Genomic DNA, 50,937 nt, shown 5'->3' with positions numbered 1-50,937 from the left:
CCGCCGGCGCCCCCGTTGCCGATCAGCCCGGCCGGCCCGCCGTTGCCGCCGGTCGCCAACGGGGCGGTGCTGTCGCCGCCGCGGCCGCCGTTGCCGAACAACAGGCCGCCGGCCCCGCCGGGTTGCCCGATCCCACCGACGGTTCCGCCGTCGGCGCCGTTGCCGATCAGCGGGCGTCCCAGCAGCGCCTCGGTGGGCGCATTGATCAGGCCGAGCAGGGTTTGCTGAACATTCGCGGCCTCGGCGCTGGCGTAGGCGCCGCCGGCCGCGGTCAGGTTTTGTACGAACTGGTCGTGAAGCGCCGTCATCTGGGCGCTCACGCTCTGGTAGCCCTGCCCGTGCGATCCGAACAGGGCGGCGACGGCCACGGATATCTCGTCCGCGGCGGCGGCCTCCACGGCAGTCGTCTGGGCCGCCGCGAGCGCGTTGGCTTGCCTGATCGCCGAACCGACGCCGGCCATATAGCCCGCGCCCGCCAGCATTGCTTGTGGCCCTGCGACTACAAACGACATCCGGCACCTCGCGCCTTCGTGGATGTACTGCCGAAGCGGATCCTATCGCTATCCGAACTCACCCGGCCGAGTTTGCCAGCCGACCGATCGATTTGTAGCCGGGATGGACATGCGGCGCCAGCCCCTGCTGCCGTGCCACCGCCGCGAGCAGCTCCCGCAGGGTGCCGTATTGCTCCGCGTCAAGCGTGCCGGCGAACCGGAGCTCGTGCTGGCGTGCGAGCTCGGAGAGCTTGCGCATCAACCTTTTTCCCGCGGCGGTGAGGTACAGGGCATGCAACCGGCGATCGTCCGGGTTGCGGCGCCGCTCGACGTAGCCGCGCTCCTCCAGTTCGTCGACGTAGACGACGACCCGGCTCGGCAGCATGCCCAACTGGGCGCTGAGGGCCTGCTGACTGCGTCCGGGTTCCGCCGCGATGGCCCGCAGGATTCCCGCGTGCGGGGGCGTCAACTCGAGGGTGGCCACCTGTTCGGCGAACAGCGTCGCGGCGTGATGGCCGAGCTGAGCCAACAGGAAGGCCACGCCGTCGGGACGGTCGTCGGGAACGGATGCCACCGGGCCATCATAGCGTTCGCGAATGATTCGTCCTGTGAATCATTCACGGGCTTGTGGAGTAGCTGAACCCGGGCATATCGTTCATCGCATGAACGATTCACGAGAAGATGGAAATCGGCCGCTCGCCGGCCCCCGGCGGCAGGGCGGACCGCCGCTGGTGTTGCTTGCCGTCGTGAGTGTCGGATTGCTGTTGGGCGGCCTCGCGATCGGGGTCGCGCTGGGCGGCGTGATGCCGTTGCCCTACGGCCCGGCGGCCCCGGTCATCGCGTACGTCCGCGGCCAGCCGCTCGCGGTGCAAGTGATCGCCACCGCGGTGTTCGCGTCGTCGGTGCCGTTGGCGATCTACGCGGCGACGGCCAGTGCCCGGTTGCGGCAACTCGGCGTCACCGCCCCCGGCGCGACGATCGCCCTCGCCGGCGGGACGCTGGCCGCGGGTGCCCTGGGCCTGACCGGGTTGCTCGGCTGGACCCTGTCACGGCCGGACGTCAGCGCCGACGCCGCGCTGGTCCGCGCCGTCTACTTCCTGGTGTTCCTGGTCGGCGGCCCGGGCCACATCGTGGCACTGGGGCTGCTGGTGGCGGGCATGGCGGTGCCCAGCCTCGTCTTGGGATTGACGCCGCGCCCGGTGGCGTGGACCGGCCTGGCGATCGCCGCGCTGGCCGAAGCGGCGACGTTGGTCCTGGTGTGGCCCGAACTCGGGGTGATCCTGCCGATCGCGCGGGTCTCGGCGCTGGCCTGGCTGGTGGTGGAGGGCGCCCTACTTCCGCTGCGCCGCAACGAGGTTCGCCGGACCCCGGCTAGGAGCGCGGGTTGACCTCGACTCGATGCAGGTCGTCGCCGAGTTCGATGCGCCCGCCGAATTTGGTGGCGGCCAGCGCGCGCCACTGTTCCTCTTGCCCGGGCACCAGCGTCGGCACGTAGTGCGTCATCACCAGGGTGCCCACGCCCGCGCGGTCGGCGGTCGTCGCCGCCTCCTCCACCGACGAGTGGTAATCGCAGATGTCCTGAAGCCGCTGCTGCGGGATGTTGGCGACGATGTCCTTGCGGATCACTGTGTGCACCAATGCGTCAGCGCCGCTTGCCAATTCGTCCAGGCCCGCGCATGGGACCGTGTCGCCCGCCAGCACCACCGAGGACGCGCCGGATTCGATGCGGAACCCGATGGTCGGTGTCACCGGTCGGTGGTCGGTCGGCGCGACCCGGATCGACACCCCGTCGCGGTCCCACACCGGGCCTTCGGTGCACTCGTGAACCTCGACCGCCGGTGGCGCGTTCAGGTCGGCGTGATGGGCGATCCGGTAGCCGATGTCGTGGCCGAACGCCTTGAGCGTCGCCGCCACGGTCTCCGCGGTGCCGGGCGGCCCGATGATCGGCAGCGGCGTGGGCTCGGGCGCAAAGGTGGAGATCCATCGGGTGATCAGCAGGTCGCCGAGATCGCCGATGTGGTCGCTGTGCAGGTGGGTGAGCAGCAGCGCCGACAAACCGGCGGCGCCTACGCCGACCGCCGCCGCGCGCTGCAGCACCCCACGCCCGCAGTCGACCAAAAACACCTGTCCGCCGGCCCGCACCAGGGTCGACGGACCGGCGCGATTGGGGTCGGGGATGGGGCTTCCGGTGCCCAGCAGGGTGATCTCGATCATGGCCATATCCTCGCAAGCGGCACAGGGCCGCAGGGGCATTTGACCGATGCGAGTTTGGGCGGCGAATCCGAGGGTATGGGAGCCCGCGGTTGCCGCTTTTCGTGTTGGCTTCCCCGCCGAGCGAGTTAGCCGTAGCCTGATGTGAAGCGGATCACAACCGGCTGGAGGCCTTGATGCGGATTGCGGACGTCTTGCGGAACAAGGGCGCGGCGGTGGTGACGATCAACCCCGATGCGACCGTCAAGGAGCTGCTCGCCGGTCTCGCCGAGCAAAACATCGGCGCCATGGTGGTGGTCGGCGACGAGGGCGTCGTCGGCATCGTCTCGGAGCGTGACGTCGTGCGCCAACTGCACACCCACGGCGCGAGCGTGCTGTCGCGGCCGGTCTCGAAGATCATGACCTCCACGGTCGCGACGTGCACGAAGTCGGACACGGTGGACTCGCTGAGCGTGCTGATGACCAAGAACCGGGTGCGCCACGTGCCGGTGCTGGACGGCAAGAAGCTGATCGGCATCGTCAGCATCGGTGACGTGGTGAAGACCCGGATGGAGGAGCTCGAGGCCGAGCACGAGCAGCTGCAGTCCTACATCACCCAGGGCTGATTGCCCGGCTCGGCGATCTGCGGGCACTAGCTCCAGGCGTAGTCCGCCCGTAGCCGGGCGGCGATGACGTCGAAGATTTCGCGTTCCAGGATCGCGCCCTCGCGGCGAATGCCCTCCTCGGGCACGTCGAGCACCCGGTCGAGGCGAACCCAGCTCTCCCGGCCCTCGTAATCCCAGGCGCCGGCCCCGATCCCCACCCAGTCGCGATCGCCGGCGTGGCGCTGCTGGCTGGAGACCATCAGCCCCAGCAGGACGCGGCGGTCACGGCCCACGACCAGGACCGGTCGATCCTTCCCCCGGGTGGGGTCGTCCTCGTAGGCCACCCACGTCCACACGATCTCGCCGGGATCGGCCCGGCCGTCGAGGTTCGGGGCGTAGACCAGCTTTCGCGCCCGTTGGGCGGTGGGAAAGCTGGTGCTGGTCACCGGCCGCCCCGTCGCGATCTCGGCCGGTGACTGCGGCGCGGCCGCGGCGATGACGTTGGCGGTGATCTTCACGGCGCGCTCGAGTTCGCGCGCGACGACCTGGGCGGTCTGCGCGTAGATCACCACATTTCGGGCGAAGCGCTGCAACGTCTTCCATTGGGATTTGCGGGGAGACGCCATATTCGCAGCATAACCACGGGCGGCCGGGTGCGAATGTGTCCAAGTAGGTCCCGGCGACCGCGCACAGATACCCTGGACATACCGCTCAGGCGGCCTCGAGCAGGCCCAGACCAGGAGATTCCCATCAGCAGTTTCGCCGACAAAACCTTCACCCCGCCGGCGCAGATCAGGAATTTCTGCATCATCGCTCACATCGACCACGGCAAGTCGACGCTGGCGGACCGGATGCTTCAGCTCACCGGCGTCGTCGACGAGCGGTCGATGCGCGCCCAGTACCTCGACCGGATGGACATCGAGCGGGAGCGCGGGATCACCATCAAGGCGCAGAATGTGCGGCTGCCTTGGAAAATCGATGACACCGACTATGTCCTGCACCTGATCGACACCCCGGGCCACGTCGACTTCACCTACGAGGTGTCGCGCGCGCTGGAGGCCTGCGAGGGCGCGGTATTGCTGGTGGACGCCGCCCAGGGCATCGAGGCGCAGACGCTGGCCAACCTGTACCTGGCGCTGGACCGTGACCTGCACATCATCCCGGTGCTCAACAAGATCGACCTGCCGGCCGCCGACCCCGACCGCTACGCCGGCGAGATCGCCCACATCATCGGCTGCGAGCCCGAGGACGTGTTGCGGGTGTCCGGCAAGACCGGGGAGGGCGTCGCCGATCTGCTCGATCACGTCGTGCGTGAGGTCCCGCCGCCCGAGGGTGACGCCGACGCGCCGACCCGCGCGATGATCTTCGACTCCGTCTACGACATCTACCGCGGCGTGGTCACCTACGTGCGCGTGGTGGACGGCAAGATCACCCCGCGCGAACGCATCGCGATGATGTCCACCGGCGCCACCCACGAACTACTCGAGGTCGGCATCGTCTCGCCCGAACCCAAGCCCAGCGACGGCCTGGGGGTGGGGGAGGTCGGCTACCTGATCACGGGGGTGAAGGACGTCCGGCAGTCCAAGGTCGGCGACACCGTGACGACCGCCCGCCACGGCGCCACCGAGGCGCTGACGGGCTATCGCGAACCCAAACCGATGGTCTATTCGGGGCTATATCCCGTCGACGGCTCGGACTACCCGGATCTGCGCGACGCCCTGGACCGCCTGCAGCTCAACGACGCCGCCCTGACCTACGAGCCGGAGACGTCGGTGGCGCTGGGCTTCGGTTTCCGGTGCGGCTTCCTCGGTCTGCTGCACATGGAGATCACCCGCGAGCGCCTGGAGCGCGAGTTCGACCTGGACCTGATCTCGACGTCGCCGAACGTCGTCTACCGGGTCGTCAAGGAGGATGACAGCGAGATCGTGGTGACCAACCCGTCGGACTGGCCGGAGGGCAAGATCCGGATCGTCTACGAACCCGTCGTGAAGACCACCATCATCGCCCCCAGCGAGTTCATCGGCACCATCATGGAGCTGTGCCAGTCGCGGCGGGGCGAGCTGGGCAGCATGGATTACCTGTCGCCCGAGCGGGTGGAATTGCGCTACACCATGCCGCTCGGCGAGATCATCTTCGACTTCTTCGACTCCCTGAAGTCGCGCACCCGCGGCTATGCCAGCCTCGACTACGAGGAGGCGGGCGAGCAGGAGGCCGAACTGGTCAAGGTCGACATCCTGCTGCAGGGCGAGGCCGTCGACGCGTTCAGCGCGATCGTGCACAAGGATTCGGCGTACGCCTACGGCAACAAGATGACCACCAAGCTCAAGGAGCTGATTCCGCGCCAGCAGTTCGAGGTGCCGGTGCAGGCGGCCATCGGATCGAAAATCATTGCCCGCGAGAACATTCGGGCGATCCGCAAGGACGTGCTGTCCAAATGCTATGGCGGCGACATCACCCGCAAACGCAAACTTCTGGAAAAGCAGAAGGAAGGCAAGAAGCGGATGAAGACGATCGGCCGGGTCGAGGTGCCGCAGGAGGCGTTCGTCGCCGCGCTGTCCACCGACGCCGCCGGGGATAAGGGTAAGAAGTAGCCGTGCGAATCCTCGGGCCGGCGACGGCGTTGATGTTGGTCGCCGCGGTGGCGGCCGGATGCGGCGGCGTGGTGGATGGCACGGCGAAACCGGCACCCAACCTGAAGCCACGCCCGCTCACCGGCGACACCGTCCGCCGGGTGCTGCTCGACGGCGACGTTTTGTCGCGGATGCTCAACCAGCCCTTCGCCACCCGCAAGCCGGCCGAGTTCGGCGGACCTGACGTGCTGAGCCAAAAGGACGAAAGCGTCTCGCCGGCCAATTGCCTGGGCGTGACGGCGATGCTGCAGAAAAGCGTCTACCAGTCCGCGGACGTCAAAGACGTTGCGGCGCAAGCGTGGTGGAACAACGGCGATCCGGCGCAGGTGATCAGCGTCATCGAGGGCGTCGTCGCCCTGCCGTCGGCCGCGCAGGCCCAGGCGCTGTTCGTGCAGTTCTCGCAGCAGTGGCAGCAGTGCAACGGCACCACGACGACGGAGCAGAACGGCCCGATCAGCACGACAATCGTCATCGGTGACGTCCGCGTACCGGACGCCTCCAAAACCATTGTCGCGGCGACGAATACCGCGACGTCGGTGCTGCCCAACATGCCGCCCCTGCGGCCCACGCCACAGGCACGGGCCATCGGGGTCCAGTTGAACTGCCTCGTCGAGGTGGAGGTCGTCTTCTTCGGCGACCGGCGCCCGTCCGACCCGGGCTCGGGCAACCTGGACACCAGCGGCATCGACGTCGCGCGCGCCATGATGGACAAGGTCAGCGCCCTGAGCTGACACTGCGCCTCGTCGCAACCTGAGACGTTCCTGGGCTCTCCCTGCGCCCTCGGTGTGTCTTACGGCGGCCCTCTTCGCCCCCAAAGTAAACTCTCGGTGAACGAAAGAGGGCCGAATGATGAATCAAGAGCGTACTGAGGGTAAATACCGGCGCCGATGTCCGGCGCGCAGGGGACGACGCTGGTGCGTGGCGGCCGCGCTGCTGCTCGCGATGTCGACCGCCGGCTGCGCCACGGTTGTCGACGGCACGGCGCGACCGGCGCCGGGCATGGCGCCGCGATCGCTGCACGGGCAAACCATCAAGCAGGTGCTGCTGGGCCATCGGGCCTTGGCGGGAATCCTCAACCAGTCCTTCAAGATTGACCCTCGTTTTCGGCCGCGGTTCGGTGGTCCCGACGCGTTATTGGACGACGGATGGCTCTCGCCCGGCGACTGCCTGGGCGTGGCGTCGATGCTGCAGCGAGTCGTCTATCAATCCAGCAAGGTGCGTCACGTCGCGGTTCAGACCTGGCGGCACGCCCCGAAGTCCGTGGAGGTGACCAGCGTCAAGGAGGGCGTGGTCAGCCTGCCCAGCCCCGCCGAGGCTCAGGCGCTGTTCGAAAAATTCTCCCAGCAGTGGCAACAATGCGATGGCACGACGATGCCGTTGTCGGGCACGGTGTTCAAGCTCAAGGCTGCGGTCACCAACGTCGAGGCCACGAATCCGGTTGTCTCGGCGACCATTTCGATGGGGTTCGCATCGCGCAGCTTGGATTCGGCGTCCCTGCAGTCCGGGCGGGCCCTCGGCGTCCGCGGCAACTGCCTGGTCGAGGTCGAGGTTGCCTTCTTCGCTGATACGCAGCCGCCGGACCCCGGCGCCGATCCTCAGGCCAGTGCCGTCGACATCGCGCACGCCATCTTGGACAAGGTCGGCGCGCTGAGCTGACGGGGCGGGCGCTGACGCGGATCTACACCGGCGCGTTGGCCGGCTGGAACGTGCCCGATCCGTCGGCCTCCTCCTCGGCCCGGATGACGTGCACGACGGCGTTGATCAGGGCCAGGTGGGTGAACGCCTGCGGGAAGTTGCCCAGGTGCCGACCGGTGCGCGGCTCGATCTCCTCGGCGTAGAGGTGCAGCGGACTGGCGTAGGCGAGCAGCCGCTCGCAGAGCCGCTTGGCGCGGCTCACCTCGCCGATCTCGACCAGCGCCGAGACCAACCAGAACGAGCAGATCGTGAACGTGCCCTCCTCGCCGGACAGCCCGTCGTCGGTCTCCTCGACCCGGTAGCGCAGCACCAGGCCCTCCTCGGTCAGCTCGTTGGCGATGGCCAGCACGGTGTTGCGCACCCGCGGGTCGTCCGGCGGCAGGAACCGGGTCAGCACGACCAGCAGCAGCGAGGCGTCCAGCGCGTCGCTGCCGTAGCGCTGGGTGAACACGCCGCGCGAGTCGACCCCGTGCTCGAGGATGTCGTTCTTGATCTCCTCGGCGATCGCCCGCCACTGCTGGGCATAGCTCTTCTCGCCCTGCCGCTCGGCAAGCTTGGACCCGCGGTCGAGCGCCACCCAGCACATCACCTTCGACGACGTGAAATGCTGCGGCTCCCCGCGCACCTCCCAGATGCCGCGGTCGGGCTCGCGCCAATGCTTGATCGCCTCTTCCACCTGCTTTTTGAGCACCGGCCACAGGGTCTCCGGGATTTGCTCCCGCGACTTGGCGTGCAGGTAGAACGAGTCCAGGATCGAGCCCCAGATGTCGTGCTGAACCTGGTCGTAGGCGCCGTTGCCGATCCGCACCGGACGGGCGTGGTCGTAACCGGAGAGGTGGTGCAGCTCCTCTTCGACCAGGCTGCGCTCGCCGCCGACGCCGTACATCACCTGCAGCGGGTGCCGCTCGTTGCTGTTGGCGCCGGAGACGTCGGCGATGAACGCGAAGAAGTCGTCGGCCTCGCGGTCGAGTCCCAGGGTGTAGAGGCCCCACAGCGCGAACGTCGAGTCGCGGACCCAGGCGTAGCGGTAATCCCAGTTGCGCTCGCCGTGCGGCGTCTCGGGGAGCGACGTGGTGCTGGCCGCCAGCAGCGCGCCCGTGGGCGAATACGTCAGACCCTTCAGCGTCAGCGCGCTGCGCTGCAGGTAGGCGCGCCAGGGGTGGTCGGGGAAGTTGCCGATGTTGATCCACTGCCGCCAGCACTCGGTGGTCTGCCACATCTTGTCGGCGGCCTCTTCGTAGGTCTGCGGCGCCGGGTGCTTGGTCCAGCTCAGGGCGACGAACACGTCATCGCCCTCTTTCATCCGGGTGCGCGCCCGCGCTTCCCGGCCCTCCAGCCCGATGCGCAGGTTGGTGGTCAGCCGCAGCGTCGGGTGCGCGTCGGGCTGCTTGCTGGCGCGCGCGATGGCCTCGCCGTAGGCGTTGGCCGAGTACTCCCAGGTGACGCCGACGCGGTGGTAGTCGAACGCCGGCTCGCAGCTCATCATCAGCTCGACGGTGCCGCTGACGCAGCGCACCGTGCGCAGCAGGATGTGCTCGGCATCCCAGTCCATCGGGGTGCGGCGATGCGTCCGCGAGCGGCGCTCGATGTCATGCCACGGGCCCATCACCAGCGCGTCACGCACGATCAGCCACCCGGTGTGGGTCTGCCAGGTGGTCTCCATGATCAGGCTGCCCGGAAGGTAGCGGCGCGCCGAGGGCACCGAGACGCCGTACGGGCCGAGCCGGAAGTGGCCGGCGCTACGGTCCAGGATGGCGCCGAACACGCTCGGGGAGTCGGGTCGGGGCACGCACAGCCATTCGACCGACCCGGCGGGCGAGATCAGGCACGTCGTTTCCCAGTCGGACAGGAACGCGTAGTCGGCGATCGGCGGAAATGGGTTCCGCAGCGACGCGGTGGGCGCGAGCGGGGCGGGCGCGCTGAAATCGATCGGCGCCGCCAGCGCCGGCTCGGGAGACGCGTCGAACGCCTCCAGGGGTGCCTCCGCGGGGGCGCCGTCGGCCGGCTGGTCGGCGGGTTGGGCGTGCAGAACCATGCCGACATCATCGACTGTCAACCTGCCCGGCGTCCAATGTTTCCATTAGGTGTCGGTTGGGTGCGGGTGCCGGGGGCGAATAGGGTGAGCCGGGTGGGCGGGTTCCTGAATTGGTGGGACGGCAACGAGCTGTGGCTCTCGGGGCTCGCGTTCGTGCTGCAAGCGATGATCGTGATGCCCGTCGTTTTGGCGGTGGCCTACGTCACGGCTGGCCTGCTGGACCGCCTGCTCGGAAAGGGCATCAAGTTGATGCGCCGCGTTCGGCACGCCGATGGGGCGCCCGGGTAACGCACATGCCTCGCTCGCACGTGACGTTGATTCTGGTCGCCCTCGTGGTGCTGGTGATCGTCACATGGCTAGCGACGCACTGACGCTCGATCGGGTGCGCGGTGGCGGCCCAGCGAATTCCTGTTAGGCTTCGCGACATGCACATGGCAACCGGCGCGGTGGAATGCGCTGTCTTTGTGCACTGTTGTCGCTGACTCCAACCCGTGCGCGGTTTGGTTAGGGGTCGTCGACTCTCCTGAAGTCTCATCGCCTTTCCGCTGCAACGGGATCCAGACCAGTTGTCCCGCCCGAAACAGCAATGAAAGGCCACCAATGCTCACCGACATCGGCAGCGCCCGGCGCTGGCGGGCTGCTCTGGGTACGGCCATACTCGCCCTGACCGTCGGTGTCGTCGCCGCTTGTCAGGGCGGCCCCAGCGACGTGGTGGGCGGGAGCGGCCCCAGCAATGCGCGCACGAGTCTCACCCTTGTCGCCTATTCGGCCCCGGAACCCGGCTGGAGCAAGGTGATCCCCGCCTTCAACGCCTCCGACGAGGGCAAGGGCATCCAGGTGATCACCTCCTACGGCGCCTCCGGCGACCAGTCCCGCGGCGTAGCCGAGGGTAAGCCGGCCGATCTCGTCAACTTCTCGGTCGAACCCGACGTCACCCGGTTGGTCAAGGCGGGCAAGGTATCCAAGGACTGGAATACCGACGCCACCAAGGGAATCCCGTTCGGGTCGGTCGTCACGCTGGTGGTGCGCAAGGGAAATCCGAAGAACATCAAGGACTGGGATGACCTGCTGCGGAACGGCATTGAGGTCATCACGCCCAGCCCGTTGAGTTCGGGATCGGCCAAGTGGAATCTGCTTGCCCCGTATGCCGTCAAGAGTGAAGGCGGCGCCAACGGTCAGGCCGGCATCGACTTCATCCATAAATTGGTGAGCGAACACGTCAAGCTGCGCCCCGGTTCGGGACGGGAAGCCACCGACGTCTTCGTCCAGGGCAGCGGTGACGTCTTGATCAGCTACGAGAACGAGGCGATCGCGACCGAACGGGCGGGCAAGCCGGTCGAGCACGTCAATCCGCCGCAGACATTCAAGATCGAGAACCCATTGGCGGTGGTGACCACCAGCCCCCACCTGGATGCCGCCGTGGCTTTCAAGAACTTTCAGTACACCGCCGCGGCGCAGAAGGTCTGGGCGCAGGCCGGCTTCCGGCCGGTCGATCCCGCCGTGGCCGCGGATTTCCGCAGCCAGTTCCCCGTGCCGGCGAAGCTGTGGACGATCGCCCAACTCGGCGGCTGGGCCACGGTGGACCCGCAACTGTTCGACAAGAACACGGGCAGCATCACCAAGATCTACACGAAGGCGACGGGATGACGGCCACCATCACGCCCGTCCCCGACGCGACACGAGTCTTCCGGCGCCCGCGCGGAGCGGGCACCACATCGTTACGGGTCGGCGTCGCGACGCTGTGGCTGTCGGTGATCGTGCTGCTGCCGCTGGGGGCCATCGCGTGGCAGGCCGCCGGTGGTGGCTGGCATGCCTTCTGGCTCGCCGTCACGTCGAATGCCGCGCTGGAGTCGTTCCGGGTGACGCTCACCATCTCCGCCGGGGTGACGGCGGTCAACCTGGTGTTCGGGCTGGTGATCGCCTGGATGCTGGTGCGCGACGACTTCTTCGGCAAACGACTGGTCGACGCCATCATCGACCTGCCGTTCGCGCTGCCGACCATCGTCGCCAGCCTGGTGATGCTGGCCTTGTACGGGAACAACAGCCCGGTGGGGCTGCACCTGCAGCACACCGCTTGGGGCGTGGCGGTGGCGCTGGCCTTCGTCACCCTGCCGTTCGTGGTGCGGGCCGTTCAGCCCGTGTTGCTGGAGATCGACCGGGAGACCGAGGAGGCGGCGGCCTCGCTGGGCGCGAACGGTCCGAAGATCTTCACCTCGGTCGTGTTGCCGTCGCTGACCCCGGCCCTGTTATCCGGTGCGGGCCTGGCGTTCTCGCGAGCGATAGGCGAGTTCGGTTCGGTGGTGCTGATCGGCGGCGCGGTGCCGGGCAAGACCGAAGTGTCCTCCCAGTGGATACGGACGCTGATCGAGAACGACGACCGCACCGGAGCCGCCGCGATATCCATCGTGCTGCTTGCAATTTCGTTTACCGTGCTGTTCATCCTGCGCATCGTGGGCGGGCGCGCGGCCAAACGCGAGGAGTTGGCGTAATGACGGCGTCGTCGACGAGGTCTCGCTACCTCATCCGATTCCTCGGGCTGACGTACATCTTCGTGTTGCTCGTCGTTCCGGTGTCGCTGATCCTGTGGCGGACCTTCCGCCCCGGGATCGGCCAGTTCTTCGACTGGGTGAGCACACCGGCCGCGGTATCGGCGCTGAATTTGACGCTGCTGGTGGTGGCCATCGTGGTGCCGCTCAACGTCGTTTTCGGGATTCCGACCGCGCTGGTGCTGGCGCGCAACCGGTTTCGGGGCAAGGGCGTGCTGCAGGCGGTCATCGACCTGCCGTTCGCGGTTTCGCCCGTCATCGTGGGCGTGGCGTTGATCCTGCTGTGGGGGGCGGGCGGTGCCTTCGGGTTCGTCGAAAACAACCTAGGCCTGAAGATCATTTTCGGCCTGCCGGGGATCGTGCTGGCCAGCATCTTCGTCACGCTGCCGTTCGTGGTGCGCGAAGTGGAGCCGGTGCTGCACGAGTTGGGAACCGATCAGGAGGAGGCGGCCGCCACCCTGGGTTCGAGTTGGTGGCAGACGTTTTGGCGGATCACGTTGCCGTCCATCCGGTGGGGCTTGACCTACGGCATCGTGCTGACCGTCGCGCGCACGCTCGGCGAGTTCGGCGCGGTGATCATCGTGTCGTCCAACCTGCCGGGCAAGTCGCAAACGCTGACATTGCTTGTCGCGGACCGGTACAACCGCGGGGCCGAGTACGGCGCCTACGCGCTCTCGACGCTGCTGATGGGTGTGGCCGTGCTGGTCCTGATCTTCCAGCTGGTCCTCGACGTCCGCCGGGCACGAGCGACCAAGTAAGTCGGACAAGGAGACTCGCAGATGACCGACAATCCGACCGAGGCCCGCGAGCACGCGATCACGGTGCGCGACGCGTACAAGCGTTACGGCGATTTCGTGGCGTTGGATCATGTGGACTTCGTGGTGCCGAAGGGTTCGTTGACGGCGTTGTTGGGGCCCAGTGGGTCGGGCAAGTCGACGCTGTTGCGCGCCATCGCGGGGCTGGATCAGCCCGACAGTGGCACGGTGACGATCGATGGCCTGGATGTCACGCGGGTGCCGCCGCAGCGGCGCGGGATCGGGTTCGTGTTTCAGCATTACGCGGCGTTCAAGCACCTGACGGTGCGCGACAACGTGGCCTATGGGCTCAAGATCCGCAAGCGGCCCAAGGCCGAGATCAAAGAGAAGGTGGACAACCTGCTGGAGGTGGTGGGGCTCAGCGGTTTTCAGACCCGTTATCCCAACCAGCTCTCCGGCGGTCAGCGCCAGCGCATGGCGTTGGCCCGGGCGCTGGCGGTCGATCCGCAGGTGTTGTTGCTCGATGAGCCGTTCGGGGCGCTGGATGCCAAGGTGCGCGAGGATTTGCGGGCGTGGTTGCGCCGCCTGCACGACGAGGTCCATGTGACCACTGTGTTGGTAACCCACGATCAGCAGGAGGCGCTGGACGTGGCCGATCGGATCGCGGTGCTCAACAAGGGCCGCATCGAGCAGGTCGGGTCACCCACCGAGGTCTATGACTCGCCGGCGAGTTCGTTTGTGATGTCGTTTCTGGGTGCGGTGTCCGAGCTCAACGGCGCGTTGGTGCGCCCGCACGACATTCGGGTGGGCCGCAAGCCCGACATGGCGGTGGCCACCGCCGACGCCACCGCGGAGTCGATCGGAGTGGTGCGGGCCACCGTCGATCGGGTGGTGGCGCTGGGCTTCGAGGTGCGCGTGGAACTGACCAGCGCGGCCACCGGGGGCCCGTTCACCGCGCAGATCACCCGCGGTGACGCCGAGGCCCTCGCGCTGCGCGACGGCGACACCGTCTACGTGCGCGCCACCCGCGTGCCGCCCCTGCCGAGCGACGTCGTGATCACCCGTGGCGCAGTCGGAGACGCGGACGAGGATCAGAGCACGCTGACGTCGGCCTGAGCCGCGTTATCCGTTGTCGCCCATGACCGCACCCTCGCGGCGTGGGTCGGCGCCCCCGGTCAACTGCCCGGCGCTCTGAGCGCTGCGGGTGATCGCCGAAAGCCCGCTGGACTGGTCGGCCAGGTTGACCTGATGTCCCAGCGCGCGCAGGCCGGCCACCAGCGGGTCGTGGTCGCCGTTGTCAGAGGCGTTGATCTCGGGGTCCTCGCCGCCGACGTTCGTTTGCGGGGAGTTCTGCGCACCGAAGTCGACCAGTGACACCGCCTGCTGCGGGTCCAGGCCCCAATCAAGCATCGCCACAAGCGTTTTCACGACGAACTGGATGATCGTCGAACCGCCCGGCGACCCCGCCACCGCGTACAGCGCCCCCCGTGCGCCCTGTCCGCTTGGTGATGCGTCGAACACCAGCGTCGGCGCCATCGAGCTTCGCGGCCGCTTGCCGGGCTGCACGCGGTTGGCCACCGGCGAACCGTCGGCCGCCCGGGGATCAGCGGCGAAATCGGTGAGCTGGTTGTTCAGGACGAACCCGTCGACCATGTGGAACGAACCGAACGTCGACTCGACGGTCGTCGTGAACGCGGCCGCGTTGCCGTACGAATCGATGATGCTGACGTGGCTGGTGCCGTGCTCCGTCCCCGGCGGTGCGACGCCGGTGGACGCGCCGAAGTCTCCGGGCCTGGCGCTGCCCATGCTGCGCTGCGTTGAGATCAGCGCGGCGCGTCCGGCCAGATAGCCGGGGTCGATCAGCGCGCTGAGGGCACCGCCGGGCATCCCGACGAAATCGGGGTCCGCGATATATTTGTCACGGTCGGCGTAGGCCAGCCGCTCGGCTTCGGAGACGAGGTGGACGCCCATCACGCTCGGGCGACCGCCGTTGAGGTCGATGTTGGCGGGCGGGTAGTCGCCCATCGGGAAGTGCTCGAGGATCCCCAGCGTGGCGGCCACCGCGACGCCGCCCGACGACGGCGCGGGCATGCCGCATATCTGCCTGCCGCGATACGTCATGCACAGCGGGTCGCGCCTCTTGGCGACGTAGCCCGCCAGATCCTCGTTGGTCATCAGGCTCGGCGTGCGACCCGCCGAGGTGCCCGCCGCCGCGACGATGTCGTGCGCGATGTCGCCGGTATAGAAGGCGTTGGCACCCGCGGAGGCGATGGCGGCCAAGGCTTTTGAGTATGCGGGGTTCGTGAGCCGCGTGCCCTCCGCCTTGGGGCTGCCGTCCGGGTTGAGGAAATATGCGCGGGCTTCGGGGTCGACGCGCAGTGCTGCCGCCGAGTCGGAGATGGCGGCGGCCATCCGGGGGCTGATGTCGAATCCGTTGTCCGCCAACGCCGTCGCGGGGGCGAAGAGATCACGCCAGGGCAGGTGGCCGTGGTCGTTGTGCACGAGCTCGAGCATTCGCGGGATGCCCGGGACCCCGATCGACCGTCCGGAGGCTCGCGCGTCGGGGACGGGAGCGGCGTGATCGGCGTCGCTGATCCAGCGCAGGTAGTTCTCGCCGGCCGCCGCCGGCGCGGTCTCGCGGCCGTCGTAGGCCTGAACGGAACCGGCTCGGGCGTCGTAATACAGCGCGAACCCACCGCCGCCGAGCCCCGACGACTGCGGTTCGACCAAACCCAGGACCGCCTGGGAGGCCACCATCGCGTCGGCGGCCGTGCCGCCGTCGCGCAGCACCCGGCACGCCGCCTGGGTGGACAGCGGGTTGGCGGTGGCCACGGCATAGTGATCCGTTCGGACGACGGTCATGTCGCGGCGGTAGCCGGTCGCGTTCTCGGGGTTCGCCGCGGTGCCCGCCGAAGCCGAAGGCGCCGAAGGCTTTTGCGGAACGGGCGTGCCGTTGGGCACGATCTCGCACGGACCCGCCGCGGTGGGCGTGGCCGCGTGCCTGTCGCCGCACCCGGCCAGCACCACCAAAAGCGTGACCAGCAAAGCTCCGATCGAGCGGGTGTTCAAGGCACGAAGCATACGGGACCCGAGCGGGCGGCTTGGTCCCGTTTCGGGGGCTCCCGCCCGCCAGCAAAACCCGATTCGCCGTGAGGCCCCGCCGACGGGTGTAGCGTCATCGTGGTTCAGACGATTCGGCGGGACGTGGGCATCCGGGATCGAGTGGATGGGTCTGTCCAGGCCGTTTGGGGCCGGGGCTCGCTACACGAGGAGGTCGTCGTGACCCCTGACGACACGCACCACAGGTTGCTCGACCGCGAGAAGCACGAGCGGATGGAGCAAATCGAAGCAATAGTCCGCCGTCTCAACCCAGAGCTGACCGACGAGCAGCTTGCAGAGCTAATGAGTCAGTTTCGTGAGGGGTCCGGTTTGACCGACGTCTAGGTCCCTGCGGCTCAGGCGGCGACGCGGCGCGTCCGAGCCTTGTGTGCCTGGTCAAAGCGATCCAACACCGTCTCGGCCACCGCCGGGTGCGCGCCCAACGGGGCCGCCAACTCGAGGCCGGCGTAGTCGGCGAACCTCCCCACCCGGTCCGGCAGCCGTCCCGGCGCCAGGAACCATGGCGCGATGACCACGCGTCGGGCGCCCTGTCGCCGCAATCGACCGGCGGCCTCGGCAAGCGACGGTTGCGGACGGGTCACCAACGCCGTCGTCGCACCCGCCCAGCTCGTGCCGATCAGCAGACGGGGTGCCACCTGTCGAGTCCGCGCGTTGGCGATGGGGTCGGACGACCCGATCGCCGCCACGAGCACGCCGACCCGCTCGTCGTGGGGGGAGACGCCCAACTCCGTCACCCGCTGGCGCAGCAGCGAGATCAGCCGCGGATCCTCGCCGAGCACGTCGGCTTGGCCCGCATCGGCACCGGCCCCGGCGATCTGGCGGGGAATGTCGACCCGGGCGTGGTAGGCGTTAGCCAACAACAGGGGGGTGACCACGGCGTCCCTGCAGTCGCCCAGCACATCGACCAGGCTGGGTGCGTTCAGCTCGCAGAAGGCAAGCCGCACATCCAGGCCGGGCCGCATGCGCGCCACCCGGCGGGCGACGGCCCACGCGTTGGCCGCTGACCGTGGATCCTCGCTCCCGTGCGCGACGAGCAGGAGGGTGCTCACGACGCGTGGAGCCCGCATTCCGTCTTGGCATGGCCCTGCCAGCGGCCGCTGCGCGGGTCGGCCTCGTCGATCGGCTTGGCCGTGCACGGGGCGCAACCGATCGACGGATAACCTTCGTAGACAAGGGGATTGACCAGCACGTCGTTCTCGTCGATGTAGTTCTGCATGTCGTCGTCGGTCCACGTGGCCAGCGGGTTGATCTTCACCAGCTTGTATCCCTCGTCGAAGCTGATCACCGGGGCGTTGGCGCGCGTGGGTGCGTCGCTGCGGCGCAGGCCGGTCACCCACGCCGAGTAACCGCGCAGCGCCTTGCCCAACGGCGCGACCTTCCGCAGCCGGCAGCACTCGCCCGGGTCGCGCGCGAACAGGTCCTTGCCCATCAGCCTGTCCTGCTCGGCCACGGTGTGCTCGGGCGTGACGTTGACCACCCGGATGTCGTAGACGGATTCGATGGCGTCCCGGGTACCGATGGTCTCCACGAAGTGGTAGCCGGTGTCCAGGAACATCACCGGTACGCCCGGACGCACCTTGGCGGCCAGATCGATCAGCACGGCCTCCTGCATGCTGGACGCCACGACGTAGTTGCACGTCGCCCAGCCGCGCGGCCCGTTGATTCCGCCGAAGTTCTCGTCGGTCCAACGCAGCAGCTCGGTGGCGCTGGCGCCCTCGAGTTCGGCGGCGCCGCGGGCAGCCAACTCGCGCAGTTGGGCTTCCGTCGGCCTCGTCATTTCTGAGATCATCGCAAGTCGCCTTCCTCGGCGCGAACGACCCACTGTGCGAATCGTTCACCGTCGCTTCGGTGCTTGATGAAGTTGCGTACCACTCGCTCGATGTAGTCGCCCAGCTCGTCGCTGGTGACCTTGTGCTGCCGCAGTTTTCGGCCGAAGCCGCTGTCCAGGCCGAGGCTGCCGCCCAGGTGCACCTGGAACCCCTCGACCGAGCCGCCGTGGCCGTCGTCGACCATCTGGCCCTTGAACCCGATGTCGGCGACTTGAATACGCGCGCACGAGTTCGGGCAACCGTTGATGTTGACCGTGATCGGCACGTCCAGTGCGGCGTTGAGGTCCTCCAGCCGACGCTCCAGCTCGGGCACCAAACCCTGTGCGCGCCCACGGGTTTCGGCGAACGACAGCTTGCAGAACTCGATCCCCGTGCACGCCATGAGATTTCGGCGCCAAAGCGACGGGCGCGATTGAAGCCCCAGCGCCTCCGCGCCGGCGATCAGGTCGTCGAGCTTCTCGTCGGGCACGTCGAGGACGATCAGCTTCTGGTACGGGGTGAACCGGATGCGGTCCGAACCGGCCCGCTCGGCCAGGTCGGCCACCGCCGAGAGGATGGTGCCCGACACGCGCCCGGCGATCGGGGCGAGCCCGACGGCGTTGAGCCCGTTCTTGAGCCGCTGCACTCCGACGTGATCGATCGGATGCGGGACCGGCTCGGGGGCGGGGCCGTCGATCAGCGGGCGCTTGAGGTATTCGGTCTCGAGAACTTCCCGGAACTTTTCGATGCCCCAGTCCTTGATCAGGAACTTCAGCCGGGCCTTGGCCCGCAGCCGCCGATAGCCGTAGTCGCGGAAGATCGAGGTCACCGCGGCCCACACCTCGGGCACCTCGTCCAGTGGAACCCAGGCGCCGACCCGCTGGGCCAGCATCGGGTTCGTCGACAGGCCGCCGCCCACCCACAGATCCAGGCCGGGACCGTGCTCGGGATGGTTGACGCCGACGAACGCGATGTCGTTGATCTCGTGCACGACGTCCTGCAGGCCGGAGATGGCGGTCTTGTACTTGCGGGGCAGGTCGGCGAAGTCGGGCTTGCCGATGTAGCGGCGCACGATCTCGTCGATCGCCCAGCTCGGGTCGAGCACCTCGTCCAGCGACTCGCCGGCCAGCGGCGACCCCAGGATCACGCGCGGGCAGTCCCCGCACGCCTCGGCGGTCTGCAGGCCGACCTCGGCCAGACGCCGCCAGATCTCAGGGACGTTTTCCACCTCGATCCAGTGCATCTGCACGTTCTGCCGGTCGGAGATGTCGGCGGTGTCCCGGCCAAATTCGGTCGAGATCTGGCCCACTGTGCGCAAGGCGGCGGTGGAGAGCGCGCCGCCGTCGCAGCGGACCCGCATCATGAAGTACTTGGCCTCGAGCAAATCGGCGTTCTCGTCGCCGGTGAACGACCCGTCATAGCCCTGCTCGCGCTGGGTGTAGAGGCCCCACCAGCGGAAGCGGCCCCGCAGATCGGACTTCTCGATGCTGTCGAATCCGTCCTTGGCGTAGATGTTTTCGATGCGTTCGCGCACGTCGAGCGGGGCGCCGGCCTGCTTCATCTCTTCGTTGGGATTCAGCGGCTCGCGATCGCCCAGCGCCCACTGACCCTCACTCCGGGCCTTGTTTTGGGCCCTGGCCGGACGGGCTGTGGTCATCGGGTCTCCTTCGCGAACATCGCAGGCTTGGACGCGCAGCACACCGCTTTTATTTCGGCTGCGCAGATCCGGCAGCCAGCTGAGTACAGGTGGGGCGGGTCTACGGCATCAAGGCAGACAGCAACAACAACAGCTGCATACGCGCTTGAGATCGATGTGCCGCCGAGCCACGAGGGCGATACGCAAGCTGCGATTGGCGACGGTCACGGCAGCCATTCTGCCATGGACCGCGACAAGCTTTGCTATCAGGTCATATTTTTCCTCACGCTGACCCAAAGTAGGGCGCGACCCTGGGCGCTTGGGCAGACGCAGCCGCGAATCGCCTGGGAATCGGCTCCCCCCGATCGAGCCCGCCTTACCCGGCCTGAACTGCGCCGATTCGTCTCGCTCGACGGCGGGAGCTCTTGTCGTGGGAAAATTCGGCATGCCCATTGCCGAGGCCCCGGTTGACCTCCCCGCCCTGCGGCCGAACCCCGGGCAGCCGTTCGGGTTGTACATCCACGTCCCGTTCTGCATAACCCGCTGCGGATACTGCGACTTCAACACCTACACCCCGGCCGAGCTGGGCGGCGTCAACCCGGACGCCTGGCTGCAGGCACTGGGAACGGAGCTGCAGCTGGCGGCCGCCCGGCTGGACGGACCGACCGTCAGCACGGTGTTCGTCGGCGGGGGCACCCCTTCGCTGCTGGGCGGCGCGCGCGTGGCCAAGCTGCTGGACATGGTTCGTGAGCACTTCGCCCTCGCGCCGGACGCCGAGATCACCACCGAGGCCAACCCGGAGTCGGCGTGGCCGGACTTTTTCGCGGCCATTCGCGCCGCCGGGTTCACCCGGGTGTCGCTCGGCATGCAGTCGGTGTCACCCCGGGTCCTCGGCGTCCTCGACCGGATCCACACCCCGAACCGCTCGGCGGCCGCGGCCCGCGAGGCGCTAGCCGAGGGCTTCGAACACGTCAGCCTCGACCTGATCTATGGGACGCCGGGAGAGTCCGACGACGACCTGCTGCGCTCCGTCGACACCGCGATCGACACCGGCGTCGACCACGTCTCCGCCTACGCCTTGGTGGTGGAGGAGGGCACCGCGCTGGCGCGGCGGGTCCGGCGCGGCGAGTTGCCCGCCCCCGACAACGACGTGCTCGCGCACCGCTACGAATTGGTCGATGCCCGGCTTTCCGCGGCGGGGCTGTCCTGGTACGAGGTGTCCAACTGGTGCCGACCGGGCGGTGAATGCCGGCACAACCTCGGTTACTGGGACGGCGGCCAGTGGTGGGGCGCAGGACCGGGTGCCCACGGGTATGTCGGTGCGACGCGCTGGTGGAATGTCAAGCATCCCAACGCCTACGCGGAGAGGCTGGCCGGCGGCGAACTGCCGGTTGCCGGCTTCGAGCAGCTGGACGGCGACGCGTTGCACACCGAGGAGGTGTTGCTGAAAACCCGTTTGCGCCAAGGACTTCCGCTGGATCGGTTGGGCGCAGCCGAACGCGAACGTGCCGAAACCTCCGTCGCGGACGGGTTGCTCGTATCCGAGGGCGACAACCTGGTGCTTACCCCGCGCGGCCGGCTGCTCGCCGACGCGGTGGTGCGCACGCTGTTGGGGTAGCCGTCGGACGTCAATCCGTGGCCTGAGCGACCCTCACCTCTTGTTCGGCTCGATCGGAGAAGGCCACGCTGTCGATATCCAAGATGGCCATCTTCTCGATATCCGTGAACGCGATCTTCTCGCCATTCGTGACGGCCACCTTCTCAACGGCGGCTATGGCGATCCGCGTGCTGGTCTCGTGTTTGGACAGGGGCCGCATGTGGTCCCATCCCTCGATCACCAGCCTCGGACTCTGGTCCTCGCCGCTGAACTCCTCTAAGTAATAGCGGAGGGACTCACCCGTCGTGTGATCGACGAGAGGCACCCGGGAGCTCAAGTGGAGATACACCGCCCGGGTACCGTCCGGGAGCTGCCCCAGCTCCCGAATCACGTGAAACAGGTTGAAACACACCAGGGGACCGTCCAAGTAGAGGTGGTACGTGCCTTCATCGACCTTCCGTTCGGACACCGGATTACGGAAGAGACTGAGGAAGCGGGCGCCAAAATTCGGCCTGGCGAATTCCGACCCGTTGCTCAGGGTGTGCCAGAGGCCCACGTACCACAGATTCAGTACCAACTCGAGGACAATGCCGGTGAGGATGCCCAGCAGCAGGTCCGTCGCCACGGTCACGAGCACTGTGGTGACGAAGACGACGAACTGCTCCGTCCCGATCCGCGCCATCTTGATCCAGAGCGCGGGCTTACAAAGCTTGTAGCCGATGAATACCAGGATGGCGCCTAGGACCGCCTTCGGGACCATGTTGATCACTTGCCGGCCGAGCAGCACCATCGCCAGCAGGAAGCAGGCGTTGTAGAAGTTCGCCCATTGGGTCCGGCCGCCGGCCATGATATTCGCCGTGCTCTTGACCATGCCGGGGATGATCGTCAGTCCACCGAGCAGGCTGGAGGCGCCGTTGGACGCGCCCATGGCGAGCAAAGTCTTATCCGGATCGGAGCGGCGCCGGTACGGGTCGATATTGTCCACGGCCGCGATCGTCGCCAGGGACTCGGTCGCGTCGATCAAGAGCAGGGTGACAACCAGGTATGCCAGGGGCAGCAGCAGTTCGGAAGAGGTGAATGCCTCAGCGAAGTGGGGGAAGACGATCCCGTGAAACAGCGAATCGGGCACGTTGATGAGCTTGGACTTATCGAGCTTCAGGACAAATGTGCTGACCACCGTGCCGCCGATGAACACCCAGACCGGAGCCGGCATGATCTTCAGCAGCCGCCCGGGTAGGGCGGACAACACAAACAGTGCCACCACGCAACCGACTCCAAGGGCGAAGCACTTGCCGCTCATCGACGAGAGATGGCTGGGCACTTCGTCCAGGACGGTCAAGAATTCGTGCGCCTCGAACTTCACCCCCATGAAGTGAGGAATCTGCCTCACGATGATCATCAGGCCGATCGCCGTCAGCATGCCGTGGATGGCCGCGGCCGGGAAGATGGCGCTCAGGCGCGCCACCTTCAACTTGGCCAGGATCACCTGGAACACGCCCGCGATGGCGATGGCGACCAGGACGAGGGGGTATCCCACGGCGAGCAATTCGGATGTAGGAGCGCCGTGCCCGAGACGGGCCTGTCCGAGGGTGATCATGCCGGCGAACAGGGTCGGCGCCAACCCCGCGGCCGGGCCGCTGATGGTCACGTACGAGCCGCCCACGAACGGCAGGATGAAACCGGCGATGATCGCCGAGATGATCCCGCAGACCGGCGGCGCACCCGAGGTGATTGCAATTCCCATCGAGAACGGCAGCGAGATCATCGCCACCGTGAAACCCGCACGAAGGTCATAGCGCCAGTGTTTGAGACCGGCCAGGCCATTGCGGGGCTTTCCGGTCGGAGGGGCTGCCGGACCGGATATGGCTTGTAGCACAGTGGGCGCCCTCTCGACAACGGCTCGAACGGTTTGTGGGTCGAATTCATATGGAACTCATGCAGTTTCCTCCCCGTGGCATCCCTGACGGCCTCAGTTAACCGGTCTTTACGAACAATTGACATTACTTTTACGAACGACCGACGCGCGCTGTGCCAGATCGGAAACATCTCGGAAACATCCAGTCCGCCTTGGGTTGTCGAACCTCCGGCCGCCCTGGCGTCATCAGGGTGTTGAGTCGGCCCGCATCGGGCCCTGTGTGGTTTGGCGCTCACAGACACCTCACCCCCGCGAGACAGGCTGCTCGCTCACGCGGTGGCGGATCCTGTCCCGCGCTAAACCCGTTCCTAGCCCTCCGGAGATCAGTACCAGCGCGAGACCAGGCGGGCGATCTCGATCTCGAGCGGGATTCCGATACGACGTTTTGTCAGACGCCCGGGAACCAGTGCGCGACTAGGCGATTGAACTCGATATAGAGCGGGATTCCGATGGTCACCTGGTAGGAAAACGTCAGACCCAGCGAGGCGGCGAGCGGCAGCGTCGGGCTGGCCTCGGGGATCGCCAGCCGCTGCACCGCAGGGACCGTGATGTACGACGCCGCGCCGCACAACACCGCGAACAGCACGTAAGTACCCGGCTGGAAGTGGGTGTCGGTGAGGTCGGCATAGGCGTAGGCGGCCAGGATCCCCAGCGCCGCAAACAGATTGGGGGCCAGCAGGCCAAAGGCGATGAAACCGCGGCCGGCGAGCTTGAGGTCACGCAACTTACGCGACGCCGTCATGCCCATCTCAAGCAAGAACAGGCACAGCACGCCATGGAACGCCGCGACGAAGAGCTCGTTCTGATCGTGAACTACCTTCTGTCCCTGCAGTGCGCTGACGAAGCCGACGATGATGCCGCCGATTAGCAGAACTAGTCCGGGATTGAGGAACACCTCCTGCACGAGCTCGCGCGAGAAAATCGGCATCCGCTTGGCCTTGCCGCGGACCGGGCTGTCGTCGGGCTCCCAGTTCGGATGCTCCAGCTTCTCCAGCGAGAATTCGAGCTCCTGCTCGACACCTTTTTGGCCCTCGTCGTTGAGGCTCTCGCCCGGCAGGGGCCGCGCGGCGGTGCCGGGACCGACCCCGACCTTGACCGGCGCGACGTAGCCGGGCTCGTCGGGCATGTAGCCCGATTCGTTGAGACCTCGGTGGCGCAGCCGCATCACCAGGTATAGCGCCACCAGGCAGCCCGGAATCTCCATGATGGCCAAGAGGACGGGCATGTAGGCGTTGAAGGCGATGCCCACGCCCGCCAGAAACGCCACGCAGGTGGCGAAGGTTCCCGCCGAATCGGAACCGTAGTAGCCGGCGACGGTCGCGCGGTCGACTTGGCGCAGACGGGTCGTGTATTTCAGCACCACGTACGCCAGAACTCCGATGAGGAAGTTCAATGCGAAGCCCATCAACGCGAAGCCGGCGATGTTGTCGATGTCGGCCGGCTGGATCTTGGCGAGTTCTTCGCCCCCCTGCCAGCCGATCGACACCAGCAGGTACATGGTGAGGCCCTGATAGATCACGTACGGAAACTCGAACCGCACCTTCATGATTGGGATCAGGAAGCCGAAGTAGAAGAACAGCAGTAGCGGCTTGAAGAGATTATGGGTGAAGTTATCCCAGAACTCATGAAGCATTAGCGCCTCCGAGGGTCAATACGGCGGTGCCGCAGGCAGCATTCAACGCCGGGCAGTCCACGAACACCATTAGTACCTTGGGGACTCACAGGACTTGAGTCAACGGAGTGAAGGTGTCTTTACGAATCGTTAACAACGCGTAACGGGGGGACACAAACGTCCCGCCGGTCGCAGCGGGTTAGACGCGACGCCGGCCAATGGCGTTGGGAGCCATCGGGCTTCGTCTGGTCCTTTAGGTGAACCAGTGCCCGACCAGGCGGTTGATCTCGATGTAGAGCGGGATCCCGATGGTGACGTTGTAGGAGAACGTCAAACCCAGCGATGCGGCCAGTGGCAGGGTGGGGCTGGCCTCGGGGATCGCCAGGCGCTGCACCGCCGGAACGGCGATGTAAGAGGCCGCGCCACACAGCACCGCGAACAGCACGTAGGTTCCCGGCTTGAAGTCGGTGTGGGTGAGGTAGGCGTAGCTATGAGCGACCAAGATCCCAAGCGGGGCAAAGATGTTCGGGGCAAGCAGCCCGAAGAAGATGAAGCCCGGGCCTGCCGATCGCAGGTCCCTCAGCTTGCGCGACGCCGTCATGCCCATCTCGAGCAGGAAAAGGCACAGCACGCCTTGGAATGCCAGCACGAAGAACTTGTCGTCGTCGGCGACGACTTTCTGGCCCTGCAGCCCACTGATGAGGCCGATGAGGATGCCGCCCATCAGAAGCACGAGCCCGGGATTGAGGAACACCTCCTGCAACAGCTCGCGCGAGAAGATCGGCATCCGCTTGGGCTTGCCCAACGCCGGGGTTTGATCGGGCTCCCAGTTCGGGTGCTCCAGCTTTTCCATCGAGAGCTCGAGCTCTTGTTCGACGCCGCGCTCGTTCTCGGCCGCGAGGCTCTGGCCGTGCGGGGGTCGTGCTGCGGTGCCGGGCCCGATCCCGACCTTCACCGGCGCGACGTAGCCGGGCTCGTCGGGCATGTAACCGGCTTCGCTCAGCCCGCGGTGGCGCAGCCGCGCGACCAGGTACAGGGCGACCAGGCAGCCCGGAATCTCCATGACGGCCAACATGACCGGCATGTAGGCGTTGAACGCCATGCCGATGGCCGTCAGCACGGCCACGCAGGTGGCGAACGTTCCCGCGGAGTCCGACCCGTAATAGCCGGCGACAGTTGCCTTGTCGATTCGTCGCATCGAACTCATGCGCCCCAGGAGCAGGTAGGCCAACCCGCCGATCACGAAGTTCAACACGAAGCCCAGGACCAAGAAGCCCGTGATGGTGCCGATCTCGTCGGGCTTGATCTTGGCGAGCTCCTCACCGCCGTGCCAACCGATGGCCAGCAGCAGGTACATCGTCAGGCCCTGGTAGATCACGTACGGGAACTCGAACCGCACCTTGAGGATCGGGATCAGGAATCCGAAGTAAAAGAACAGCAGCAGCGGCTTGAACAGGTTGTGGGTGAAGTTGTGCCAAAACTCCTGCAGCATTGGGTGCCTCTCTTCAGTGATCCGGTGACCAGGGAAAAAGCACCGTCCGCAAGCGGGCCACCACGAACATCCCGATGATCGTGCAAGAATTTAGCCCCGCCGTCGGGGGCCCGCCACTCGGATATCCCCCGAAAAACCCCCAGTTAACATCGCTGTGACGCAATATCGGATGCCGCCAAAGCCGGAGGTCACAGCGGTGCTGGTAGGGATAGGTAAAGCCGGCTTGGCGTGAATCCTCTGTGACTTTTCTGGGGATTGACTGTGTGCATGGGCGTGGCGGTGTCTCGGCCGGGGCGTGACGACCGATCCGACGGGTCCGCGCCGGCCAAGGGGAGGGGTTGCGCAGGCTTACATAGGTTAGGCTACATTTACTAACCGTGACCGAGCTCAGCGTCGAGACGAATCCCGCCGGCTCCGCGTCACCGCTGATTCCCTTAATTCCCGGCATCGATCCGGCTGACCTCGCGGCCCAGCTGGCCGCCGCGCTGCCCGAGCGCTCGGGCGAGGAGTACCTCCTCTACGAGCGCAACGGGCAATGGGTTCTGGCCAGCGGTGTGCAGGCGATGGTGGAGCTGGACAGCGACGAGCTGCGGGTGATCCGCGACGGCACCACCCGGCGGCAACAGTGGTCCGGACGGCCCGGGCCCGTGCTGGGAGAAGCCATCGACCGGCTGCTGCTCGAAACCGACCAGCTGTTCGGTTGGGTCGCCTTTGAATTCGGCGTCTACCGCTACGGGCTGCAGCAGCGGCTGGCGCCGCAGACGCCGTTGGCGCGGCTGTTTTGGCCCCGCACCCGCTTCGTGGTGAGCGAGGAGGGCGTTCGCCTGCACGGTGCCGACGTCGCGCACGCCGAGGCGGTGCGCGGCTTGTTGAGCGACGGCATGGCCGGCGTGCCGGACGCCCGCACCATTGACTTGAGCGACGACCCGTCGGGCTACCGCACCCGAGTGGCGGCGGCCGTCCGCGAGATCGCCAACGGCGAGTACCACAAGGTGATCCTGTCGCGCTGCGTTGAAGTGCCCTTCCCGCTTGACTTTCCGTCCACCTACCGGCTGGGCCGCCGGCACAACACACCGGTGCGGTCCTTCTTGTTGCGGCTCGGCGGCATGCGTGCCGTGGGTTACAGCCCCGAACTCGTCGCGGCCGTTCAACACGACGGGACGGTGGTGACCGAGCCGCTGGCCGGGACGCGCGCGCTCGGTCGTGGCGCGGCGCATGATCGCCAGGCCCGCGACGAATTGGAGTCGAACTCCAAAGAGATTGTCGAGCACGCCATTTCGGTACGCAGCTCGCTGCAGGAGATATCCGAGATCGCCGAGCCGGGGACCTCGGTCGTCAGCGACTTCATGACCGTGCGGGAGCGGGGGAGCGTGCAGCACCTCGGCTCGACGGTCAGCGCCCGCCTGGACGCGTCGAGGGACCGGATGGACGCGCTGGAGGCGCTCTTTCCGGCCGTCACGGCCTCCGGCATCCCGAAGGCGGCCGGCGTCGAGGCCATCCTGCGGCTCGACGAAGGACCCCGCGGCCTCTATTCCGGTGCCGTGGTGATGGTTTCGGCCGACGGCGGCCTGGATGCGGCGCTGACGCTGCGCGCGGCCTACGAATGCGACGGCAAGACGTGGTTGCGCGCCGGCGCGGGCATCATCGAAGAGTCCGAGCCCGAGCGCGAGTTCGAGGAGACCTGCGAGAAGCTGTCCACGCTCGCGCCTTACCTGATTCCCCGGCACTAGCTTCCGAGGCCGCTTTCCCGCGGCCGGCCCCCTTCCTCGGTGTGTCGCGGCTCTCCCCGCCATGGGACCTTTGGCCCTATTTCGCCTTTTCCCGGCGTGTCATCTTTGTGTAACTGCATGACACACTAAATTCAGTGTTACTGATCGCAACACATAACTGGGAGGGCTCCGTGTCCGACGGCTTGACCAACTTGCAGCTACTTCGCGAGCTAGAACCCGTGGTCGAAAAATTGCTCGACCGCCACCTCTCGCTGTTCAAGGAGTGGAACCCGCACGACTACATCCCGTGGTCAGACGGCAAGAACTTCTACGCGCTGGATGGCCAGGACTGGGAGCCGGGACAGAGCCGGATGTCCGACGTGGCGCAGGTCGCGATGGTGCAAAACCTGCTGACCGAGGACAATTTGCCGTCCTATCACCGCGAGATCGCGATGAACTTCACCATGGACGGCCCGTGGGGACAGTGGGTGAACCGCTGGACCGCCGAGGAGAACAGGCACAGCACGGCGCTGCGCGACTACCTGGTGGTCACCCGCGCGGTCGACCCGGTAGAGCTGGAGAAGCTCCGGTTGGAGCAAATGACTCGAGGGTTCAGCCCCGGCCAGAACCACCAGGGTGACATGTTCGCTGACAGCCTGTTCGACTCGGTGATGTATGTGTCGTTTCAGGAGTTGGCCACCCGCGTCGCACACCGCAACACGGGCAAAATCGCCGGCGACACCATCGCGGAACAGCTGATGGCCCAGGTGTCGCACGACGAGAACCTGCACATGATCTTCTACCGGGACGTCAGTGCCGCCGGTCTGGACATCGCGCCCAACCAGGCGATGCGCTCGGTGCACCGGATCCTGCGCAACTTCAAGATGCCCGGGTTCACCGTGCCGGAGTTTCGGCGCAAGGCCGTGATCATCGCGGTCGGCGGCGTCTACGACCCGCGCATCCATCTCGACGAGGTGGTCATGCCGGTATTGAAGAAATGGCGCATCTTCGAGCGCGATGACTTCACCGGCGAGGCGGCCCGGATGCGCGACGATCTCGGGGTGCTGATCAAGGAACTCGAAGTGGCCAGCGACAAATTCGACGAATCCAAGCAGCGCTACCTCGAGCGGGAAGCCCGCAAGACCGAACGGATCACCGCCAACAAGGTCCTCAAAACCGAAGGGACGCTGACGCTTAGCGGACGCTAGCCGTTGTCGATTGACCGCACGATCGCCTTCTTGTCGATCTTGCCGATCGGCGTCGTGGGCAGCGCCGCCAGCGCGACCAGCACGTCGGGCCGGGTGTGGGCGGCGACGCCACGCCCGTCGAGGTGGGCGTTGAGCTCGGCGAGGGTCAACTGGTCCCGGTCGAAAACAACCGCCGCGCAGATCTTTTCGCCCAGGTACGGGTCGGGCAACGCAACCGCCGCAGCCGAACGGATCGCGGGATGGCTCAGCATGTGCTCTTCGAGTTCGGCCGCCGCGATCGTCTCGCCGGCGCGACAGATGACGTCCTTGATCCGGCCGGTGACCACCAGGTAGCCGTCGTCCCTGCGGCGGACGACATCACCGCTGCGGTAGAAGCCGTCGGGATCGAAGCAGCGCTCGTTGTCGCGTTCGGCGCGGAAGTAGCCGTTGAGCGTGTACGGCCCGCGCACCAGCAGCTCGCCCTCCTCACCGGGCGCCACCGGCCGGCCGGCCCCGTCGACGATGCGCAACTCGTCGGCCGCACACAGCGGACGGCCCTGGGTGTTCTCGACGACTTCCGGGGGATCGTCCGGCCGGGTGTAGCAGAGCAGCCCCTCGGCCATCCCGAACACCTGCTGCACGCCCGGTGTCAGCGTGGCGCGCACCAGGCGGGCGTCCGTCGGCTCCAGCCTCGCTCCGCCAATCTGCAAGAGCCGCAACGACTTCGGAGTCACCGGCTCCCATTCACAGGCCTCGGCCCACAGCCTGGCCAGGGCCGGCACCAGGGCCGTCACGGTCACGCAGTGGCGCGCGATCGCGGCAAAGGCGGCCTCCGGGCTGGGATCGGCGTCGAACACCGTCGTGGCGCCGACCGACATCGCGCCCAGCAGGCCGGGACAGGCCAGCGGGAAGTTGTGGCCCGCGGGCAGCACCGAGAGATAGACGTCGTCCGCCGTCAGCCGGCAGACCTCGGCGCTGGCCGTCGCGTTGAACACGTAGTCGTCGTGGGTGCGGGGGATCAGCTTGGGGGTGCCCGTGGTGCCGCCCGAAACCAGCAGCAGCGCAGGCATTGCCGGGTCGGCCGGCGGGGCCGGCAAGTGGACGTTGCCTTGTTCGCACAGTTGCGTCCACCCCGTGAACTTCCCGGGGTCGCCGTCGACGATCACATGCCTGAGCGCCGGGTGCGCATCGACGAGCTCGCCCGCCATCGCGGGGTAGTCGAAACCGCTTGCGGCATCGGCTATCACGAGGGCTGTCGCCTCGCTGACGGCGGCGAAGTGGCCCAATTCGGCGGCCCGGTGAGCGGGAAGGCACATCACCGGGATCGCGCCGGCCCGCAGCAGCCCGAACAGCGCCGCGGCGAATTCGCGGCCGTTCGGCAGCTGGAGCAGGACCCGGTCGCCGGGCGCCACGCCCAGCGCGCGCAGCCCGGTTGCCGCGCGGGTGACCCGCTCGTCGAGTTCCGCGTAGGTGTATACGGCGTCGGCCCCTGCGTCGACGACCGCGGTCCGGTTCGGCCAGCGGCGCGCCGCGTCGGTGAGGATCGTGTCCAGGGCGCGTCCCGTCCAGTAGCCCGCCGCGCGATACGACGCGGCCCGGTCGGCCGGGAACGGCACGAATCCCTCTAGGCCCGCCGAAGGTCGCGTGGGGTTCGGGACCATCGGTCTCCTCGGGCTCGGGGGGTGGTAGCGGCGGCGCCACGGATGAGGATAGGGTAACCAAACAACTTAGGGCAGCCTTTGCTAATTCAGGGAGGATTCGTGGTGCGTGCCCCGGCGTGCTCGGAGGACATCCGCGCGGAGGTCGCCGAGCTGCTCGGCGTCCGCGCCGACGCGATTCACCCAGGTAGCAACCTCATCGGCCAGGGCCTGGACTCCATCCGGATGATGACGCTCGCCGGTCGGTGGCGCCGTCAGGGCATCGCCGTCGATTTCGCCGCCCTGGCCGCGGCGCCGACGATCGAGGCCTGGTCCGAGCTGGTGACGGCCCGCCCGGCCGCCGACGAACCGCCCCTGCCCGCCGACGCCGAACCGTCGGGGGAGGGCGAGCCCTTCCCGCTGGCGCCGATGCAACACGCGATGTGGGTCGGCCGCCAGGACAACCAGCAGTTGGGTGGCGTCGCAGGTCACCTGTACGTCGAGTTCGACGGCGGCCCGATCGACCCGGACCGGCTGCGGGCGGCGGCCAACCGGCTGGCCCTTCGCCATCCGATGCTGCGGGTGCGGTTCTCAGCCGACGGCACGCAGCGCATCGCCGCGGCCGACGAGTGCGGGGACTTCCCCGTCTCGGTGGTGGACCTGCGCGACCAGCGGGACCCGGTCGAGCTGCGCCTGGCGGCCCTGCGCGAGGCCAAATCGCACCAGCAGCTCGACGGTGCGGTGTTCGAACTCGCGGTGACGCTGCTGCCCGACGGGCGGTCCCGGCTGCACGTCGACCTGGACATGCAGGCCGCCGACGCGATGAGCTACCGCACGTTGATGGCCGACCTGGCCGCCCTATACCTCGGCCGGGAACTGCCCGAATTGGGTTACACCTACCGTGAATACCGCCGGGCCGTCGCGCGGCAGGAGGCGCAACCCCAGCCGCAGCGCGACGCCGACCGGGATTGGTGGGCCCGGCGCATTCCCGACCTGCCGGATCCGCCCGCGCCGCCGTCGACGGGCGGGCGGGGCTCACGCACCAGCACCCGTCGCTGGCATTGGCTGGACCCGGCGACCCGCGACGCGCTGTTTGCCCGCGCCCGAGCCCGCGGCATCACCCCGGCCATGACGCTTGCCGCGGCGTTCGCCGACGCGCTGGCCCGCTGGTCCTCGCCGCGGTTCCTGCTGAATGTCCCGCTGTTCGGGCGCCAGGCGCTGCACCCCGACGTCGAGAAGCTGGTCGGCGACTTCACCTCCTCGCTGCTGCTCGATGTCGACCTGACAGACGCCGACACTCCGGCCGCGCGGGCGCGGGCGGTGCAGGATGCGATGCGGGCGGCCGCCGCCCATTCCTCCTATCCCGGGTTGTCCGTGCTGCGCGACCTCAGCCGCCACCGCGGCACCCAGGTCCTGGCGCCGGTCGTCTTCACCAGCGCGCTTGGCCTCGGGGAACTGTTCAGCGCGGATGTCGCAAGGCAATTCGGCGCACCCGCCTGGATCATTTCCCAGGGCCCGCAAGTGCTGCTCGACGCGCAGGTCACCGAGTTCGACGGCGGCGTTCTGGTGAACTGGGACGTGCGCGACGGTGTCTTCGCGCCGGGCGTCATCGACGCGATGTTCGCCCACCACATCGACGAACTGCTGCGGCTGGCGTCCAGCGACGACGCGTGGGACGCCGCCGCTTTGCCGGCGCTGCCGGACGCGCAACGCGCGGTGCGCGAGGCGGTCAACGGCCGCAGCGCCCCGCCAAGCGGGGAGGCTCTGCACGACGGGTTCTTCCGGCGGGCCGAGCAACAACCCGACGCGCCAGCCGTGTTCGCGAGCTCCGGCGACCTCACCTACGCGCAGCTACGCGACCAGGCGCTGGCGCTGGCCGCGGCGTTGCGGGCGGCGGGAATCCGCGACGGCGACACCGTCGCGGTGATGGGTCCGAAGACCGCCGAACAGCTGCCCGCGCTGCTGGGCATCCTAGCCGCCGGCGGCGTGTACCTGCCCATCGGCGTCGACCAACCACGCGACCGCGCGGAGCGCATCCTGCACACCGGTGGGGTGCGGCTGGCCCTGGTGTGCGGCGGGCAGCCGCTGTCGCTGCCCGTCCCCGCGTTGGTGATCGCCGACGTGCTCCGCGAGCCGCCCGCCATCGTTGACTTTCCCTTCGCCAGAACGGATCCCGCCGAGCTCGCCTATGTGTTGTTCACGTCGGGCTCCACGGGGGAGCCCAAGGGTGTCGAGCTGACGCATGACGGCGCGATGAACACCGTCGAATTCCTCAGCCGCCACTTCGAGATCGGCGCGGCGGACCGTTGCCTTGCCCTTTCGACGCTGGAATGCGACCTGTCGGTGCTCGACGTCTTCGCAACCCTGCGGGCCGGCGGCGCGATCGTCGTGGTCGACGAGGCGCAGCGACGCGATCCGGACGCGTGGGCCCGGCTGATCGACACCCACCAGGTCACGGTGCTGAACTTCCTGCCGGGCTGGCTGGAGATGTTGGTCGAGGTCCAGGCGGGCAACCTGTCGTCGCTGCGGGTGGTGGCCACCGGCGGCGACTGGGTGCGCCCCGGCCTGGCTCGCCGGCTGCAGGCGCGGGCGCCGCACATGCGCTTCGCCGGGTTGGGGGGCGCAACCGAAACGGCGGTCCACGCAACCATTTTCGAGGTCGACGCCGACATGCCCGAGAACTGGACGGCGGTGCCGTACGGCAAGCCGTTCCCCAACATCGCCTGCCGTGTCGTCGGTGACACCGGCGCCGACTGTCCCGACTGGGTCGCAGGTGAGCTGTGGGTGTCCGGCCGCGGCATCGCCCGGGGCTATCGCGGGCGCCCCGAGCTGACCGCCGAGCGCTTCGTCGTCCACGACGGCCGAACCTGGTATCGCACCGGCGATCTGGCGCGCTATTGGCCGGACGGCACCCTCGAGTTCGTCGGCCGCGCCGATCACCGGATCAAGGTCAGCGGGTATCGCGTCGAGCTCGGCGAGATCGAGGCGGCGCTGCGCCGGGTGCCCGGGGTGCGAGCGGCCGTGGCCGCCCTGGTGCCCGGCTCCGGTGGCACCGACGTGCTGGCCGCCGCTGTCCGCCTCGACGACGACGCGTTGACCGCGCCGCGAATACGCCAGCTTCTGGCCGATCTCGTTCCCGCGCACATGGTTCCGCAGCACATATCGCTGACCGACCGCATCCCGTTCACCGACGGCGGCAAGATCGACCGGCGCGCCGTCGGTCGTCAGCTGGCCGATGCGGTCGACTCCGGCGACGTGTCCGCGCCCTATCAGGGCCCGCGCTCGCAACTGGAACGCGCGCTGTGCCACATCATCGCGGACCTGCTCGACCGGGACACCGATGCGGTGGGTGTGCACGACGACTTCTTCTCGCTCGGCGGTGATTCCGTCCTTGCGACGCAGGCCGTTGTCGGCATCCGCCAGTGGCTCGACTCGCCGAGCCTGATGGTCGCCGACGTCTTTGCCGCCCGGACCGTCGCCACGCTGGCCGACTTGCTGACCGGCCGGGAGGCGAACGGCGACCGGCTCGAGCGGGTGGCCGACGTGTATCTGGAGATCGCGGACATGTCGAGCGCCGACGTGTTGTCCGCGCTCGACGCCGCCCCCGCGCCGGCACGGCGCGAGTTCAAGCCGTGGGTGAAGCGGTTTACCGCCGCCACGGCCCGCGGCTCGGTGGTCGTGTTCCCACATGCCGGCGGCGCCGCGGCGGCGTATCGGTCGCTGGCGAAAGCGTTGTCGGCGAACGACGTCGACGCCTTCGTGGTGCAGTACCCGCAGCGGGCCGACCGGCGGAACCACCCCGCGGCCGAGAGCATTGACGCGCTCGCCCTCGAGTTGTTCGAGGCGGGCGACTGGAGCTCGGTGGCTCCGCTGAGCCTGTTCGGGCATTGCATGGGGGCCGTTGTGGCGTTCGAGTTCGCCCGGGTCGCCGAACGCAATGGCGTGCCGGTGCGCGTCCTGTGGGCCTCGGCCGGGCAGGCCCCTTCGACGGTCGAAGCCTACGGACCTCTGCCGACCAGCGACAGCGGCGTGCTGGCGGACATGATCGATCTCGGCGGCACCGACCCCGAGCTGCTTGACGACGAGGAATTCATCGAACTGCTGGTGCAGGCGGTGCAGGCCGACTACCGGGCCCTGAACGCCTACTCGTGCCGCCCCGACGTGCGCATCGCCGCCGACATTCACGCGATCGGTGGCGATCGCGATCGACGGATCAGCCGGGAAACCTTGGCGCGCTGGGAAACCCACACGTCCGGCCGATTCGCGGTGTCGGAATTCGAGGGTGGCCACTTCTACCTCGACGATCACCTTGACGCGGTGGCCCGGATGGTGAGCGCCGATGTCCGATAACGACCCGGTCGTGATTGTCGGGTTCGCCCTCGAGGCGCCCGCCGGCGTGGAAACCGCCGACGACTTCTGGGCGTTGCTGTCCGAGCAGCGCGAGGCGCTCGGCCCGTTCCCCACCGATCGGGGCTGGGCGCTTCGCGAGCTGTTCGACGGGTCGCGGCGGGACGGCTTCAAACCCATCCGCGACCTTGGTGGATTCCTCTCGACTGCAACGACATTCGACCCGGAGTTCTTCGGCATCTCACGACGGGAAGCGACGGCCATGGACCCCCAGCAGCGGGTCGGGCTGCGGGTGGCGTGGCGGAGCGTGGAGAACAGCGGCATCAACCCCGACGACCTCACCGGCCACGATGTGGGCTGCTACGTCGGCGCGTCCGCGCTGGAATATGGCCCTGCCCTTTCCGAATTCTCCGACCACAGCGGGCATCTGATCACCGGGACGTCGCTGGGCGTCATCTCGGGGCGCATCGCCTACACGCTGGACCTGGCCGGGCCGGCGCTGACGATAGACACCGCCTGCTCGTCGGCGCTCGCGGCGTTTCACACCGCGGTCCAGGCGATCCGGGCCGGCGACTGCGACCTCGCGCTCGCCGGCGCGGTGTGCGTGATGGGCACCCCGGGCTATTTCGTCGAATTCTCCAAAAAGCACGCGCTGTCCGACGACGGCCATTGCCGGCCCTACAGCGCGCTCGCCAGCGGAACCGTCTGGGCCGAGGGCGCGGCCATGTTCGTGCTTCAGCGCCGGTCCCGCGCGGTGGCCGACGGGCGTCGCATCCTCGCCGAGGTGCGGGCCAGTTGCCTGAACTCCGACGGACGCAGCGACGGCCTGATGGCGCCCAGCGGCGCCGCGCAGCTGCGATTGTTTCGGCGCGCCATCGCGCAGGCCGGCGTCGAGCCCGTCGACGTCGGGATGGTCGAGGGGCACGCCACCGGCACCCGGCTCGGTGACCGGACGGAATTGTGCTCACTCGCGGCCAGTTACGGGACCGCGCCGCCCGGGCGCGGACCGCTCTTGGGCTCGGTCAAGTCGAACATCGGTCATGCGCAAGCGGCCGCCGGCGCGCTGGGCCTCGCCAAGGTCATCCTGTCCGCCGAGCACGCCGCCGTTCCCCCGACGCTGCACGTCGACGAACCCAGCCGCGAAATCGACTGGGAGAAGCAGGGTTTGCGGCTAGCCGACAAGCTGACACCGTGGCGGGCCGTCGACGGATGGCGAACCGCGGCGGTATCCGCGTTCGGGATGAGCGGCACCAATACCCATGTGATCGTCTCGATGCCGGATAACGGGTCGCCCAATGCCCCTTAACCGACTGCCCAACGGTCGCGTCCCGGTGCTCCTCAGCGCGCACGCCGACGATCTCGTGCGCGAGGACGCCGGCGCGATCGCCGACTACCTCGAGCGCTGTCCGGAAACGACCGTGGACCAGGTGGGCCGTCAGCTGCTGCAGACCCGGCGGGTGCGCCGACACCGCGCGGTGCTGAGCGCCGCCGACCGGGCGGAGCTCGTCGGTGGGCTGCGGGCGCTGGCCGCGGGGCGCGAGCATCCGCTGGTCGCGCGTTCCGCGGTGGATTCCGCGCCGCGGCAGGCCTTTGTGGTCCCCGGTCAGGGTGTGCACTGGCCGGGCATGGGCGCCGTCGCGTACCGGGCGCTGCCGACCTATCGGGCGGCAGCCGATGACTGCGTCGCGGCCTTCGAGGCCGCCGGCCACGTATCACCGCTGCGCTACCTGACGGTCGGGGACGAGCCGCAGGCCTTCTCCGAAATCGAGGTACAGGGCGCGCAATTCGTCCATGCGGTCGCGCTGGCGGAGGTGTGGCGGTCGTGCGGCGTGCTTGCCGACCTCACCATCGGCCAGAGCCTCGGTGAGGTCGCCGCGGCCTTCGTCGCCGGCGCCATGACTTTGCCGGACGCCGTCGCCGTCGTCGCCGCCCGGGCCGCCGTGGTGGACCGCCTTCCGGGTCGCTACGCGATGGCCACGCTAGGCGTCAGCGCCGACGCGGCCGGCGCGCTCATCGCGGCGGCCGACGGCTGGGTGGAGCTGGCCGTGGTGCACTCGGCATCCACCGTGGCGGTGTCGGGCGAACGCGACGCGGTGCTGGCGGTCGCCGACGCGGTGCGCGCGCGCGGTCAGTTCGCCCGCGAGATCACCGCGGGCTTCCCGGGGCACACCAGCGTGCTCGAGCCGCTGCGCGACGAGTTCGTCGCGCGACTGCCCGCCTCCGAATTCCTAGAGTCCCCGGTGCAATTCATCGGCGGCGCGACTGGCGACGTGGTGACACCCGACGAGCCATTCGGTGACTACTGGTATGCCAACCTGCGCAACACGGTGCGATTGGACCGCGCATTCGCCTCGGCGATCCGTTGCGGCGCGGGGTCCTTCGTCGAGTTGTCGGCCCATCCGGCGCTGCTGTTCACGATCGGCCAGACCTTCGAGGCGGACGCACTGGACGGCCCCGCGGTGCTGGTCGGTTCGGGCCAGCGTGACGAGCCGGTGCTCGAGGCGCTGTCGGCGAACATCCTCAGCGCCGCCGTCGCCGACCCCGGTTACACCTGGGGCGACTACCTGGGCGTCCCGACCCCCGGCGACGTTGGCCTACAAGGGTTTCCGAACGCTCCGATGCGCGCTATCCCGATGTGGGCGCACCCGGCCCCGCTGGCACCCGTGACGGCAGCCGGAGCGCCCGACATCGTGATGGAGCACTGGCGGCGGGCGGTATTGCCCGCACCGGGGCCGCTCACGCGAATCGCGGTGATCAGCATTGGCGCCGAAAGCCCGGTGGCCCGACCGCTGCGCGCGGCGATCGAGTCGCACCCAGCCGCCGAGCTCAGCGAACCGCGGGACGCCGAAATCGTCGCGGTGATCGCGCCGGCCATCGACGGTGCCGGCGCGCAGCGGGGCGCCGAGGCGCTCACGGGCCTGGCCGCGGCCGGCCTGCTCGACTACGCGAACGCGCCGGGCGCCCGCTGCCACACCGTCTGCCTGCTCACCGTCGCCGCCGACCGCGTCGGCCCGCGCGACGCATCGTCGGCCGGCCACGCGGCGTTGGCCGCGATGCACCGCAGCGCCGGATTCGACCACCCCGAACGAACTTTCACCCACCTCGATCTGCCGTCGTGGGAGCTGACGCCCGCCTCCGGCTCCACCGCCGTCGACGCCGTGCTGTCCGGCGCCGGCGAACTCGCGCTGCGCGGGCGCGCGCTGTTCGAGCGCTCGTTCCGCGACGCGGCCACCGCTGCGCACTGGCCACTCGACTCCGGGCTGCTCGACGACGTGGTCATCACCGGTGGTGCCGGTGCCATCGGTCTGCACTACGCCCGCTATCTCGCCGAGCACGGCGCACGGCGCATCGTCCTGGTGAGCCGCCGCAGCGCGGATCCCGGAGTGCTGAAGGCCTTGGCGGCCGAATACAGCACCGAGCTGGAGCCCGCGCCCTGCGACATCACCGATCGAGCCCAATTGGCGCTCACCGCAGCGAGATACGGAGCCGCCGGTGCGTCGCTGATCGTGCACGCGGCGGGCAGCGCCGGCTTCCGCGCGGGCGCCGTTCTCACGGAGGCCGCCCTCGCCGAGGCCTTCACCGCCAAAGTCACCGGACTGGCCCACCTCGCCGAACTGTGGCCGGTGCGTGCCGGCGCGCGCATGCTGTTGTGCTCGTCGGTGTCCGGGCTGTGGGGCGGACGCGGACACGCCGCCTACTCGGCGGCCAACCGCCTGCTGGACCACATGGCCGCCGAACTGCGCGCCGCGGGCCGGCACTGCGTTTCGGTGCGGTGGGGCCTGTGGCAGCCGTCGTCCGGCGGTGAGTCGGGCCGGGGCATCCTGGATGCGGCCGAGGTGGAAAACATCGAGCGTTCGGGCCTGCGGCCGATGACGCCACGGGACGCGATCGAGGCCAGCCTGCGCGATTGGCACGACGACCCGCTGGTGTTCGCGGCCGACGCGGCCCGGCTGCGAATATTCCTGGGCGCCAGGCGGTCCGAACCGGCCGAACCTCGCAACGCCGCAAAGCTTCCGGTCGTCGAGGCGGTGCGCAGCCAGTTGGCGGCCGTCCTCGGGATCGAACGCGCCGGCGAATTGAACCTCGGCGAATCGCTTTTCGACCTGGGCGTCGACTCGATGCTGGCGCTGGACCTGCGCAAGCGCCTCAACTCGGCGATCGGCCGAACGGTGTCGCTGGCGACACTGATGGGCGATATCACCGGCGCCGAACTTGTCGAACAACTCGAGGTCGCCGACGAGCGCTCCGGCCCAGCACAGAAGGTGGACCCAAAAGATGGACACAGTGCGTGACTGACATCGCCGACACCGGCGCCCGCCTGGAACTGCTTCGGCGCCGGCTCGCCGACCGCGGCCTCTCGGCCGACACCGGGGAGGTCGAGGCTCCCGCCGACGACCAGCTCTCCGACGGCCAGGCCCGGATGTGGTTCGTACACCTGGCCGATCCCAGCGGCGCGCTGCTCAATGTGTGCGTCTCCTACCGCATCACCGGCGACATCGACCTCGCGCGGCTGCACGACGCCGTCGACGCGGTCGCCCGCCGGCACCCGATCCTGCGCACCACCTACGCCGTCGGCGAGGACGGCACCCCGCGGCCGACCGTGCAAGACGATCTCCGCCCGGGCTGGGCACAACACGACCTGACCGACCTGTCGGAACACGCGCGCCGCCTTCGGCTCGAGGTGCTCGCCCAGCGCGAATTCTCCACCCCCTTCGACCTTTCCAAAGACGCGCCGCTGCGGATCACCGCCGTGCGCATCGCCGCCGACGAGCACGTGCTGCTGTTGGTGGCCCACCACATCGCCTGGGACGACGGCTCGTGGCGGGTGTTCTTCCGCGACCTCACCAATGCCTACGAGGGCGCCGAGCTGGCGCCCTACCGCCACACCTCGGCGCCGGCGGCGGGGTCAGTGCCCGACACCACCAACGCCGATCTCGACTACTGGCGCGCCGTCATGGCCGACCCGCCCGAGCCGCTGGAGCTCCCCGGCCCGGCCGGGACGACCATGCCGACCAACTGGCGGGCCGCCCGCAGCGAACTCCGGCTGTCCGGCGACACCGCCCAGCGGGTGATCGCGATGGCGCGCGACACCGGCTGCACTCCATACATGGTGCTGCTGGCCGCCTTCGGCGCCCTCATGCATCGCTACACCCACAGCGACGACTTCCTGGTGGCCGCACCGGTGCTCAACCGCGGCGCCGGAACCGACGACGCCATCGGCTATTTCGGCAACACCGTGGCGCTGCGGCTGCGACCACGGCCGGCGATGAGCTTTCGCGAGTTGCTCAAGTCGACGCGCGACGTGGCAACCGGAGCGTTTGCGCACCAACGGCTCGGCCTCGATCGTGCCGTGCGTGAACTGAACCCCGATCGCCGCCACGGCGCGGAACGGATGACCCGGGTCAGCTTCGGATTCCGCGAGCCGGACGGCGGGTTCCGCCCGCCCGGCGTCGAGTGCGAGCGCTACGGCCTGCGCAGCAACCTCACCCAGCTGCCGCTGGGCTTCATGGTCGAGTTCGACGGCACCGGTGCGCTGGTGGAGGCCGAACACCTGCTGGAGATCCTCGACCCAGCGCTGGTGCGCCAGATGCTGCATCACTTCGCCGTGCTGCTGGACGACGCACTGGCCGCACCGGACCGGCCGCTGGCCGGGCTGGCGCTGCTGGACGAGGCCGACGCCGCCTGGCTGCGTGAGGTGTCGCACGGCGAGGCGTTCCAGACCGCCCCCAAAACCCTCGCCGACCTGGTCTCCGAGCAGGCCGCGCGGACCCCCGACGCCGTCGCCGTAGCCTACGAAGGCCGCCGGTTCACCTACCGCGACATCAATGAGGCGGCAAACCGGTTGGCGCACTGGCTGATCGAGAAGGGGATCGGCAGCGAGGACCGCGTGGCCGTGCTGCTCGACAAGTCGCCGGACCTGGTCGTCACCGCGGTCGGCATCGCCAAGTCCGGTGCGGTATACGTACCGGTGGACCCCAGCTATCCGCGGGACCGACTCGAGTTCATCCTCGACGACTGCGACGCGAAGCTGGTGCTGCGCGAGCCGGTGGCCGACCTCGCGGCGTACCGCGCCGACGACCCCACCGACGCGGACCGGGTTCGGCCGCTGCGGCCGGAAAACACCGCGTACCTGATCTACACGTCGGGCACCACCGGGTTGCCCAAAGGCGTTGCGGTGCCGCACCGTCCCGTCGCCGAATACTTCGTCTGGTTCAAGGGCGAGTACGGGGTGGACCACACCGACCGGCTGCTGCAGGTCGCCTCGCCAAGCTTCGACGTGTCGATCGCCGAGATCTTCGGCACGCTGGCCTGCGGGTCGCGAATGGTGATCCCGCGCCCCGGCGGGCTCAACGACATCGGCTACCTGACCGACCTGCTGCGCGACGAGGGAATCACGGCAATGCATTTCGTGCCCTCGCTGCTCGGCCTGTTCCTGTCGCTGCCCGGCGTCAACCAGTGGCGGACGTTGCAGCGGGTGCCCATCGGCGGCGAGCCGCTCCCCGGCGAGGTGGCCGACAAGTTCCACGCGACATTCGACGCGCTGCTGCACAATTTCTACGGTCCGACCGAAACCGTGATCAATGCCAGCCGGTTCAAGGTCGAAGGCCCGCAAGGCACCCGCATCGTGCCCATCGGCCGGCCCAAAATCAACACGACGATGCACCTACTCGACGATTCGCTGCGACCGGTGCCCGTCGGCGTGATCGGCGAGATCTACCTCGGCGGGCCGCATCTGGCGCACGGATACCATCGCCGCGCCCGGTTGACCGCCGAGCGGTTCGTGGCCGATCCGTTCAATCCCGGCGCCCGGATGTACCGCACCGGGGACCTGGCGCGCCGCAACGCGGACGGTGACGTCGAGTTCGTGGGCCGCGCCGACGAACAGGTCAAGATCCGCGGCTTCCGGATCGAACTGGGTGACGTCGCCGCGGCCATCTCGGTCGACCCGACGGTCGGGCAGGCGGTCGTGGTCGTCAGCGACCTGCCGGGACTCGGCAAGAGCCTGGTTGGCTATGTGACGCCCGCCGCGGAAACGTCCGAGGTCGACCTCGACCGCATCCGGGCCCGCGTCACCGCGGCGCTGCCCGAATACATGGTCCCGGCGGCATACGTTGTGCTCGACGAGATCCCGATCACCGCGCACGGCAAGATCGACCGTGCCGCGCTGCCAACGCCGGAGGTGAGTTCCGGTGCGGAGTTCCGCGAACCGGCATCGGCCACGGAGCGGCGCGTTGCCGAACTGTTCGCCGAGTTGCTCGACCGCGACCGGGTTGGCGCCGACGACTCGTTCTTCGACCTGGGCGGCCACTCGCTGCTCGCGACGAAGTTGGTCGCGTCGGTCCGTAACGCGTTCGGCGTCGACGTCGGCGTGCGCGAGGTTTTCGAACTCGCGACGGTGGCGCGGCTAGCCGCGCACATCGACGCCACGGATCAGGCGTCGGCGCGGCCAAGGCTGACCGCGCTGGACCGCAGCGGGCCGGTTCCGCTCTCGTCGTCGCAGCTGCGCAGCTGGTTCACCTATCGCTTCGACGGGCCCAACGCCGTCAACAACATTCCGTTCGCGGCGGCGTTGCGGGGCCCGTGCGACACCGACGCGCTGGCGGCGGCCGTCACCGACGTCGCGACCCGGCACGAGATCCTGCGCACCACCTACCGCGAGATCGACGGCGTCCCCCACCAGATCGTCCACCCGCCCGCCGTGGTTCCGGTGCGCCGCGCCAACGGGCCCGACGAGGAATGGCTTGGGGCCCAACTGGATACCGAGCGCCGCTACGTCTTCGACCTGGAGACCGACCTGCCGATCCGGGCGGCGGTGCTCGGAACGCCGGACCGGAACGTCCTTTCTGTGGTGATGCACCACATCGCCGGCGATCACTGGTCCGCCGGGGTGCTGTTCACCGACCTGCTCACCGCGTACCGCGCCCGCCGCGGCGGCCGAGCCCCCGCGTGGGAACCGCTGCCCGTGCAATACGCCGACTACGCCGCGTGGCAGGCGGCGCTGCTGGAGGACAACGCCGGCATCGCCGGACCGCAGCGCGACTACTGGACCCGCCAGCTCGAGGGGCTGGCGGACGAAAACGGCCTGCGCCCAGACTTTCCCCGGCCGGCCGCGCTCACCGGCGCCGGTGCTGCCGTCGAGTTCGGGTTCGGCGCCGCGACCCGCGCCAAGCTGACCGCCCTGACCCGCGAGCTCGGCATCACCGAGTTCATGCTCCTGCAGGCCGCCGTTGCGGTGGTGCTGCACAAGGCCGGCGGCGGCCCGGACGTCCCGCTCGGCACCCCGGTCGCCGGGCGCAACGAATCCGACCTGGACCGCCTCGTCGGGTTTTTCATCAACATCGTGGTGTTGCGGAATGACCTGCGCGGCAACCCCACACTGCGCGAGCTGCTACAGCGGACCAGGGACATGGCGCTGGCCGCGTACGCACATCAGGACCTGCCGTTCGACCAAGTGGTGGACGCCGTCAGGCCCGCCCGGTCGCTCTCGCGCAACCCGCTGTTCGACGTGGTGGTGCACGTTCGCGAACAGTTGCCGCAAGACCAGGTGATCGACAGCGGACCCGACGGCGACACCACGTTTACCGCGCTTGAGCCGGACTTCGACGTGGCGCACGCCGACATGTCGGTCAACTTCTTCGCGGCCGAAGACGGCTACCGCGGCCACGTCATCTATCGCCCCGAGCTGTACCGGCGCGCCACCGCGGAACGCTTCGCCGAGTGGCTGATCCGCGTCATCGAGGCGTTCGCCGACGACCCCGATCAACGGCTGCGCGACGTCCAGATCACCGACGCGCAAGAAAGACAGCGCATACTGGCCCGCTGCAACGAGGGCGACGGGGCCGCTCGGGTGTTCCTGCTGGACGCCTGGCTGAACCCCGTCCCGCGCGGGGTGGTGGGCGACGTCTACTACGGTGGCGGCCCGGCGGTCATCGGCCGGCTGGCGCGGGCGTCGCTCACTGCGACCCGCTTCGTCGCCGATCCGTTTGCCGCCCAACCGGGTTCGCGGCTGTACCGCAACGGCGAGCGCGGCATGTGGACCGACGACGGTCAACTCCAGTTGGTCGCCGACATCGAGCGACCCGCACCGACGCCGGCGCCCGGGGGCCCGGCCGAACCGCCCGACACCGCCACGGAGCGCGCGCTAGCGGCGATCCTCGCCGACATGCTCGACACCGCCGAAATCGGGCGCCACGACGAATTTTTCAATCTCGGCGGGGACAGCATCCTCGCCGTGCGGGTCGCCGCGCGGGCCCGCGACGCCGGAATGCCGCTGACCCCGCGGATGATCTTCGAACATCCCGTGCTCCACGAGCTCGCCGCCGCCCTGGACGCCAAGTCGACGACCGAAACCGAACCCGAGGAGGGCGGCTCCCACGCGCCGATGAGCACCTCGGGGCTTTCCGCCGACGAGCTGGCGGCCCTGACCTCGTCCTGGGGTGATCGGCCGTGACCCGAGCCGACCCGCGGCCGGCCATCGAGGACGTGATGGCGCTCAGCCCCCTGCAGCAGGGGCTGTTCTCGATGGCGACGCTGGCCTCCGAAGACGGCTCGGGCGCCGACCCGTACGTCATCGCGATGGCCGCCGACGTGGTGGGCTCGCTCGACGTCGCGTTGTTGCGCGAGTGCGCCGCGACGCTGCTGATGCGGCATCCCAACCTGCGGGCAAGCTTCATCCACGGCGACCTCAGCCGGCCCGTCCAGGTGATACCGAGCAGCGTCGAACTGCCGTGGCGGTGCCTGTCCGCCGATCCGGACGAGGTCGAGGCGCTGGAAGCCGAAGAGCGCCAACGCCGTTTCGACGTCGGTCGCGGCCCGCTCATCCGGTTCCTGCTCATCGAATTGCCGGAGCAGCGGTGGCATCTGGTCATCGTCGCGCACCACATCGTCATCGACGGGTGGTCGCTGCCGCTGCTGGTGTCCGAACTCCTGGCCCTGTATCGGGCCGGGGGAGACGCCGCCGCGCTGCCGCCACCGCCGCGGCCGTATCGCGACTACATCGGCTGGCTGGCCAACCGGGACCACGCGGCCAGCCGCGCCTTGTGGGCCGCGCACCTCGGCGGCACGGACGGACCCAGCCTGCTCTCGCCGGCGCTGACCGCCACCCCGCCAGCGGCCGGCGTACCCCGACGCACCACGCTGCGCCTCGACCCCGAGGCCACCGCCGCGCTGGCCGACGCCGCCCGCACCCGCGGTGTCACCCTCAACACGCTCATCCAAATGGCCTGGGCGACAATACTATCGGTCTTCACCGACCGCGACGACGTGACGTTCGGGGTGACCGTGTCGGGCAGGCCGGGCGAACTGCCGGGCGTCGAATCGATGGTCGGCATGTTCATCAACACCGTCCCGTTGCGGGTCCGCCTGGACCCGCGCAAGCCCGCCGGAACGCAATGCCTTGCGTTGCAACGCGAATCCGCCGCGCTGCGGGACCACAGCTATCTGGGTCACGCCGAGCTGCGAGCCATCGCCGGTGTCGGTGAGATGTTCGACACGCTCCTGGTGTACGAAAACTTCCCGCCCGGTGAGGTCGTTGGGGCCTCCGAATTCGTCGCAAACGGCGCGACCTTCCGTCCGGTGGCTCTGGAAAGCGTGTCGCATTTCCCGGTGACCATCGCCGCCCACCCGAGCGCCGACGGGCTCACGGTGCTGGTCGAGGTGCTCGACGGTGCGCTGGGCGCGACCGCGCCCGAAGACCTCGGCAATCGGCTGCTGGCGGTGGTGCAGCGGTTGGTGGACAAGTGGGACCGGCCGCTGCGCGAGGTCGACATCCTGCTCGACGGCGAGCGCGACCCGGCCGCCGTGGACCTACCGGTGGCGCCGGCGGTCGCGGTGCACGCCCGCTTCGCCCAAATCGCCGCCGCGCAAGGCGATTCGACGGCGGTCAGCTGGGAAGACGGGCGGCTGACCTACAGTGAGCTCGACGCGCTTGCCGATCACCTGGCGGCCGCACTGCAGCGCGCGGGCGCGGCCGGCGAGACCCCGGTGGCGATCATGCTTCGCCGCGGCCCGCTCTATGTGGCCGCCATGCTGGCCGTCCTCAAAGCCGGCGGTCTGATCGTGCCGCTGGACCCGAGCATGCCGCGCGAGCGGATCGCCGAGATCCTGCGCCAGACGTCGGCTCCGATCGTGGTCGATGAGGACTTCGTCGCCAATGCGACCGTCGAGAGCGCCGATTACCGGGCCGTCACGGTGCCGCCGGACCATGCGGCCTACGCCGTATTCACCTCGGGCACCACGGGCGCACCGAAGGGTGTCGTCGGTACGCACCGCGCGCTTGCCGCGTACATCGACGACCACATCGAGCGGGTCCTTCGGCCCGCCGCCGCGCGCATCGGGCGACCGCTGCGCATCGCGCACGCTTGGTCGTTCACCTTCGACGCGGCGTGGCAGCCGTTGGCGGCCTTGCTCGATGGGCACTCGGTGCACGTCGTCGACGACGAGCATCAACGTGACGCCGAGACGCTGGTCGACGTGATCGACCGCTTCGGGCTGGACATGATCGACACCACGCCGTCAATGTTCGGCCAGCTGCACAACGCGGGGCTGCTAGGTCGGGTGCCGCTGGCGGTGCTCGCGCTCGGCGGCGAAGCCCTCGGCGTCGCCGCGTGGCGGGCGATCCAAACCGAATGCGCCCGAACGGCGATGACGGCCTTCAACTGCTACGGGCCCACCGAGACCACGGTCGAGGCCGTCGTCGCGGCCATCGGCGAACACACCCGGCCGACCATCGGGCGTCCGACCCGCAGCACCCGCGCCTACGTCCTGGACGCCTGGCTGCGGCCGGTACCCGACGGGGCTGCGGGCGAGCTGTACCTGGCGGGCGATCAGCTGACCCGCGGCTACCTCGGGCGCGCGGCCGAAACCGCAACGCGTTTCGTCGCCGAACCGAACGGCCGCGGCGCCCGGATGTACCGCACCGGAGATGTGGTGCGCCGCATGCCCGACGGTGGCCTCGAGTTCCTCGGGCGCAGCGACGACCAGCTCAAGATCCGCGGTTTCCGCGTCGAGCCCGGCGAGATCGCGGCCGTGCTCTGCGGCCACGACCGGGTGCGCGGCGCCCACGTGATGGTCCGCCACCACGCCCATGGGCCCCGGCTGACCGCCTATGTGGCGGGCGGGCCCGACCGGCCGGCGCTGGCCGAACTGCGTGCGATGCTGCTCGACCGGCTGCCGCGCTACCTGGTGCCTCATCACATCGTCGTCGTGGACGAGTTGCCGCTGACCGCGCACGGCAAGATCGACGAAAAGGCTTTGGCGGCAATTGATGTCGTCGATGGTCCCGCCGTCCCGCCCGATACGCCGACCGAGGCCGTGCTGGCCCAGGCGTTCACCGACGTCTTGGGCGGCGCCGGCGTCGACGTCACGGCGAGCTTTCTGGAGCTGGGCCTGGACAGCATCTCGGCCCTGTCGGTCGTGCAGGCCGCCCGCCGTCGCGGTCTGGCGCTGCGGGCGCGGTCGATGGTGGAGTGCGACAGCATCCGCGAACTCGCGGCGGCGATCGACTCCGACGCCGCCCGGCACGCGGCCCCGAACGGCGCGGAACAGTCCGGCGAACCGATCCCGGTGTTGCCCAGCGTTCATTGGCTCTACGAGCACGGCGATGCCCGACGGCTCGCGCAGACCGAAGTCATCAGGCTGCCCGACACGATCACCCGAGACAGTCTGGAGGCGCTGCTGCGCGCGGTCATCGACGGACACGAGGTGTTGCGATGCCGGCTGGATCGCGACGCGATGACGCTTGTCCCACAACCGAACATCGACATCCTCACTGAGGCGTGGGTGGCCGGCGAGCCGACCAACGACGTCGCCAAGCATGTCCTCAAGGCGGTGGAGAGCCTCGACCCGGAGGCCGGTCGGCTGCTGTCCGCGGTGTGGCTGCGCCGAGCAGACGAGCCCGGGCTGCTGGTGCTGACGGCCCATGTGCTGGCGATGGACCCGGCCTCCTGGCGCATCGTGCTGGGCGAGCTCGATGCCGGCCTGCACGCCCTGGCCGCGGGACGCACGCCGGCCCCGGTCCGCGAGCACACCACCTACCGCCAGTGGTCGCGCTTGCTCGCCGAGCGGGCCGAAACGCTGACCACCGAAGCCTTTTGGGCCGACGAATTGCGGGGCGCCGATCCGGCGCTCGGCGCCCGCCGGTTGCGGCCGCAGACCGACCGCGCCGGCGACTTGGCGGTCAGCGTCTCGGCCTGCGGGCCAGAGCTCACCGGGCGGCTGCTGTCGGCGGCGCAGCCGCTGGGCGAACTGCTGATCACCGCGGCCGCCCGCACGGTGACCGCGTGGCGGCGGCGGCGCGGTCAGGACACCCCGGCCCCGCTGTTGGCGCTGGAGACACACGGCCGCACGGAATTGGGAATCGACACCGATACCGGCGACACCGTCGGGTTGCTCAGCGCGATCTACCCGTTGCGCATCCACTCCGACGGGCCCACCGACTTGGCCCGAATCCCCGGCAGCGGTATCGATTACGGCTTGCTGCGTTACCTGCGGCCCGATAGCCGGCTGCGCGAACTCCCCGAACCGCAACTGCTGCTCAACTACCTCGGCAACCTCCACGTCGGCGTCGGGGACCTCGAGCTGGATCGCGAGCTGTTGGCCGAGGTCGACCGGGTGCCCGAGCCCGACCAGGCGGTGCGCCACGAACTGACCGTGGTTGCCGGCATCCTCGGGACCGGTGCCGACCGCGTGCTGGCCACCCAGTGGCGGGCGCTGCCTGACATTCTGGGTGAGGCGGAAATCGTGGAGCTGCAAGGACTTTGGACCGAGACACTGCGGGAGATGGCGGAATGAGCACACTTGCGATCCTCGGCGCCGGAGCCAAGGCGGTGGCCGTCGCGGCCAAGGCATCGGCGCTGCGCGACATGGGCGTCACAGGAGTTGACGTCCCCGACATCGTCGCGGTCGAACGCATCGGGGTGGCGGCCAACTGGCAGGCCAGCGGCGGATGGACCGACGGCGCGCATCGGCTGGGCACCAGCCCGGAAAAAGATGTCGGGTTTCCATACCGCTCTTCGCTGGTGCCGCGGCGCAACGCCGAGCTCGACGAGCGGATGACCCGCTACAGCTGGCAGTCGTACCTGATCGCCACCGCGTCGTTCGCCGAGTGGATTGACCGGGGCCGTCCGGCGCCGACCCATCGCCGATGGAGCCAGTACCTCGGCTGGGTCGCCGACCAGGTCGGCCTGAACGTGGTGCACGGCGAGGTCGAACGGCTTGCGGTCGACGGCGACCGCTGGGTGCTGCAGACCCACGAAACGACCGTGCACGCCGACGCCCTGATGATCACCGGCCCCGGGCAGGCCGAAAAGTCCTTGCTGCCGGGCAATCCGCGCGTGCTGTCGATCGCCCAGTTCTGGGACCGGGCCGCGGCGGACGACCGGATCAGTGCCGAGCGGGTGGCGGTGATCGGTGGCGGTGAGACCGCCGCGTCGATGCTCAACGAGCTGTTCCGGCACCGGGTTTCCAGCATCACCGTCATCTCGCCGCAGGCGACCTTGTTCACCCGGGGCGAGGGGTTCTTCGAGAACTCGCTGTTTTCCGACCCCACCGACTGGACTGACCTGACGCTGGACGAGCGCCGCGACGCGCTGGCGCGCACCGACCGCGGGGTGTTCTCGGCGAACGTGCAGGAGGCGCTGCTGGCCGACGACCGCATCCACCACCTGCGCGGCCGGGTCGCCCACGCCGTGGGCCGCGACGGGCAGATCCGGCTGACGCTGTCCACCAACCGCGGCAGCGAGAACCTCGAGACGGTCCACGGTTTCGATCTGGTCATCGACGGCTCCGGCGCCGACCCGCTGTGGTTCACCTCGCTGTTCGGTCAGGACGCCCTCGACTTGCTCGAACTCGGGTTGGGTGGGCCGTTGACCGCCGACAGCCTGCAGGAGGCGATCGGCTACGACCTGGCCGTCACCGACGTGACCCCAAAGCTGTTCCTGCCCAACCTTTCCGGTCTCACCCAGGGTCCCGGCTTTCCCAACCTGAGCTGCCTCGGGTTGCTGTCCGACCGGGTGCTGGGTGCCGCTGGGCTGTCAGCAGGTTCTGGGACCCAACGAACGACGAGGAGAAGCGATGAGCACCAACCCCTTTGACGACGACGACGGCGCCTTCTACGTGTTGGTCAACGGCGAGGAGCAGCACAGCCTGTGGCCCGTGTTCGCCGAAATCCCGGACGGCTGGCGCGCGGTCTTCGGCGAAGCGAGCCGGTCGGCGTGCCTGGATTACGTCGACGAGAACTGGGCCGACCTGCGGCCCAAGACGCTGCGCGAGGCCATGGCGGGCGACTGAGCGCCGGCAGCGTGCCCGTACCGTGACCCGCCCGAGACCAAGAACAGCAGGCGCCAGGGGCAGAATCACAACTCTTACTCACCAGGGGGAGGACCTGACCAATGAGAACGAAACCCTTGAAGTCCTTGGCCATCAGCGCGATAGCGATGGGCGCGGCGGCCGTCGGCGTGACGTCCGTCGCTCCCGCCGCCGCCACACCGCTGCCACAGGATCCGCCGCCGGCGCCGGGACTGCCGAGCCCGGACCAGTTGTCCAACCTGTGCGTCCAAGCCACCGATCCCGGCGTGTCTTACACGACCAAGACCAACCTGGTCCAAAACGGCATCGCTCCGGACGAGGGCCACGTGGCCGACCATGACCTGCGGAAGGCGTATCGCAACGGAAACTTCCCGGAGACGTTCGCCGTCACGAACATTGCGCCGGCCGGCCCGAACGCGGCCCAGGCCGACGTGGCCATCTCGGGTCCGAGGTTCGCCGGGCCGGTCGAAAAGCACCTCGCGTTCGTGAACGAGGGTGGCAACTGGATCCTGCAGCACGACGCCGCGATCGCCCTCATACAGGCCGCCACCGCGACGAACTAGCAAAGCCGAACGGCCTGTGCACCCACATAGCGGGCGCACAGGTTGTTCACATGGCCTGGTC

At 68.6% G+C, this 50,937-nt stretch carries 35 protein-coding genes; 22 read left to right on the top strand and 13 right to left on the bottom strand.

Annotation, left to right across the window (positions count from 1 at the left end; genetic code table 11):
• Together N415_RS01870 and N415_RS01865 are read right to left on the bottom strand one after the other, a co-directional pair.
• A partial coding sequence (locus tag N415_RS01870; RefSeq protein ID WP_152531205.1) for a PE family protein occupies positions 1–512 on the bottom strand: 512 nt, incomplete at its 3' end.
• A gap of 58 nt (positions 513–570) precedes the next feature.
• Positions 571–1,065, bottom strand: a complete 495-nt coding sequence (locus N415_RS01865) for a MarR family winged helix-turn-helix transcriptional regulator (RefSeq protein ID WP_068176576.1) — start codon at positions 1,063–1,065, stop codon at positions 571–573.
• Between the two features lie 88 nt (positions 1,066–1,153).
• Here N415_RS01865 and N415_RS01860 point away from each other — a divergent pair, with 88 nt between their 5' ends.
• Positions 1,154–1,879: a hypothetical protein gene (locus N415_RS01860; RefSeq protein ID WP_193376380.1), complete on the top strand. Its 726-nt coding sequence runs from the start codon at positions 1,154–1,156 to the stop codon at positions 1,877–1,879.
• Here N415_RS01860 and N415_RS01855 read toward each other — a convergent pair.
• Complete coding sequence (locus N415_RS01855; RefSeq protein WP_068176632.1) at positions 1,863–2,705, bottom strand: ribonuclease Z; 843 nt, start codon at positions 2,703–2,705, stop codon at positions 1,863–1,865. The two genes, N415_RS01860 and N415_RS01855, sit on opposite strands and share 17 nt — an antisense overlap.
• Before the next feature lie 173 nt (positions 2,706–2,878).
• Here N415_RS01855 and N415_RS01850 point away from each other — a divergent pair, with 173 nt between their 5' ends.
• Positions 2,879–3,307, top strand: a complete 429-nt coding sequence (locus N415_RS01850; protein WP_068128117.1) for a CBS domain-containing protein — start codon at positions 2,879–2,881, stop codon at positions 3,305–3,307.
• Positions 3,308–3,333: 26 nt separating this feature from the next.
• Here N415_RS01850 and N415_RS01845 read toward each other — a convergent pair whose 3' ends face one another.
• Positions 3,334–3,912: a type II toxin-antitoxin system PemK/MazF family toxin gene (locus N415_RS01845; protein WP_068176574.1), complete on the bottom strand. Its 579-nt coding sequence runs from the start codon at positions 3,910–3,912 to the stop codon at positions 3,334–3,336.
• Between the two features lie 33 nt (positions 3,913–3,945).
• Here N415_RS01845 and lepA point away from each other — a divergent pair, with 33 nt between their 5' ends.
• From lepA to N415_RS01830, 3 genes are all read left to right on the top strand, one after another.
• Positions 3,946–5,877: a translation elongation factor 4 gene (gene lepA / locus N415_RS01840; RefSeq protein WP_081665022.1), complete on the top strand. Its 1,932-nt coding sequence runs from the start codon at positions 3,946–3,948 to the stop codon at positions 5,875–5,877.
• Between the two features lie 2 nt (positions 5,878–5,879).
• On the top strand, positions 5,880–6,647 hold the full coding sequence (locus tag N415_RS01835; RefSeq protein WP_068176567.1) for a sensor domain-containing protein: 768 nt from the start codon (positions 5,880–5,882) through the stop codon (positions 6,645–6,647).
• 187 nt (positions 6,648–6,834) lie between these two features.
• Positions 6,835–7,572: a sensor domain-containing protein gene (locus N415_RS01830; RefSeq protein WP_193376379.1), complete on the top strand. Its 738-nt coding sequence runs from the start codon at positions 6,835–6,837 to the stop codon at positions 7,570–7,572.
• A 22-nt stretch (positions 7,573–7,594) separates the two neighbouring features.
• Here N415_RS01830 and N415_RS01825 read toward each other — a convergent pair whose 3' ends face one another.
• On the bottom strand, positions 7,595–9,646 hold the full coding sequence (locus N415_RS01825) for a glycoside hydrolase family 15 protein (protein ID WP_068176562.1): 2,052 nt from the start codon (positions 9,644–9,646) through the stop codon (positions 7,595–7,597).
• A 93-nt stretch (positions 9,647–9,739) separates the two neighbouring features.
• Between N415_RS01825 and N415_RS01820 the strand changes: the two genes are divergently transcribed.
• From N415_RS01820 to N415_RS01800, 5 genes are all read left to right on the top strand, one after another.
• Positions 9,740–9,934, top strand: coding sequence for a hypothetical protein (locus N415_RS01820; protein ID WP_068110359.1), 195 nt, complete (start codon positions 9,740–9,742; stop codon positions 9,932–9,934).
• A gap of 312 nt (positions 9,935–10,246) precedes the next feature.
• Positions 10,247–11,293, top strand: coding sequence for a sulfate ABC transporter substrate-binding protein (locus tag N415_RS01815; protein ID WP_068176559.1), 1,047 nt, complete (start codon positions 10,247–10,249; stop codon positions 11,291–11,293).
• Entirely contained in the window at positions 11,290–12,135 is an 846-nt protein-coding gene (gene cysT / locus N415_RS01810; protein ID WP_068176556.1) for a sulfate ABC transporter permease subunit CysT, read from the top strand. Before N415_RS01815 ends, cysT begins: the two co-directional genes overlap by 4 nt.
• Positions 12,135–12,950, top strand: a complete 816-nt coding sequence (gene cysW, locus N415_RS01805; RefSeq protein ID WP_068176553.1) for a sulfate ABC transporter permease subunit CysW — start codon at positions 12,135–12,137, stop codon at positions 12,948–12,950. The genes cysT and cysW overlap by 1 nt, the downstream gene beginning before the upstream one ends.
• 21 nt (positions 12,951–12,971) lie before the next feature.
• The gene (locus N415_RS01800; protein ID WP_068176551.1) at positions 12,972–14,063 is read left to right on the top strand and encodes a TOBE-like domain-containing protein; all 1,092 of its coding nucleotides are present in this window, start codon (positions 12,972–12,974) and stop codon (positions 14,061–14,063) included.
• A 6-nt stretch (positions 14,064–14,069) separates the two neighbouring features.
• Here the strand turns inward: N415_RS01800 and N415_RS01795 are convergent, their stop codons facing one another.
• Positions 14,070–16,028, bottom strand: a complete 1,959-nt coding sequence (locus N415_RS01795; RefSeq protein WP_068176548.1) for a gamma-glutamyltransferase family protein — start codon at positions 16,026–16,028, stop codon at positions 14,070–14,072.
• Between the two features lie 198 nt (positions 16,029–16,226).
• Here N415_RS01795 and N415_RS31820 point away from each other — a divergent pair, with 198 nt between their 5' ends.
• Entirely contained in the window at positions 16,227–16,391 is a 165-nt protein-coding gene (locus N415_RS31820) for a hypothetical protein (protein ID WP_161630265.1), read from the top strand.
• Positions 16,392–16,402: 11 nt separating this feature from the next.
• Here N415_RS31820 and N415_RS01785 read toward each other — a convergent pair whose 3' ends face one another.
• Genes N415_RS01785 through N415_RS01775 form a run of 3 tightly spaced genes read right to left on the bottom strand, consistent with a single transcriptional unit; the run spans position 16,403 to position 19,532 of the window.
• Positions 16,403–17,134, bottom strand: a complete 732-nt coding sequence (locus N415_RS01785) for a sirohydrochlorin chelatase (protein ID WP_081665020.1) — start codon at positions 17,132–17,134, stop codon at positions 16,403–16,405.
• Entirely contained in the window at positions 17,113–17,856 is a 744-nt protein-coding gene (locus N415_RS01780) for a phosphoadenylyl-sulfate reductase (protein ID WP_068176538.1), read from the bottom strand. Before N415_RS01780 ends, N415_RS01785 begins: the two co-directional genes overlap by 22 nt.
• Positions 17,853–19,532, bottom strand: a complete 1,680-nt coding sequence (locus N415_RS01775) for a nitrite/sulfite reductase (RefSeq protein WP_068176534.1) — start codon at positions 19,530–19,532, stop codon at positions 17,853–17,855. The genes N415_RS01780 and N415_RS01775 overlap by 4 nt, the downstream gene beginning before the upstream one ends.
• A gap of 424 nt (positions 19,533–19,956) precedes the next feature.
• Between N415_RS01775 and hemW the strand changes: the two genes are divergently transcribed.
• Positions 19,957–21,129 (top strand): radical SAM family heme chaperone HemW, encoded by a 1,173-nt coding sequence (gene hemW / locus N415_RS01770; RefSeq protein ID WP_068176626.1) that lies wholly within the window; start codon positions 19,957–19,959, stop codon positions 21,127–21,129.
• Between the two features lie 10 nt (positions 21,130–21,139).
• On the opposite strand, the gene N415_RS01765 is transcribed toward hemW, so the two are convergent.
• The 3 genes from N415_RS01765 to N415_RS01755 form a co-directional block, all read right to left on the bottom strand.
• Complete coding sequence (locus N415_RS01765; RefSeq protein WP_193376378.1) at positions 21,140–22,984, bottom strand: SulP family inorganic anion transporter; 1,845 nt, start codon at positions 22,982–22,984, stop codon at positions 21,140–21,142.
• A 427-nt stretch (positions 22,985–23,411) separates the two neighbouring features.
• On the bottom strand, positions 23,412–24,656 hold the full coding sequence (locus tag N415_RS01760) for a sodium-dependent bicarbonate transport family permease (RefSeq protein WP_068176529.1): 1,245 nt from the start codon (positions 24,654–24,656) through the stop codon (positions 23,412–23,414).
• Between the two features lie 232 nt (positions 24,657–24,888).
• Positions 24,889–26,127, bottom strand: a complete 1,239-nt coding sequence (locus N415_RS01755; RefSeq protein WP_068176525.1) for a sodium-dependent bicarbonate transport family permease — start codon at positions 26,125–26,127, stop codon at positions 24,889–24,891.
• Positions 26,128–26,504: 377 nt separating this feature from the next.
• On the opposite strand from N415_RS01755, the gene N415_RS01750 reads away from it, so the two are divergent.
• Both N415_RS01750 and N415_RS01745 read left to right on the top strand, forming a co-directional pair.
• Positions 26,505–27,857, top strand: coding sequence for a salicylate synthase (locus N415_RS01750; protein WP_068176522.1), 1,353 nt, complete (start codon positions 26,505–26,507; stop codon positions 27,855–27,857).
• 170 nt (positions 27,858–28,027) lie between these two features.
• Positions 28,028–29,044: an acyl-ACP desaturase gene (locus tag N415_RS01745; RefSeq protein ID WP_068176520.1), complete on the top strand. Its 1,017-nt coding sequence runs from the start codon at positions 28,028–28,030 to the stop codon at positions 29,042–29,044.
• On the opposite strand, the gene N415_RS01740 is transcribed toward N415_RS01745, so the two are convergent.
• Positions 29,041–30,684 (bottom strand): AMP-binding protein, encoded by a 1,644-nt coding sequence (locus tag N415_RS01740; RefSeq protein ID WP_068176517.1) that lies wholly within the window; start codon positions 30,682–30,684, stop codon positions 29,041–29,043. The genes N415_RS01745 and N415_RS01740 overlap by 4 nt on opposite strands.
• 99 nt (positions 30,685–30,783) lie before the next feature.
• On the opposite strand from N415_RS01740, the gene N415_RS01735 reads away from it, so the two are divergent.
• The 8 genes from N415_RS01735 to N415_RS01700 all read left to right on the top strand — a co-directional run bounded on the left by N415_RS01735 (position 30,784) and on the right by N415_RS01700 (position 50,876).
• A complete protein-coding gene (locus N415_RS01735; RefSeq protein WP_068176514.1) occupies positions 30,784–35,010 on the top strand; it encodes a non-ribosomal peptide synthetase in 4,227 nt (1,408 codons plus the stop codon).
• Complete coding sequence (locus N415_RS01730; RefSeq protein ID WP_068176511.1) at positions 35,000–36,313, top strand: polyketide synthase; 1,314 nt, start codon at positions 35,000–35,002, stop codon at positions 36,311–36,313. Before N415_RS01735 ends, N415_RS01730 begins: the two co-directional genes overlap by 11 nt.
• Entirely contained in the window at positions 36,303–39,299 is a 2,997-nt protein-coding gene (gene mbtD / locus N415_RS01725; RefSeq protein WP_068176508.1) for a mycobactin polyketide synthase MbtD, read from the top strand. The genes N415_RS01730 and mbtD overlap by 11 nt, the downstream gene beginning before the upstream one ends.
• Positions 39,296–44,458 (top strand): non-ribosomal peptide synthetase, encoded by a 5,163-nt coding sequence (locus N415_RS01720; RefSeq protein ID WP_068176505.1) that lies wholly within the window; start codon positions 39,296–39,298, stop codon positions 44,456–44,458. The genes mbtD and N415_RS01720 overlap by 4 nt, the downstream gene beginning before the upstream one ends.
• 35 nt (positions 44,459–44,493) lie before the next feature.
• Positions 44,494–48,798 (top strand): non-ribosomal peptide synthetase, encoded by a 4,305-nt coding sequence (locus N415_RS01715; RefSeq protein ID WP_068176623.1) that lies wholly within the window; start codon positions 44,494–44,496, stop codon positions 48,796–48,798.
• Positions 48,795–50,099 carry an NADPH-dependent L-lysine N(6)-monooxygenase MbtG gene (gene mbtG / locus N415_RS01710; RefSeq protein ID WP_068176502.1) on the top strand — a complete coding sequence of 435 codons (1,305 nt, stop codon included), beginning with the start codon at positions 48,795–48,797 and terminating at the stop codon, positions 50,097–50,099. The genes N415_RS01715 and mbtG overlap by 4 nt, the downstream gene beginning before the upstream one ends.
• Positions 50,080–50,295: an MbtH family protein gene (locus N415_RS01705; RefSeq protein ID WP_068176499.1), complete on the top strand. Its 216-nt coding sequence runs from the start codon at positions 50,080–50,082 to the stop codon at positions 50,293–50,295. The genes mbtG and N415_RS01705 overlap by 20 nt, the downstream gene beginning before the upstream one ends.
• 101 nt (positions 50,296–50,396) lie before the next feature.
• On the top strand, positions 50,397–50,876 hold the full coding sequence (locus tag N415_RS01700) for a hypothetical protein (protein ID WP_068176496.1): 480 nt from the start codon (positions 50,397–50,399) through the stop codon (positions 50,874–50,876).
• The last annotated feature ends 61 nt before the right edge of the window (positions 50,877–50,937 follow it).

It is taken from the genome of Mycobacterium sp. UM_CSW, from assembly GCF_000455205.1.
Classification (GTDB): domain Bacteria; phylum Actinomycetota; class Actinomycetes; order Mycobacteriales; family Mycobacteriaceae; genus Mycobacterium.
Note: the sequence above shows the minus strand (reverse complement) of the source record. Positions and strands in the feature narration are given on the sequence as shown.

What these genes read in the sequence shown, in the direction of transcription:
- hemW (WP_068176626.1), top strand. Translation starts at nt 19,957, where the DNA reads ATGCCCATTGCCGAGGCCCCGGTTGACCTCCCCGCCCTGCGGCCGAAC.
- N415_RS01850 (WP_068128117.1), top strand. Translation starts at nt 2,879, where the DNA reads ATGCGGATTGCGGACGTCTTGCGGAACAAGGGCGCGGCGGTGGTGACG.
- N415_RS01845 (WP_068176574.1), bottom strand. Translation starts at nt 3,912, where the DNA reads ATGGCGTCTCCCCGCAAATCCCAATGGAAGACGTTGCAGCGCTTCGCC.
- N415_RS01760 (WP_068176529.1), bottom strand. Translation starts at nt 24,656, where the DNA reads ATGCTTCATGAGTTCTGGGATAACTTCACCCATAATCTCTTCAAGCCG.
- cysT (WP_068176556.1), top strand. Translation starts at nt 11,290, where the DNA reads ATGACGGCCACCATCACGCCCGTCCCCGACGCGACACGAGTCTTCCGG.
- N415_RS01825 (WP_068176562.1), bottom strand. Translation starts at nt 9,646, where the DNA reads ATGGTTCTGCACGCCCAACCCGCCGACCAGCCGGCCGACGGCGCCCCC.
- N415_RS01705 (WP_068176499.1), top strand. Translation starts at nt 50,080, where the DNA reads ATGAGCACCAACCCCTTTGACGACGACGACGGCGCCTTCTACGTGTTG.
- cysW (WP_068176553.1), top strand. Translation starts at nt 12,135, where the DNA reads ATGACGGCGTCGTCGACGAGGTCTCGCTACCTCATCCGATTCCTCGGG.
- N415_RS01780 (WP_068176538.1), bottom strand. Translation starts at nt 17,856, where the DNA reads ATGATCTCAGAAATGACGAGGCCGACGGAAGCCCAACTGCGCGAGTTG.
- N415_RS01860 (WP_193376380.1), top strand. Translation starts at nt 1,154, where the DNA reads ATGAACGATTCACGAGAAGATGGAAATCGGCCGCTCGCCGGCCCCCGG.
- N415_RS01795 (WP_068176548.1), bottom strand. Translation starts at nt 16,028, where the DNA reads ATGCTTCGTGCCTTGAACACCCGCTCGATCGGAGCTTTGCTGGTCACG.
- N415_RS01755 (WP_068176525.1), bottom strand. Translation starts at nt 26,127, where the DNA reads ATGCTGCAGGAGTTTTGGCACAACTTCACCCACAACCTGTTCAAGCCG.
- N415_RS01785 (WP_081665020.1), bottom strand. Translation starts at nt 17,134, where the DNA reads ATGCGGGCTCCACGCGTCGTGAGCACCCTCCTGCTCGTCGCGCACGGG.
- N415_RS01715 (WP_068176623.1), top strand. Translation starts at nt 44,494, where the DNA reads ATGGCGCTCAGCCCCCTGCAGCAGGGGCTGTTCTCGATGGCGACGCTG.
- N415_RS01730 (WP_068176511.1), top strand. Translation starts at nt 35,000, where the DNA reads ATGTCCGATAACGACCCGGTCGTGATTGTCGGGTTCGCCCTCGAGGCG.
- N415_RS01855 (WP_068176632.1), bottom strand. Translation starts at nt 2,705, where the DNA reads ATGATCGAGATCACCCTGCTGGGCACCGGAAGCCCCATCCCCGACCCC.
- N415_RS01815 (WP_068176559.1), top strand. Translation starts at nt 10,247, where the DNA reads ATGCTCACCGACATCGGCAGCGCCCGGCGCTGGCGGGCTGCTCTGGGT.
- mbtD (WP_068176508.1), top strand. Translation starts at nt 36,303, where the DNA reads ATGCCCCTTAACCGACTGCCCAACGGTCGCGTCCCGGTGCTCCTCAGC.
- mbtG (WP_068176502.1), top strand. Translation starts at nt 48,795, where the DNA reads ATGAGCACACTTGCGATCCTCGGCGCCGGAGCCAAGGCGGTGGCCGTC.
- lepA (WP_081665022.1), top strand. Translation starts at nt 3,946, where the DNA reads ATGTGTCCAAGTAGGTCCCGGCGACCGCGCACAGATACCCTGGACATA.
- N415_RS01775 (WP_068176534.1), bottom strand. Translation starts at nt 19,532, where the DNA reads ATGACCACAGCCCGTCCGGCCAGGGCCCAAAACAAGGCCCGGAGTGAG.
- N415_RS01700 (WP_068176496.1), top strand. Translation starts at nt 50,397, where the DNA reads ATGAGAACGAAACCCTTGAAGTCCTTGGCCATCAGCGCGATAGCGATG.
- N415_RS01800 (WP_068176551.1), top strand. Translation starts at nt 12,972, where the DNA reads ATGACCGACAATCCGACCGAGGCCCGCGAGCACGCGATCACGGTGCGC.
- N415_RS01740 (WP_068176517.1), bottom strand. Translation starts at nt 30,684, where the DNA reads ATGGTCCCGAACCCCACGCGACCTTCGGCGGGCCTAGAGGGATTCGTG.